Here is a 57,671-nt window from a genome sequence, read left to right on the forward strand (position 1 = left end):
TCACCAACGGTCACCTGCACCTTCGGGCTGTTCCACTGTTTCCAGCCGGCGAGTTCGAAGTTCGCGGAATTCGTCTTGCCGTTGCCGTTGCCACTCAGCGTGAGCGGGTTGTCTGTGGAGTTGCCGCCCACGTATGCGCCCTCGCCCTTTGCGGTGAGCGTGTATTCGCCGGGTTCGAGGCCGGTGATCGTGCGGGTCACAGTGAACTCATACGGAGTGCTTGCCCAGAAGTCGAGCGCGCGTTTGCCGTCAGACGGGTTCTCCGTGCCGATTTTCACGCCGGTGCCGGAGAGGGCCCAGTCGGCGTCGTGAGTCTGATCTTCGAAACTGCCGTCGGTCACATAGTTCTCAGGAGTCGCGGCGTTCACCGTGATCGTGGCGGTGGCCGAATGGTTCGCCTTCGTGGTGCCGGTGATCGTGTATGTGCCAGCGCCGCGGATCCAGTCTGCGGCGGCGGTGTTCCACGTCACGTCTTCAGTCTCGTTCACGCCATCCTTATATTCAGCGGTCACCTGTGCGGGCAGCTTCGCCTTCACAGCGGCGATGACCGCGGCGTTGTCGCCGGAATCGTCAACGGAAATCGTCACTGGCGTGATCTGAGTGAACGTGTGGTCGGTGACTGCGCCGGTGCGCAGGTACTTCGGCGTGGCAAGCGACGGCAGTGCGGTGCCGTCAAACGCGAACAGTGCCTGATTGTCAACGCCGGATCCGCCCCAGTTCTTGCCTGCATCGGTTGGGTCGTATTCGCCAGCGGCCTTCGTCGCCCAGCCACCGCCGTATTCATTCCACTTCTTCACGAGCTCGGCGTTGGTCTTGCCGCCCGTGCCCACAGGAATCCAAGCGGGTTCCCAATAGAACACGCCAAGGCCGTCGTTCTCGCCGTCGCCGTCGTTGTCGCCGATGTTATTGACGGCATCGGAAACAGCGCGGAACTCGTCTGCCTGGCCTTGCGCGGAAATCGCGTATGTGTTGAGCGCGTCGGCAGACACCTTCGACGGCACGGTGTTCGAGTCGCCGTCGCCGTCTTCGAGCGTGTATGCCCACGAAGTCTCCGCTACCATGACGTCTTTGTGATACCTCTGAGCCACAGCCTTGAGCTGCTGCGTCAGATTCTCCGTCGTGCCATGCCAGAACGGGTAATATGAGCTGGCGAACACGTCGTAGTCAACGTTGTATTGATTGAGCGAATCCGCGCGCGTCAAATAATCCTTCTTCTCGGGGTTGGTGAAGTGAATCGCCACCTTTGCGCCCGGCAGCACTTCGCGCACGGCCTTCGAACCGGCGTTGAAAATCTGTGCCATGTTCTTCCAGCCCGAGATTCCGGCGATCTTCGAATTCGTTTCATTGCCGACCTGCACCATGCCAACGTCGACGCCGGCGTTCTTGAAGGTAGTGAGCGTCTGCTTGGTGTAGTTATACACGGCGTCGGCGGTTTTGGCGGTGTCGCCGTTAAAGCTCTTCCAAGCTTTCGGCACCTGCTGCTTGCCGGGATCGGCCCAGAAATCGGAGTAGTGGAAGTCGACGAGCACCTTGAGACCTGCCGCGGTGGCGCGTTTTGCCATAGCGAGCGCGCGGTCGGCGTTCACGTTGCCGCCGCCGTAGCCCTGACCGTCTGCGGTGAACGGGTCGTTCCATACGCGCAGGCGAACGTAGTTCCAGCCGTTGTCTTTGAGCAGTTTGAAGAGATCTTCGGTGGTGCCGTTGGCGTCTTTGAAGCTGACGCCGCTTTCCTCGAGAGACATCATTGACGAGATGTCCGCGCCGCCGATGAAGTCGGTGGGCAGGTTCTCGATTTTCTTCACATTGATATCTGCGTGCACTGCGGTGGCGTCTTCTGCGGCGTTCGCGGTGACCGCTGTGGCTGCGCAGACCGCGCCGCCCGTTGCCAGCATGGCAAGCGTTGCCATAGTGGCCAGTGTGGTGTGCATGAATCTTCTGTGATTCATATTGCTCCTTGATTTATTTCTCTGCTGTTTCTCTTATTTCTTGTTGTGTGTTATGGTTGTTTAAGAATTTGGTACAACAGTGTACCAAATCTCAATATTTCAGTATAGTAGCGTGTGTCAGCCAACGAAAATATGTGCCGAGGCGTGCTGAGTTTGGTATATTCGTCGAGTTAGCGCTTTGCGCAGATTGCCGAGCGTCTGTATCTGCCTCCTGCGGCACCGCTGCTTTCTGCGGCAATGCAACACGCCGGGCAGTCCATGTGTTGTTGTTCGCGGGGTTGTGTATATTTGATTGATGGTGTCTGGCCGTGAGGCTCAAACGTGCTGGGCAGTAAGCTTTCCAAGTGAATAAAGGAACAGATATGTACGCGATTGTGAAGGCCGGTGGCCATCAGGAAAAGGTCGAGGTCGGCGATACCATTCTCGTCAACCGTCTCGAAGCCAAGAACGGTGAAACCGTGGAGTTCCCGGTTGCGCTGGTTGTGGACGGCTCCAAGGTTGTGCTCGCGGCCGCTGATCTCGCGAAGATCTCCGTCAAGGGCGAGGTCGTCAACGACGATGCCAAGGGTCCGAAGATCCGCATCCAGAAGTTCAAGAACAAGACCGGCGTTGCCCGCCGCAAGGGCCATCGCCAGAAGCTGACTCAGGTCAAGATCACGGCAATCGCCTGATTTCGAGTTCAGCAGTCAGTTAGGTACCGAAAGGAACAACAATGGCACATAAGAAGGGCGCGTCCAGCTCGCGTAACGGTCGCGATTCAAATCCTCAATACCTCGGCGTGAAGAAGTTCGGCGGCGAAGCTGTTGTCGCTGGTAACATTCTCGTTCGTCAGCGTGGCACCAAGTTCCACCCAGGCCACAACGTTGGTCTCGGCAAGGATCACACGCTGTTCGCACTGGCCGACGGCAACGTTCGCTACGGCATCCGCCGCGATCGCAAGGTCGTCGACGTCGTTACCGAGTGACGCTGGCGTTCATAGCGCATAGTTTTTAGCAAGCCCCTGCATATGCGGGGGCTTTTGCATATCTGGCGGTGGGTTATGTGCATGTTGTCTCAGCCACATAGACAACTTGCACGGTTTGGGCAGCGTAAGTGTGCATGTTGTCGCGTTTGCTCAGACAGTATGACCATGTGAGAGTGTGTCTATGTGCATATTGTCGTCTTATCTGCGGCAACATGCACATTTTGGCGGCGCAGGCAGCCATGTTGTCTAAACTGACTAGACAACATGTGCATTCGGCGGAAAATGGTCATATTGTCTACGGACGTTATGCGACATGCACACTTTGGCGCAGGATTCGGTCGGCTTGTCCATTGAGTTTGGACAACTTGCACAGATTAGGTAGTAGAAACAGTCATGCTGTCTATCTGTGCTATACAACATGCACAGTTTGGCGGCGGGGATAGTCATATTGTCTAAGCGGACTAGACGAATTGCACAGTTTGGTGGCGGAAACTAGTTGTGTTGTTTATCTGCGTTAGACAACATGCGCGCAGGTTGCGGAAGAGATAGGCGCAGGCGCGGGTTGAAGCAAGCGGAACGGACTGAAATAGCAGCACAAAGCTTGAAATAGCAGCACATAGATAGAATGGGGCGTTATGAGTGATTTGTGGATCGTGTGACAGTGCATGTGAAGGGCGGCGACGGCGGCAATGGGTCGGCCGGTATTCGCCGCGAGAAATACAAGCCGCTGGCTGGGCCGAATGGCGGCAATGGCGGCAAGGGCGGCTCGGTGATTTTCGAGGCAGACCCGAACGCGAACTCGTTGCTTGACTTCCGTTTTGTGCCGCACCGCACTGCGGAAAGCGGCACGATGGGGCTCGGAGACACCAAAGACGGCTCACAGGGTGCAGACTTGATTCTTCCGGTGCCAGTCGGCACTGTGGTGTTCGAGGCGAAGGGCGCGCAAGGGCAGCCAAAGCACCCTGGCGCAGTGCTCGCTGATTTGCGTCATGCAGGCGACCGCTTCGTCGCTGCTGCAGGTGGCGCAGGCGGTTTGGGCAATGCGGCGCTCGCCAATAAAACGCGTCGCGCACCAGGGTTCGCGCTGCTCGGCGAGCCGGGTGAAGAGCGAGACCTGATTTTGGAGCTCAAGTCGATCGCAGACGTGGCATTGGTGGGCTTCCCGTCGGCAGGCAAGTCGTCGCTTATCGCGGCGATGTCGGCTGCCAAGCCGAAGATCGCGGACTACCCGTTCACCACGCTCGTGCCAAATCTGGGCGTCGTGCAGGCCGGCGATATGCGCTACACGATCGCCGACGTGCCGGGACTCATCCCGGGCGCCTCCCAGGGCAAGGGCCTCGGCTTGCAGTTCCTGCGTCACATTGAGCGCACGGAGATCATCGCGCACGTGATCGATTGCGCCACGATCGACCCCGATCGCGACCCGCTGAGCGACTACTACGCGCTCGAAAAGGAACTCGGAGAATACGCGAACGAGCTCGAACTGCCGCTCGGTGCGATCCCGATTCCTGAGCGTCCGCGAGTCATCATCCTCAATAAGGTAGATGTGCTCGACGCCAAGGAACTCGCCGACTTCGTGCGCCCGGACTTCGAGAAGCTCGATCTTCCGGTATATGAGATCTCAACCGCATCTCACGAAGGACTCAAAGAGCTCAACTTCGCGCTCGCCAAACTCGTCAAGCAGATGCGCGCGGATATTGCACAGCGCGAGGAAACCGTTGAGGAAGAGCGCGTGGTCATCAAACCGCTCGATGACGCGGCAACCCGCCGTCGCAACGGCCGTAACGCAGACGTTGCCGAGTTCGACATCGTGCGCGAAGATGACGGACACGGTAATTTCTGGTTCACCGTCACCGGCACGAAACCGGAACGCTGGGTGATGCAGACGAACTTCGACAACGACGAAGCTGTGGGTTACCTCGCCGACCGCCTCGCCAAGCTGGGCGTGGAAGACGCGCTGCGCAAGAAGGGCGCGCACGCCGGCGACGAAGTGCGCATTGGCCGCGGCGATCGAGCCGTTGCGTTCGACTGGGATCCGACGATTGCCGCCGGCGCCGAAATGCTCGACGGCGCGCAGCTCGGCTCGCGCGGTAATGATCTGCGTTTGCAGGAAGACAGCGGGCGTTCGCACAGGCGCACGAACACGGAGCGTCGTCGTGAATATCACGAGATGATGGACGCGCGCGCAGCAGTTCGCGCAGCCATGCAAGCCGAGCGCGAGGCCGGCCACTGGGCGGATCCGTCGGTGGACGACGACAAGCATGATGAGAAATCATTGTTCGGTCGCGGAGAATCTGAAGAAATGCAAGATTCCGACTCTGCTGAGTGAGCAAATAATAATAATTAATTATTAAAATACGGGGAGAATATGCAGGGCGAGTCAGAGCAGTCTGAACACAGCGCACAGACCGAGCGTACGGAACTTACGCAAGAAGAGGTTCGCCGCGCGGTGGCGAGTGCGCAAACCGTTGTGGTGAAAGTCGGTTCGAGCTCGCTCACGCAGCCGTCCGGGCACCTTGACGTCGACAAACTGGGCGCTCTCGTAGGCGCGATCGCACAGGTGTGCATGCTCGGCGGCAACATCGTGCTCGTGTCGTCGGGCGCAATCGCCGCAGGATTCGGCCCGCTCGGATTCGACTCCCGACCCACCGACGTGGCAACTCAGCAGGCAACCGCGTCGGTGGGGCAGGGGCTGCTGATGGCGCAGTACGAGATGGCGTTCGGGCAGTACGGCATACGTGTGGGGCAGCTGCTCATCACCGCCGAAGACACGATGCGGCCGCAGCAATACCGCAACGCTCGCCGCACAATGGCGAAACTGCTTGAGCTGGGAGTCGTGCCGATCGTCAACGAAAACGACGCGCTCGCCAGCAACGAGATTCGGTTTGGCGACAACGACCGGCTCTCCGCGCTGATCGCGAATATGGTGCGCGCCGACGCACTCGTGCTGCTCACCGACGTGGACGCGCTCTACACCGCTCCGCCGAGCGAACCTGGCTCGCATAAGATCACTTTCGTGCCGAATATCACTGCGATGCTCGACGACATTCGCGTGGGTGGTTCGGAGTCCGGCGTCGGCACCGGCGGCATGGTGACCAAACTCGAAGCCGCTCGAATGGCTGCCGTTTCAGGGATTCCGACGGTGCTGACCGCCGCTCCGAACGCCGGCCCCGCTTTGATGGGTGATGAGGTGGGCACTGCGTTCGCTCCCGTGAAGCAGCGCGGCTCGGCCCGCCGCCTGTGGATCAAGTTCGCGGCGCATCCGCGAGGCGTGCTCGTCGCCGATTCCGGTGCCGCCAATGCTGTGCGCGGCGGGCGTGCGAGTCTGCTCGCGGCCGGTGTGGTGGAGGCGCGCGGTGATTTCGCTGCCGGGGATCCGGTGTGGATCGACGATGAAAACGGCAACCATTTGGCACGCGGCTTGGCCGGCTACGATTCCGAGGAAATCCCGAACATGCTCGGGCGCAACACTTCGCAGCTGCGTCGCCTACTCGGTGAGGAATATGCCCACCCGCTCGTGCACCGCGACAATCTGGTACTGCTCTAACTGGTTTATTTTCCTCCTAGTTTGCTGGCGGGGATATAAAACTCTTCTAAAGCCAAGTATCATGAATCGCATTTCGTTGGAAAATAGCGGTTTTGCAGAACTGTATATTTGCCTATATTTGAGTTTTATATCCCGCCAGCAAACTCACCGACACGGTAGAGAAGTTCCTGTCATCTCTGGATTTGCCGTTTTAGCAGGTGGATTTGCTGTTTTTGCATAGATTTGATCCACTTTATAGGTAAAAACAGCAAAAGTATATGTCATAACAGCAAAAGATCCTGTTCTACTATTCTCTATTACAAGATTTGCCGTTTTGACAGGTAGATTTGATGTTTTTACCTATATTCAAGTCAATTTGTAAGTAAAAACAGCAAGAAGGGGTGTAGTAACGGCAAAAATACTTAGATTTGCTGTTTTCGCCATTGGATTTGCCGCTTTTACCTATTTGTAGAGTGCTTCGTAAGTCAAAACAGCAAAAGCAAAGGCGAAAACGGCGAAAGAGTTCGGTTTCGCCGTTTTCTATCTTGGATTTGCTGTTTTACATAGATTTAGGGCATTTTGTGAGTAAAAACGGCAACAGTATGTGTGATAACAGCGAAAGATCTTGTTTTGCTGTTTCCATCACTGGGTTTGCCGTTTTAGCAGAGTGATTTGCTGTTTTACCTATATTCAGGTTGATTTATAGGTAAAAACAGCAAAGATGCGCGTTAAAACAGCAAAAGTTCTTTGCTCTAGCGTACTGGTTTGCTGTTTTATGCAATTTTTGGCGGAGGGGCGCAGAGCATGATGTTCGCGTGGTGATATTGCTCAAGAGTTGTTGACTTGCAGAGATAGCATAGGGGCATGGCTACAGAACAACTCCCACTGTCAGATCGTATCAATAATGTGTCGCCGAGCGCGACCCTCGCCGTAGACTCCAAAGCGAAAGCTATGAAAGCAGCCGGAATCGACGTCGTGGTCTTCGGCGCCGGCGAGCCGAACTTCCCAACGCCAGAGCCAATCGTCGAAGTGGCGGCGGCGGCCGTGGTGAATCCGGCGAACTACAAATACACGCCGACGGCAGGTCTGCCGGAACTGCGCGAAGCAGTTGCGAAGAAAGTGCTGCGCGACTCCGGTTTCGAGGTCACGCCAGAGCAGGTCGTCGTTACCAATGGTGGTAAGCAGGCGGTGTATGAATCGTTCCAGTTGCTGCTCAACGACGGCGACGAAGTGATTGTGCCGACGCCGTATTGGACGAGCTACACCGAGATGGTGAAGCTCGCGGGCGGCAAGCCGGTGACCGTGTTCGCGGGCGCGGACGTGAACTTCGAGCCGAACATTGCAGACATTGAAGCGGCGCGTACCGAGCACACCAAGGCGATCGTCGTGACCACTCCAAACAATCCGACCGGTGCGGTGTGGAGCGAGAAAACCATTCGCGACATTGCGAATTGGGCACTTGAGCACAATATTTGGGTCATCAGTGACGAGATCTACGAACACCTCACTTACGACGGCGTGCACACGAGCTACATCGGTGCGGTCGTGCCGGAGATTCGCGAGCAGCTGATCATGCTCAACGGCGTGGCGAAGACCTACGCAATGCCAGGCTGGCGCGTCGGCTGGATGGTCGCGCCGGAGCGCGTGGCGAAGGCGGCGAGCAAGCTGCAGGGGCATATGACTTCGAACGTCAACAATATTGCTCAGCGCGCGGCTACCGCAGCAGTCGGCGGACCGCTCGACGCAGTGGCTGATATGCGCGATGCGTTCGACGTGCGCCGCCGCGCAATCGTCGACTCGCTCAACGAGATCGACGGCGTGTATTGCCCGATGCCGAAGGGCGCGTTCTATGCGTTCCCAGACATCTCAGGTCTGCTCAATCGTCCGATCGGTCCGAATAAGCAGACGTTCACGACGAGCGCGGACTTGGCTGCGGCTCTTCTTGAAGAAGGCCACGTTGCCGCGGTGCCGGGCGAGGCGTTCGGCGCGCCGGGGTATCTGCGCTTCTCGTACGCGGTCGCTGACGATCAGATCACCGAGGGCATGCGCCGCTTCAAGGAGTGGGCGGAGGCCTGAGTGAGCACACTGGGTGCTCTATTTTGCTGGCGGGGATATAAAACTCAGCTATATGCAAGTATGCGTGCATAAAAACCGCTATTTTCAACGAAATGCACGTTGAGATACTTGGCATTGTGCGAGTTTTATATCCCCGCCAGCAAAATGTGGAACGAAAGGCGAGAGTTCGCTGTGCAAAGTGTTGCGAAATGTGCGTGAAACGCGAAGACGGCACGCGCGATTGACTAAAGTCGGAAGAGTCCGCTACTATATCTTCTTGGCGGTTTTACCGAGCTGGAAACAGCGAGGCGAAATGCTTAGGGAAGTGGCGCAATTGGTAGCGCAACGGTCTCCAAAACCGTAGGTTGTGGGTTCGAGTCCCGCCTTCCCTGCAAATTGAGTCGAGTAAGACTAAGCCAACGGAGGGCGCATGGCAAAGAAAACAGATCACGGTGAAGAGGTAGTCAAGCCGAACATCTTCATGCGCATCGGCCTGTTCATCAAGCAGATCATCGACGAAATGCGCAAGGTCGTGACGCCGACGCGCAAGCAGCTGTTCATGTGGTCGCTCGCGGTGTTCATTTTCGTGGCGCTGCTGATGGTGTTCGTCACTGCTATGGACTTCGGTCTCGGCAAGTTGGCATTCCTCATCTTCGGCTGAGACTTACATAAACGTGAAGCAATTTAGGCATACTTCGGTATGCCTAAATTTTTGCATGTGATTACGCGCACTATGTCAATGTACCGCTCATGCTGGTATAGACATTGTGTATTCTAGACTGTAGTTTACAGACATTCTTATTCGTAGAAAATATAAAGGTGAAGCTGCATGACTGATGAAGTGAATCTGGAAAATATCGACAATCTGCCCGAAGACGCTGAGGAGACGAGCGGCGCGGCCATCAATCTCGATGCCGTGAGCGCTGATGACGCAGACGCTCAGACGGCTGATGACGTCAAGATTGATCAGGTTGAGGCTGCTTCGCCGAGCGAAGACGTGGCTGAAGGCATGGCATATGACGCAGTGAACGCCGCGGACTCCGCTCCCGCTGACGAGGCTGCTTCGGTTGAAGTCGATTCGTTGGACGATTCTGTTGATTCCTCCGCTGAAGGCGACGCCGACGCGCATTCCGACGGTACGACGGATGAGGCTGCGGATTCCGCCGACTCCAACGAGGCCAATGCCGAAGAGCCGGAAGAGGAAGACGCCGGCGCCAAGGCCGTCAAGGAATTCTCGAAGAGCCTGCGCACGCTGGAAGGCAAGTGGTACGTGCTCCACACCTATTCCGGTTACGAGAAGCGCGTGAAGAGCAACATCGAGTCGCGCGTGCAGAGCTTCGGTTTGGAAGACACGATCTTCCAGGTGGAAGTGCCGATGGAAGAGGTCGAAAAGCACACCGAGAAGGGTAAGAAGGTCGTCACCCGCGTGCGTGTGCCCGGCTATGTGCTCATCCGCATGTATCCAGATGAGAATGCACGTCGCATTGTTCGTGAGACCGAAGGCGTGACCGGCTTCGTGGGCCCGTCTCGCGAGCCTGCGCCGCTCAGCCGCAAGGAAGTCGTGTCGATGATGGCTCCGATGATCGCTTCTCAGGCTCTTAAGGAAGCTGGCGACAAGCCGGCAGCCGCCAAGAAGCGCACGATCGAGGTCTCCTACAAGGTCGGCGATCAGGTCACCGTCACCGATGGCCCATTCACGTCGATGTCTGCAGTGGTCTCCGACGTCGAGCCGACCACGCAGAAGCTCACCGTGCTCGTTTCCATCTTCGGCCGCGATACGCCGGTCGAGCTTGGTTTCGATCAGGTGCAGCGCCTCGATGCGTGAAACTAACCTGTGAAGCAATCGTCCCTGCCAGTGTGATCCTCATGCTGGCAGGGACGATTTGTTATTTGGGTTGCTCGCCTTGTGTTCGTCAATGTGCAGTGATAATTTTGATACGTTGTGTCTTGAGGGGCATTCTTTGTGATGCCTGCAAGATGCGGCTGTGAACAATATCGATTGCGGAAGGCGCCAAACGGTGCCGTTACCACCGCGTCATAGAAAGAAGAACCATACAATGGCTCCAAAGAAGAAAGTCTCGGCGCTGATTAAGCTCCAGATCGAGGCTGGCAAGGCCAATCCTGGCCAGAAGCTCGGCCCGGTTCTGGGTTCCCACGGCGTGAACATCATGGACTTCTGCAAGGCATACAATGCTGCTACGCAGGACAAGATGGGTCAGGTCATCCCAGTCGAGATCACCGTTTACGAAGACCGTTCTTTCACCTTCGTTCTCAAGACCCCGCCGGCTTCCGATCTGCTGAAGAAGGCCGCAGGCGTCAGCAAGGGTGCTTCCAACCCGCTCACCGGCAAGGTTGGTTCCGTCACCAAGGCCCAGGTCAAGGAAATCGCCGAGACCAAGATGGCCGATCTGTCCGCTCGTGACATCGATGCCGCAATGAAGATCATCGAAGGCTCCGCGCGTTCGATGGGCATCACGGTGAACGACTGAGCTGAGAGGATAGAGACAAATGGCTAAGCACTCCAAGAAGTATCGTGAAGCGGCCGAGCGCATTGACCGCAACAACCTGTACACCCCGGAAGAAGCTATCGCTCTGCTCAAGAGCATGCCGGAATACAACTTCGACCAGACCGTCGAAGCTGTGCTCCGCTTGAACGTCGACCCGCGCAAGGCCGACCAGCTCGTTCGTGGTTCCGTCAACCTGCCGAACGGCACCGGTAAGACCGCCAAGGTCCTCGTGTTCGCACGTGGCCCGAAGGCTACCGAGGCTCTCGAGGCTGGCGCCGACATCGTCGGTGATGACGACCTCGTGCAGAAGGTCGCCGACGGCTTCCTCGACTTCGACTCCGTCGTCGCCACCCCAGACATGATGGGCAAGGTCGGTCGTTTGGGCCGTGTGCTCGGTCCGCGTGGCCTCATGCCGAACCCGAAGACCGGCACGGTGACCATGGACGTCACCAAGGCGATCAAAGACATCAAGGGCGGCAAGGTCGACTTCCGTGTCGACAAGAACGGCAACCTGAGCTTCCTCTTCGGCAAGCTCTCGTTCACCGCTGAAGCTCTCGATCAGAACTTCCGCGCAGTGGCCGACGAGATCAAGCGTCTCAAGCCGTCCACTGTTAAGGGTCGCTACATCACGAAGGCTACGATCAGCTCGACGATGAATCCGGGCATCCCGGTCGACCCAGCTTCCCTCTGATTCGCACAGACCAATACTCTAGCGCATTAGAGCTGAACGCTGTATGGGCTCCACATGGTAATCATGTGGAGCCGATATATTTCTGCGGATATGCGCATCCGCAAATAAAGATGCCTGTGTACACTGTTGTACGCGGAAGTCGTGTGCAATAATCAAATGCGAACAATGCTCAAATAACTTAGCCAAAGAATAATGAGGAGGTCATGAGGTGCCAGAGATGCCAGATATTCTTGACCTTCTCGGCGGAGACATCGACGACAACGCGGTGAGCAGACTCGTGTTCGAATGCTTGATCTCCGGCATCGACGACGCGCGCGTGGTGTCACTGATGAATCTGATCGGCTGGCGCGGCAACTTCCAATGCTTCGCGCTTGGCGGCACGCCGGCGCAGTCCGCTACGGACACGTTCAATCAAATCGGCAGCGCGGTGCGTGATTTCGGCGGTTCGCACGCCGTTTTCGGTATGTATGGCAACTTCGCGATGGCGTGCGTGCAGCTCGAGGCGGCGGTGAGTCCGGAGATCGTCTGCACGGCGTCGCTGCCGGCGTTCGCGGAAAGCGACGCCGTGTATTTGAGCCCAGTGCGCGAAGGCGTGACCGGCGCAAGCCGAGCGGTACGCGAAACATTGTTCTCGCTGCAGGCGGCACCGTCGCTGACGAATCCATCGCGCCCATTGCGCGCAGACGAACTGCTGCCAGAGCGCGCGCTGCTCGGCGATGACGTTGCGCGCGAGGAGTTGTACCAGAACGTGTATCTCGTGCTGCACGGCGAGAGCGAAGATGATCCCTCGTACATCACCGTGTCAACGTTCCTCAAACACGGCGGCTCGCTCGAAGCCACCGCGAAAGAGCTCAACGTGCACCCGAACACTGTGCGCTACCGTCTCAAAAAAGCGGCGGAAACAACCGGCTGGGACGCGAATGACCCGCGTGACGCCTTCGTGCTCAACACGGCGATCGCGCTGGGGCGTATGCGTGCGGCGCGCGCATAATACGCGCTGTGCAAACGCAATCTATAATCGAACACATGACTAGCATTCTGACCGGTGATTATTCGAAAACACGAGCTCTCGCACACGTAATTTCTCTCGACACAGTATCTTCTACGAATGATTACGCTGCGCAACTCGTGTCAAACGGTCAGTTTTCACGTGACGGCGTGACTGTGGTGTTCGCGCAAACGCAGACCGCAGGCAGGGGACGTCTCGATCACACATGGATGTCGGCGCCAGGCAAATCGTTCATCGGATCCTTCATCAGCGCGGTCAACGCGGATCTCGCCAAGAACCCGAAGCTCAACGGCTGGTTGCAGATGATCGCCGGCCTCTCTGTGATCGACGCGCTTCGCCACACCGTTGCGCACACGAACTTGGAATGGCGCAACGAAGCGGGTGGCATGCGCAACGACGTGCTGCTCAAATGGCCGAACGACATCGTGTATCACGGCATGAAGCTCGGCGGTATTCTCGCGCAACTCGTGCAATTGCCGAATGATTCGAGCACGATGGCGGTCATCTTCGGCGTCGGCTTGAACCTCGACGTGTCGCCGGCGGAGCTGCCGACACCGGAGTCGACGTCGTTGCAACTGGTGACGCAGTGCACGCCGGGCACCGCGTTCCCGCCCGTTCGCATGCTCGCGGACTACATCGCCGCAAGCACTGTGCAGGGTTTGGAGAAACGGCTATGGGAGTTTGGCATGCACCCAGACACGTATGCTCAGGACCTGCACAAGCGCGTGCTCGAAGAATGCTGGACGCTTGGCAAGGCCATCGTGGTGCATTATGCGGATGGCACGACGCAGCTCGGTGTTGCGCGCACGATCAACTCCGATGCTTCGCTGACGATGACCGATGACAGCAACAAGCCGCACATCGTGCAAACCGCCGACGTAGGCGTGCTTCCGGTGGAACTGTAGCGTTTTAAGCAACGGAGGATGCAGAGTAGCTGGCTGCGGCGGCTAGAAGAGAGGCGAGGGCGATTTTGAGGAGATCGCCCGGCACGAAGGCGAGCGTCGACGCCGCGGTGACGCTCAGCGGCATGCCCGTTACCGTGGATTGGAAGGCCGCGCCAAAGAAATAGCCCACGATCAGGAAGCCGAAGGTGCATGCCGTGGCATAGCGCAAGGCACGCAACGCGTATCGCCAAACTGCATGAGCGATTGGATGTGAAGTGATGCCGCAGCGCAGCGCGTACACTGCATGCCGCCACGTGGTTCGCGGGGTCGAATCCAATGTAGTTCCAAAGCTTGAGGCGCCCAATACGGCACTTTCTGCACAAGGTTCAGCGCAGTTTCGCGCAGGCTCAACCTGCGGGTTCACCGTGGCGGTAGCGTGATATACGGCTGGCGAATCTGATTTGTGTGCGCTCGCAGTTGGCGCATGCTTGCCGGCGAGCACCGACGCAACGATGACCGATGGCAGGAATCCGATCAAAAAGCCGCCGGAAGGTCCGATCAAAGTCAATGTGGAGCCGCCACCTGCGAATACCGGCACACCGGCTGCACCCAGACCCAGATACATGATCGCGCCGGCGCCTGCGCGCTGCCAGCCCAGTGTCAACGCGGCGAGCATCAGCACGAAAGTCTGCAATGTGATTGGCACAGGCGTTCCCGGCACTGGAATCTTACCGACTGCGGTCGCTCCGCACAGCAATGCTGTGACGATGATGGACGGCAATACCGCACGCAGCAGAGCACGGCGTGACATGGATCGTGTGGCGGTGAGCAAGGTTTCGCGCATCGTTCCTTCTTTCTTGCGATCTTCTCTGCGCGCTCGGCAGTCGCCTGCCCGAGGGAAGGCGCAATCTGCCGAGCACAACAGATGAAATGCATATGTTTATGCATATTTGCATGCAAAGTTGCATAGTCTTGATTTCTGTGGACGGCGTTTCGCATCGTGAAATTAGGTAATTACTCTTCTTCTGTAGTATTTCTAGAAAATCCGGGGTTGCTCACAACACAATCCATGAGAAATTCTTGGTGCGAAAACCGTTGGAAATCAAGCGATGTGGACATCGTAGACAGAAGCGCGTGAATTTCGTTTTGTAGACGTCGCCAAAAACAAACGCCGAGTTTTGTTTATTCGAACGTTTCGAGAGTATTCAAATAAGAGCATGGTTATTCACCATGACCGATTTTGTCTCCAAGCTCTTGATCGCCAACCGCGGCGAGATCGCATTGCGCGTGGTGCGCACGGCGCGCGAGATGGGCATTCCCACCGTCGTCGTGTACGCCGAACAGGATCGCCACTCGCAATATGTGCAGATGGCCGACGAAGCCTATCTGCTCTCCGGTGACACATACGCCGATACCTACCTCAACGAAGATCTGCTCATCAGCATTCTCAAACGCAGCGGCGCAGACGCCGTGCACCCCGGCTACGGCTTCCTCTCCGAAGTGCCGAGCTTCGCCGACAAAGTGGTTGAAGCCGGCGCCACCTGGGTTGGCCCGTCTTCACGCGCGCTCACCGATCTGGGAGACAAGATCAGCGCCCGACGCGTCGCCCTCTACGCCAAAGTGCCTCCCGTTCCGGGCCTCTCGAACTCGCTCGGAGACATGCGCGTGCTGCTCGACTTCGCGCACACGCACGGCTACCCGCTGATGCTCAAGCGAACGGATGGCGGCGGCGGACGCGGCATCACGCTCGTGCGCAGCGACGACGAACTGCGCGGATTCTACCTGAACCACAACGCCGTGCAGGGCGGCGACCTCGACGAATATTTCGTCGAACGATTCATCGACCACGGTCGCCACGTGGAAACGCAGTGCGGCCGCGACTCACACGGCAATTTCACCGTCTATTCGACGCGCGACTGCTCGGTGCAGCGCCGCAACCAGAAGCTCATCGAAGAGGCTCCGGCTCCGTACCTCGACGACGACGTGCTCGCACAGCTGCACGAATATTCGCGCCGTCTGTTCAACGCCGTCAACTACGTGGGGCTCGGCACATGCGAATTTATGGTGACTGATACCGGCAAAGTGTATTTCTTGGAAGTGAATCCACGCCTGCAGGTGGAGCACACGGTGAGCGAGGAAGTGAGCGGCCTTGACTTGGTGCGCGAACAGCTCACGATTGCTTCCGGCGGCGAGATCTCGCCAGAACCGCCGTCTCGCGGTCACAGCTTCGAACTGCGCATCACCAGCGAAGACCCGAACACGAATCTGACGCCGAGCTCCGGCACGCTCGAACGTGTGCTCTGGCCGGCTGGCCCGGGCGTACGCGTGGACTCCGGCGTGGTTGAGGGCGACACGATCTCACCTAAATTCGATTCGATGATGGGCAAGCTCATCGTTACCGCTAGTGACCGTGAGGCCGCTGTAGCTCGCGTGCGCCGCGCGCTCGACGAGCTGAAGATCGAAGGCGTGCCGACGCCGATCGAACTCTATAAGCAGATTTTCAACGACGACGAGTTCACCGGCGAGCACGGCCACGACTTCGACGTGAGCACGAAGTGGCTGGAACGCAAATACCTGAACCACGAGCCGGCTTCCGCTCACGGCGGCCAACCCGCGTCGCTCGACTCCACCGCGACTTCCGCGGACGTGCAACCCGAGCATAGCGAGCAGTTCGTGATCGAGATGAACAATCGTCGTGTCGTGCTCAATGTGCCGAGCGACATGTTCGCGAATCTGACCGGCGGTGCGCATTCGCGCGCTGACCGCAGGCCGACGCAACCGCTGCGCGGGCAGGGTTCGCATCACGTGGATCGCAAGAACGCGCACAATGCCGAACGCCCCGGCGTGATCTCCGCGCCGATGCAGGCGTTGGTGACGCGCATCAACGTGAGCGAAGGGCAGGAAGTCTCAAAAGGCGACCTGCTGGTGGTGCTCGAGTCGATGAAGATGGAGAACTACGTGTATTCGCCCACGAATGGCACGGTCAAAGAGATCTTCGCGTGCCCAGCCACCGGCGTCGAGGCCGGTGAGACGTTGCTGACGATGGACGTCGCCGGCGCGCACGACAAGCAAAGCACACAAAACAAGTCGCAGGAGGAGGCGTGACCAATGACCGACAGCATTGACGCAAACATCGCGACGCTCGACAGCGCAGCCGCTGGCACGGCGAACGGTGGTGCAGGCAACCGCCAGCCGATTCGCCCAGCCGTGCTCAAAGCCTCAGAACTCGCGCGCGACGCCGAAACCAAGGCGCGTGACCGCCAGCATGTCAAAGGCAAGTTCACCGCGCGCGAGCGCCTCGACCTGCTGCTCGACTCCGGCACGTTCGAAGAGATCGGACGCTTCCGCGGCGGCGACATCAACAGGGGAGTGGCAGGCTCGGCGGTCATCACCGGTTTCGGCGAGGTCTATGGCCGCAAGGTGGCCGTGTATGCGCAGGATTTCTCGGTGCGCGGCGGTTCGCTTGGCGTGGCCGAGGGGCGCAAGATCTGCCATCTGATGGATCAGGCGCTGAGCTTGCGCGTGCCGATCATCGCATTGATCGACTCCGGCGGCGCTCGCATTCAGGAGGGCGTCGCGGCGCTCACCGAATACGGCAACATCTTCCGCAAGACCTGCGAGGCGAGCGGCTTCGTGCCGCAGATCTCGCTTATTCTGGGGCCCTGCGCGGGCGGCGCGGTGTATTGCCCCGCGCTCACCGACTTGATCATCATGACCCGCGAGAACTCGAACATGTTCGTCACCGGCCCCGACGTGATCAAGGCGTCCACCGGCGAGTCGATCAGCATGGACGATCTCGGCGGCGGCCTCGTGCACAATGTGAAATCCGGTGTCGCGCACTACTTGGGTGCCGACGAAGCCGACGCGATTGACTACGCGCGCACTGTGCTCGCATACTTGCCGTCGAACAGTGAGGAGCAGGCGCCCACGTACGCGTATATGGCGACGCGCGCCGACCACGAGATCGCGCAGCGACTGGGCACGATCGTTCCCGAAAACGATCGCCAGCCATACGATGTGCTCGATGTGATCCGCTGCATTGTGGACTACGGCGAGTTCGTGCAGGTGCACGAACTGTTCGCGCAGTCCGCGGTCGTCGGATTCGCATGCATCGACGGGCATCCGGTCGGCATCGTCGCCAATCAGCCGAACGTCAACGCCGGCTCGCTCGACGTGGATTCGTCGGAGAAGGTCGCGCGTTTCGTGCGCTTGTGCGACGCGTTCAATCTGCCGATTATCACGCTCGTTGACACTCCCGGCTACAAGCCGGGCGCACAGCAGGAACACGCGGGTATTATTCGCCGCGGCGCGAAGGTCATCTATGCGTATGCGAACGCACAAGTGCCGCTCGTCACGATCATCCTACGCAAAGCCTATGGCGGCGCATACATCGTGATGGGTTCGAAGGCGATCGGCGCGGATCTCAACTACGCGTGGCCGACGAGTCAGATCGCAGTGCTCGGCGCGGCGGGAGCGGTCAATATTATTCACCGCAAAGACTTGCAGAAGGCGAAAGACGCGGGACTCGACGTGAACGAAGTGCGCGCGAACTACATCGCCGACTACGAGAACACGACGGTGAACGCGAACCTGTCGATGGAAACCGGTCAGGTAGACGCGATGATCGACCCGGAGCAGACGCGCGACGTGCTCGTCGAATCACTGCGCACGCTCGCCTCGAAACGCAGAGTCAGCCGCACGCCCAAACACCACGGCAACCAACCGCTCTAAATGCTTCCGCTGGCATGCGAAAGACGGCAGGTAATCCACTTTTCCACAATCCGCCATGTGTGCCGACGAAAAAAGTTATCCACAATCCACATATCACAGCAACTCATTTTTACGACAACCCAAGAAACGAGAACACTATGACTACACCGGAATTCTTCGTGAACCGTTTGAGCGAACAGCCGCACGCGCTTATGTTCGCAGGCCAGTCCACACCGTGGACCGTCGCTGTCGATGAACTCATGCAAGACGAACGCGTTGCCGCACAGTTGAAGGATTATGTGCGTTCCGCACACGGCCTGCTGACTCCGGTCGCCGCGGATTTGCTCGCCACGACCGGCCGCGAAACCGATCTGTTCAACTACCCGGCGAATCCGGCGAAACTCGGTGCCGCAGCCGACGCTACCGCCAGCATTCAAGGCATCGCGCTCGCACAGCTTGGCGCGATGCTCGACTTCGACCAGCTCGGCTACAACGTGGCCACCGCGTCGCCGGTCGCATTGCTCGGCCACTCGCAGGGCATCCTCGGCGTGCACATGGCACAGGCGATCATCGACGCCGGTTCGATTGAGGCCGCCCGCGAGCAGATCGACGAGATTCTCGCCATCGCCGCGCTGATCGGCGCCGCTGGCACGCGTGAGGTTCGTGCACACGGTTTGGTGCGCAAATACGGCGATGCCACACCGATGCTCTCGGTGAAGGGAATCCTGCCGGCTCAAGCGGATGAACTGATCGCCCGCGTCACCGACGCTCACGGGCCGATCGCCGTGGCCGTGATCAACTCGGCGAACCATGTGGTGCTCTCCGGCCACCCGCAGGATCTCGCCTCGTTCGCGGTGGAAGTCGCCAAAGAGCACAAGCATCAGGCGCAACTGCGCGCCGACAAGGTGCGAGGCGGCAGCGTGTTCGACCCGGTGCTCGAATACCTTGAAGTGACGCTACCATTCCACAGCCCGATCATGGAACAGGCCGTGGAACAAACGGTGGAGTGGGCTCGCGCATGCGGCATCGACGAGGATCGCGCACGCGTGCTCGCCGGCGAAGTGCTCGTGAACCAGGTGGACTGGGCGTCGCAGGTCGCCGAACTGTTCAAAGACAACGATCCACGCACGCTGTGGGTGGTCGACATGGGCCCGGGCACCACGCTCGCCAAGCTGTTCGGCACCGTCGCCGAAGGCACGGGCGTCGGCGTGATCGAAGCCGCAGGCGTGGCGGATCGTGCGAAGCTCGCCACGCAGACCGAGGATCCGGCGCGCATGCAGGATTGGACGAAGTATGTGCCGCAGCTCATCTCCACGCCGCAGGGGGAGCGCATCGAAACGGCGTTCACGCGTTTGACCGGCAAGCCGCCGGTGCTGCTCGCCGGCATGACGCCGACCACCGTGGATCCGGAAATCGTGGCCGCGGCTGCGAACGCCGGGTATTGGGCGGAACTCGCCGGTGGTGGCCAGGTGACCGCCGATGTGTTCGACGCCCACGTCGACGAACTCGAAGAACAGCTCGAAGAAGGCCGCAGCGTTGAATTCAACGCGATGTTCATGGACCGCTACCTGTGGAACCTGCAGTTCGGCACGCAGCACATCGTGCCGAAGAAGCGCGCCAGCGGTGCGCCTATCGACGGTGTGGTGATCTCGGCGGGCATCCCTGAATTCGATGAGGCCGTGGCGCTCGTGCATGAGCTCAACGCCGAAGGCTTCCCGTTCGTCTGCTTCAAGCCGGGCACCGTCGACCAGATCAAGCAGGTGGTGCGCATCGCCAAGGCCGTGGCGCCGACGAACGTGATCGTGCAGGTGGAAGGCGGTTCTGCAGGCGGCCACCACAGCTGGGAATCGCTTGATGACTTGCTGCTCAACACCTATGCGCAAGTGCGTGAGCAGAGCAATCTGGTGCTCGTGGCCGGTGGCGGCATCGGCACGCCGGATCGCGCCGCTGACTACATCTCCGGTGAATGGGCGACGCGCTATGACCGTCCGCTCATGCCTGTGGACGGCGTGCTCGTGGGCACTGCCGTGATGACCGCGAAAGAGGCACACACCTCGCCGGAAGTCAAGAAATTGCTCGTCGAAACGCCGGGCATCACCGCCGAAACAAACACCGATGACGACGTGTTCGCACCACTGGGCGAAACCTGGGTGCCGAGCGGCAAAAGCGTCGGCGGTGTGTCGAGCGGTTTGAGCCATCTGCACGCCGACATCTACGAGCTCGAAAACGCCTCCGCACGTTGCGGACGCCTGCTCGTGCGCGTGATGAAGCACCCTGAAGAGCTCGAAACCCGCCGCCAGGAGATCATCGACGCGTTGAACGAGACGGCGAAACCGTATTTCGGTGACCTGAAGACGATGACCTACGAGGATTGGGCACGCCGCTTCGCCGAGCTCTCGTTCCCGTGGGCGGATGCCACCTATGCCGACCGCTTCCTGCACCTGATGCAGCGCATCGAAGCCCGCGTGATCGACCTCGAACAAGGCAAGTTCACGCCGATGTTCGCCACTCGCGCCGACGTTGAAGACGATCCGTTCGCCGCCATCGCCGCTCTGACGGACGCGTACCCGCAGATCAGTGAACTGACCGTGGTGCCGATCGACGAAGCATGGTTCACGCAGCTCGTGCGCGAATACCCGAAGCCGATGCCGTTCGTGCCGGCCATCGATAACGACCTGCTGCGCTGGTGGGGTCAGGATCAGCTCTGGCAGTCCGAAGACCCGCGCTATTCCGCCGATTCCGTGCGCATCATCCCCGGGCCGATTTCGGTGGCTGGCATCACCACGATCGACGAACCGGTCGCCAGCATCCTCGGCCGCTTTAACGAGGCGATGACCAAGCGCGTGGCCGGCAACGAAACCGCCGAACCGCGCTTCGCCCTGCTCTCCGACTGTGCTGACGCCGAAGACTTCATTCGCCGCAGCCCGAACATCTCGTGGATCGGCCATCAGATGGCCAACCCCGCCTATAACACCAAGCGTGGCGACGAGAACTACGAGCTGCGCTACCTCGGCACCGATAACGGCGAGGAACAGTTCGACCTTGACATTCACCTCGACACGTTCTGGGATGACGACCCGGACGGTGGCATCTCCAAGCACGCCGTGCGCAGCATCGTGATCCCGCTCAACGTGCCTACCGACGCCACCGGCATGATTCCGGTGGTCGACCGCGAACGCTTGCCCGAACACGTGTACCGCATGCTCGCAGACACGGCAGGCATCGGCAACACGGCCATCACCAGCGACAAGCTCGACACCATGCCAACCGTCGAGCCTGATGCCGACACCGAGGCATTCCCTTACGGCATCGCCACGTCTCACTACACGCTGTCGGCCAACCTCGGCTTCGACCACGAGGCCGCCACTGGCGGAGCGCTGCCACTTGACCTGATCGCATCGCAGATCGCGCCGGATGCGCTCGTTGGCCCGGCATGGCCAACCATCTACGCGGCACTCGGCTCGGTTATGGTCGACGGCTACCCGGTGATCGAAGGTCTGCTCAACGCGGTCCACCTCGACCACCTGATCGAACTGGAAATCACGGAAGACGAACTCCTCGCACACACCGGCGAGCAGATCACGTTGCGCGGTTGGGCCGAGCAGTATTTCGAATCCGCCTCCGGACGTGTGGTCACCATCCACATCGAGCATCATCTCGCCGATGGCACGCTCGTGGCGCGCGAAACCGAACGTTTCGCCATCCGCGGCCGCGCCTACAGCGACGAACTGCCGCAGCCGGCGCCGAACTACGGCGGTCTGCTCGAAGACATCCGTGAAACACCACGTCGCATGCTGCGTCGCGTCACCGTCACCGCGCCGCACGAGATGACCGCCTTCGCCCGCACATCCGGCGACTTCAACCCGATCCACACGTCGCACCGCGGTGCCGCAATCAGCGGTCTGAACCAACCGCTCGTGCACGGCATGTGGCTGTCTGCCACCGCACAGCACGCGGTGCAGGCGCTCGATAGCAAGGGTGCGCACTACGAGATCATCGGCTGGACCTACAACATGTATGGCATGGTGCAGCTCGACGACGAAGTGGAGATCTCCATCGAACGCGTCGGCCGCGTGGCACACGCCGGCCTCGTGCTCGAAGTCACCTGCCGCATTGACGGCAACATCGTCTCGCGAGCCACCGCGATCACGCGTGCGCCGATCAGCGCATTCGTCTACCCGGGTCAGGGCATCCAGCAGCAGGGCATGGTGCTCGACGAGCGCGCCAAGTCTCCGGCGGCGCGCGAAGTCTGGGAGCGTGCCGACAAGCTCACGCGTGAACGCCTCGGCTTCTCGATCCTCGCCGTCGTGCGCGATAATCCGAAGGAACTCACCGCGAACGGCGTCACCTACCGTCACCCGGAGGGTCTGCTCAATCTGACTCAGTTCACGCAGGTGGCGCTCGCCACCGTCGCGTTCGCGCAGACCGCGCGTATGAGCGAAGCCGGCGCCGACATTCGCCCGGCTTACTTCGCGGGCCACTCGCTCGGCGAATACAATGCGCTGAGCTCGTTCGCACACGTGATTCCGCTCGAAACAGTGCTCGAACTCGTGTTCCACCGCGGTTCCACGATGCATCACCTGATCGACCGCGACGCGCAAGGCCGTTCGAACTACCGCATGGGTGCGCTGCGCCCGAATCAGTTCGGTGTGGATGACGCGCACGTGCGCGAATATGTGGAAGGCGTCGCCAAGGCGAGCGGCGAGTTCCTGGAGATCGTCAACTACAATCTCGCAGGCCAACAGTATGCCGTCGCCGGCACCATCGCCGGACTCAAGGCGCTCAAGGCAGACAGCGCGCGCCGTGTGGCGGAATACGGCGGCAAGCCGGCGTTCATGCTCGTGCCGGGCATCGACGTGCCGTTCCACTCGACGTTGCTGCGCAAGGGCGTGCCGGAGTTCCGCGACAAGCTTGACGCGCTGCTGCCCGCGCACATCGACTACCGTGGCGCGCTCGAAGGCCGCTACATTCCGAATCTGGTGGCAGAACCGTTCGAGATGACGCGTGAATTCGCGGCGAAGATCCTCGACGTGGTGCCGAGCGAACGCATCGCGGCCGCGCTCGCGGACGACGACGTGTGGGAGTCGTATGCGCAGGACGACCAGAAGCTCGGCCGTCTGCTGCTCACCGAACTGCTTTCCTGGCAGTTCGCGTCGCCGGTTCGCTGGATCGAAACGCAGGCGCTGATGTTCGGTTCGCATGAACAGGGCGGACTCGGCGTCGAGGAACTCGTGGAAGTCGGCTTGGGCAATGCACCGACGCTCGCGAACCTCGCGTCGAAGACGCTGCGTCTGCCGGAGTTCTCGCGCCGCCATGTGAGCGTGTACAACGTGGGGCGCGACGAAGCGCGCGTCTACATGACCGATTCCGATTCGCTCGTGCCGGAAGCGGAGGAGGAAGCGCCGGTTGCGGAGACTGCTCCTGCAGCTGCCGCTGCGCCTGCTACGCCGGCAGCCGCGCCTGTTGCTGAGCAGAGTGCGCCGGTCACGCCAGCTGCTGCTCCTGCCGCTCCTGCCGGTGGCGTGTCGGGTGCCGCGGTCGCGGACCTCGACTACCGCGCGCATGACGCGATCGAGATGCTGCTCGCATACTCCGCGAAGGTGCGCCCGGAGCAGATCGGAGACAACGACACGACGGATACGCTGACGAACGGTGTGTCGTCGCGCCGCAACCAGCTGCTGATGGACATCAGCTCCGAACTCGGTGTGGCCAGTGTCGACGGCGCCGCCGAAGCGAGCATCCGCGATCTGAACGCGCTCGTAGACAAGGTTGCGCCGAACTACAAGGCGTTCGGCCCGGTGCTGGCGGATATTGTGCGCGATCGTGTGCGCAGTCTGTTCGGCGCTGCCGGTGTCAAGCTCGCGCAGATTGAGAAGCGTGTGACCGACACGTGGCAGCTCGGCGAAGGCTGGGCACACCATGTGGTCGCACAGCTCGTGCTCGGCACGCGCGACGACGCAAGCTCTCGCGGCGGTGATCTCGCCACGCTCGGCAGTGACTCCGCGTCGAATGCGGCGCAGGCGAACGCGATGATCGACGCTGCAGTGCAGGCCGTCGCCGCCGCGCACGGCGTGCAGGTCGCGATGCCAAGCGCTGGCGGTGCAGCCGGTGGCGTGGTTGATTCCGCTGCTTTGGATGCATACGCGCAGTCGGTCACCGGTTCCAACGGTGTGCTGGCTGCCACCGCACGCTTCGTGCTCGGTCAGCTCGGCGTGAATGAGCCGGCTGCCGTGCCGGAGGAAGACGAGAACGCGGCGGTTGTGGCCGCCGTCGAAGCCGAACTCGGCTCGGATTGGCCGCAGCAGGTGGCCCCACGCTTCGACTCGCGCAAGGCAATTTTGTTCGATGACCGTTGGGCTTCCGCTCGCGAAGATTTGGCGCGAGCATATTACAACGGTGAACTTGACGCCATCGCCGGCGATTTCACCGGCGCGGGCAAGGCCGTGGCGCAGCAGGCCGCTTGGTACGCCGAGCACAGTGACGATGATCTGGCTACGCAGTACGCGCAGATCGCCGACCAAGCCGCGCAGAACCGCACGGAAGGCGAATTTGAGTACGACGGCGAAGTGGCAGTGGTCACCGGCGTTGCACCGAACTCGATTGCCGCTCAGGTGGTGAACGGACTGCTCGAAGGCGGTGCGACGGTGATCGCCACCTCGCACAGCTTCAAGCCAAGCATCAAGGCGTGGGCGCAGCGCACCTACCGCCAGCATGCGCGCGGCGACGCGAAACTGTGGCTCGTACCGGCGAATCTCTCGTCGTACCGAGACGTGGACGCTTTGGTGGACTGGGTTGGCACTGTGCAGAAGAAGACGAGCGGTGCCACGACCACCGTGCTGAAGCCGGCGTATGAGCCAAGCCTGTTTTTCCCGTTCGCAGCGCCTCCTGTGCACGGCTCGCTTGCGGATTCCGGCGCGTTGTTCGAATCTCAGGCACGCTTGATGCTGTGGGGTGTGGAACGTGCGATCGCCGGATTCGCGCAGATCGGTGCCGACACCGACGTGCAGCACAAGCTTCACGTGGTGCTGCCAGGCTCCCCGAACCGTGGCGTGTTCGGCGGTGACGGCGCATACGGCGAAGTGAAGAGCGCCTTCGACGCGATGGTGAATCGCGCCCGCGCCGAACATGTGTGGTCCGATCGCGTGACCTTCGCCCACCCGAAGATCGGTTGGGTGCGTGGCACTGGCCTGATGGGTGGCAACGATCCGCTCGTCGACGTGGTTGAAAAGCACGGCCTGCGCACGTATTCCACCGAAGAGATCGCCGCGGAACTGCTCAAGTTGGTGAGCGCCGAGGCGCGCGAACAGGCTGCTATCGCGCCGCTCGACGTGGACTTGACCGGCGGCCTGGGCTCCGAACCGATCGATATCAAGGCATTGCGCGCCGAAGCATTGGCAGACGCCGCGCTGGATGCCGTTGAAGAGGCTGAGGACGATGCGAATGCCGTGCAGATCAAGGCGTTGCCGACTCCGCATGTGCCACAGCAGGCGGCAGTCGAGCTGAGCGAATGGGAGCAGGTGAGCGCCCGTCCGGAAGACGAGATCGTCATCGTCTCCGTCGGCGAGCTCGGCCCATGGGGTTCGGGACGCACTCGTGCCGAAGCCGAACTCGGCATCCATTCTGACGGCGAGGTAGACCTCTCCGCAGGTGCGGTGCTCGAACTCGCATGGAACATGGGTCTGCTGACGTGGGCGGATTCCCCGAAGCCGGGCTGGTACGACACCGATGGCAATCTGGTGCCCGAAGCCGACATCGCCGAGCGTTACCACGATGAGGTCGTCGCCAAATCTGGCGTGCGCCCGTTCGAAACCGGCATGGGGTCCGACTACCGCAACGGCACCGACGAAGAGGAAGCTGAGGTCTACTTGGACCACGACGTGACCTTCGCCGTGCCGACACGCGAACTCGCCAACGAATACGTGGCGATGGACGCTGAACATACGAGCATCGAGGAAGACGCGGAAAGCGGCGAATGGAACGTGACGCGCCACGCCGGTTCGATGATCCGCGTGCCTCGTCGCGCCACGATGACCCGCACGGTCGGCGGCCAGTTCCCGGACGGCTTCGACCCACTCAAGTGGGGCATCCCGGCTTCGATGGTCGGCGATGTGGACGAGATCGCGTTGTGGAACATCGTCACCACGGTCGACGCCTACCTCTCGGCGGGCTTCACTCCGACCGAGATTCTGCAGGCCGTGCACCCGTCGATGGTCGCTTCGACGCAGGGCACCGGCTTCGGCGGCATGGCTTCGATGCGCAAGCTCTACCTCGACCGCTTCCTGAACCACGAGATCCCGACCGACATTCTGCAGGAAGCCCTGCCGAACGTGGTGGCGGCTCACGTGATGCAAAGCTACATCGGCGGCTACGGCAACATGATCCAGCCGGTGTCGGCATGCGCCACTGCGGCGGTGTCTTTGGAGGAAGGCGCCGACAAGATCGCGCTCGGCAAGGCCGATTTCGTGGTCACCGGTGCGATCGACGACATCGGCGTGGAATCGGTTATCGGTTTCGGCAACATGAACGCGACCGCCAATTCGCAGGAGATGCTCGACAAGGGCATTGAACCGCGCTTCTTCTCGCGTGCCAACGACCGTCGGCGTGGCGGCTTCGTCGAATCGCAGGGCGGCGGCACGATTCTGCTCACCCGAGGCGATATCGCGTTGAAGCTCGGCCTGCCGGTCGCCGGCGTGATCGGCTTCGTCCACTCCTATGCTGACGGCGCGCACACGTCGATTCCAGCTCCTGGCCTCGGCGCTCTGGCCGCAGGCATGGGCGGCCGCGACTCGAAGCTCGTGCACTACCTCGCACGTTTGGGCGTCACGCCGGACGACATCGCCGTGGTCTCCAAGCACGACACGTCCACGAACGCCAACGACCCGAACGAGTCCGAACTGCACAACACGCTCGCCCACGCCATCGGCCGTGAGAGCGGCAACCCGCTGTTCGTCATCTCGCAGAAGTCGCTGACCGGCCATGCGAAGGGCGGTGCCTGCATCTTCCAGGTCAACGGCCTGACGCAGCTGTTCAAGAGCGGTGTGATTCCGGCGAACGCTTCACTCGAATGCGTTGACCCGAAGCTCGCTCGCGACGACTACATGGTGTGGCTGCGCGAACCGCTGCGTATCGGCACTCGCAAAACCGTCAAGGCGGCACTCGCTACGTCGCTCGGTTTCGGCCATGTCTCCGGTTTCGCGGCGATCGTGCACCCTGGCGCTTTCGAAGCGGCAGTCGAACACACCGCTGGCACGCAGGCCCTGCACGCTTGGCGTGAACGCGCCAACGAGCGTTTGGCGGCTGGCCGCAGGCACTTCGAGGAAGGCATGATGGGTCGTGCGCCGCTCTACGAGCCGATCGACAACCGTCGCTTCCACGAGGATCACCGTGGCTACAACGCCCACGAGGTTGAGAAGGCCATGCTGCTCAACCCAGCCGCGCGTTTGTCTGCTGACGGCTACTTCGCCTGACAGATAAGGAAACCCAAGAAATTGCGGAGGCTTGCGATTTGCGAGCCTCCGCATCTTTCGACCAATATATATAAAAGTACAGGAGGGAAGCAGATGGCAGTGCTGGGCATCGGGCATGACGTGGTTGACGTGCACGCGTTTCACGAGCAGTTCACGATGCCGGGCACGCGCATCAAGCAGCTTTTCTCCGTGCGCGAGCAGCGGCAGGCGCAAATGCGCGCCGCAATCAAGCACGACAGCGAATCCGCGCATTTCGCCGCTCGCTGGGCTGGCAAGGAAGCGGTGATCAAAGCGTGGTGCGAAGCACTGTCGAGCACAACGCACGCAGATAATCGTCCATATTCTCTCGACACCGTTCCATGGAGCAGCATCGAGATTCTGGGCGACTCCACCGGCTGCCCCACATCGCACTCTCCGCACAGGTGGGGCGCGACCTGCGCGAATCTCTGCGACTGCCAAGCGAGCGGAACGTTCGCTGGCACGTGTCACTCAGTCACGACGGTGGCATCGCGTCGGCGGTGGTGCTTTTGGAAGCGGAGTAGTGGCGGAGTATTCGATATTCCGGGGTCGTGTATAATAACAGAGTTGCTTACGCAAGCGAGCAATACGCGGACGTAGCTCAATGGTAGAGCCTCAGTCTTCCAAACTGATTACGCGGGTTCGATTCCCGTCGTCCGCTCCAATCAACGGCCGAAATCATTGAGATTCGGTCGTTTTTGTTACCAAACCAAGGAGGTGGCGATGCCGCAGTCTTCGCAGGATGCAGAGCAGCAGGAAATCGCAAAACTCGACTCCGAGCCTGCGGCCAAGCCGATCGAACCGACGAGCGGGCAGAATCTCGAAGAAGAGCTCGCCGAAAACGTCGTGTCGAAACACCCGGAGGCCACGATCCCCGAATCCGACGTGTCGTTGGCCGACATCGAGCGTAAGCAGTCGCATCCGTGGCGCTGGATCGTCGCGATCGTGCTGCTGCTCGCCGCATTGATCGCTCCGTACTGGGTGGGTCGCTCGCTCGCCGTGAACCACGCCGCCGCCATCACCGCCAACTTCGGCATGCTCACCTCGTACGGCATCGCCCTCGTTTCGTGGGGCGTGACGACAATGCTGTTCGTCTCGCTCGTCATGCTGCTCGTCGACAATCACCGCGTCGCATGGTTCCTCGCGTTCGTCGTGTTCCTCGCGCTCGAACAGCTGATCGCCGGCGTCTCGATGTTCAAACTCAACTTCTGGAACGCCACCTACGTGATCTACGGCAGTCACGCATACATCGCGAACTCCGCGAATCTCGGCATCATCGCGTCCGCCATAGCACTCGCCGTGTTCGCGCTCGTGTGGGTCGGGCTGCTCGTGGTGGTGCGCAAAGACTCCCCGCTCAACGTGCTCACGCATGTGTGGGTGTCGTTCATCATGCTTCTGGTGTTCGAAGTCGTCGCGCTGATCATATTGTTCTGCGGCGGATTCATGGCTGCCGCGTAGAGCTAAGCAAAAACTAAAATATATATAATAATATTATTTAAAAATAATATAAAATTATTGGTCCCGCGCGCTGCGTCCGGCGTGCGGGACCAATAATATGTCTCATATAAATATCAGGCGATATGCGTGCGCGCGAGATTCTCCCGCACATGCGCGCAGCTCGCGTGGAACTCGTCGAGCTCCTCATCACTCAAGTCGAGTGTGATGACTTCCTCCACGCCGTCCGCACCCACGACGCACGGCAGCGAGATGAAAATGCCCTCCTCGCCGTATTCGCCGGTGAGCAGCGTCGAGCACGCCGTGATGTAATGCTCGTTCGACACGACCGCGCGCACCAAACGGCACGCCGCATCCGCAACCGCGAACTCAGTGCACTGCTTGCCCGCGTACGTCACATACCCACCCTGGCGAGCCTGCGCCTCGAGCTCCTTGTAGTCGAAGCTGAACCGTTCCGGCTGCTCTTGCGCGAGCTGGGAGAGTGGCTTGCCGCCGAAGGAGACGTTGCTCCACGCGGCGAACTGGCTCGCGCCATGCTCGCCGAGCATGTATGCAGTGATCGAATGCTGGTCGTAGCCGGTGACGCGCGACAGCACGTACTTGAGGCGGCTCGAATCAAGCGCCGTGCCCGTGCCGATCACGCGGCGCGGGTCAATGCCCGACTCCTTCCAGATTTCAGTGGCCACAACATCGCACGGATTCGCGATATTGACCCACACGCCGCTGAACCCGGCGTCAGCAATAGTCTTTATGAACGTCTTCGCGGTGTCGGTGGTGAAGAACAGCTCGCCGTCGCGGTCTACAGCAGAACGGTGCACGTCGCCCGCCGCGTTCACGATCACGTCGCATTGCGCGAGCTGCGCGTAATCGTCGCCGCAGTTATGCAGCGCCACATTATGCGGGCAGAAGGCGAGCGAATCACCCAGATCCTGCACTTCGGCAGCGAGTTTCTTGCTGCGGTCGCGCTCGCCGGAGCAGATCTCGGTCATGAAGATCTCATCGGCTATGCCTTGCAAAATCAAACTGTTCGCAACGTGCGCGCCGACGTGCCCCATGCCCACAATGCCGACCTTCGTACAGATTCCCATGCGTCAACCCTCCTTCGGCGTCAATGACGCGTTGTGTGTGTGCATCTGTTCGTCACCGTTGCGGTTCCAATCAATTCTGCGCAGCCCAGCGGTGATTTGCGCTTCATTGTAGGAATCGCGAATTTGAAACGGTTACAGGCGAGTTTTTCTACGCTCATGGCGCATAAAACGACCGCATCGTGAGCAAGCTGGCGGCGAAGCGCTGTGCGGGGGAAACATAGTCCGACGGTCTGCATAAAATTCTCTTTTGGCGTGTTTCGCCCGCGGATAGAGAGCGCTGCCGATAACGGATCGGTGGCACCGCGCAGCAACAAGGAGGATGCCGTGGCACTTACGGCTGAAGAAAAGCAAGAGATCATCGCCAAGTACGCTACCCATGAGGGTGACACTGGCTCCCCGGAAGTCCAGATTGCACTGCTCACCAAGCGCATCGCTGACCTGACCGAGCACCTCAAGGAGCACAAGCACGATCACCACTCTCGTCGTGGTCTGCTGCTGATGGTCGGTGATCGTCGTCGTCTGCTCGACTACCTGAAGAGCGTCGACATTGAGCGTTACCGTTCCCTGATTGATCGTCTGGGACTGCGCCGCTAGTCTTCCGCCCGAATCCGTTCACGGGTTCGGGCTTTTCTTTTGCGTGCGTGAGCTTTCTATGTGAAGCACGAGATAATAATTGAATTATTGAGCTATCAACGTGACGCATTGCAGATGACGTTGCCGATGAATTTGTAGGATTGCTAGCAGCTAATAACACAATTTCAAGTAACTAAGCCAGTGGAAACGGTATACAATCGCAGATGGTGGCAATTGCGTTAGGAAAACGTGGATTTGGCCATGCCACCCGAAAGTCAGGCTGACTGTTCGGGCGCGGGTGAAACGCCCAGAGATCGACTGCGCGGAGCTTAGGTGGAATGAAGCCGCGCACTCGGCACGCATGTTGGTATATGAAGAAATAAATAAAAATACAAAGGAGGAACCCTATGGAGGGTCCCGAAATCAAGGCTGTAGAAGCCGTTATTGACAATGGATCGTTCGGCAAGCGCACGCTGCGCTTCGAGACGGGAAGGCTTGCACAGCAGGCAGACGGCGCCGTTGCCGCCTATCTCGATGATGATTCAATGGTGCTCTCTACCACCACCGCCGGTTCGAGCCCGAAGGAGAACTACGACTTCTTCCCGCTTACCGTTGACGTGGAAGAGAAGATGTATGCAGCCGGCAAGATCCCGGGCTCGTTCTTCCGCCGTGAAGGACGCCCGAGCTCCGAAGCCATTCTGGCTTGCCGCATCATCGACCGCCCGCTGCGCCCGCTGTTCCCGCACACGCTGCGCAACGAGGTTCAGGTTGTTGAGACCATTCTCGCCGTGAACCCTGAAGACGCCTACGATGTGCTGGCTCTGAACGCTGCTTCGGCTTCCACGCTGATCTCCGGCCTGCCGTTCACCGGCCCGGTTGGTGGCGTGCGCCTGGCGCTCATCGATGGCCAGTGGGTCGCATTCCCACGCTGGAGCGAACGTGAACGCGCTGTGTTCGAGATCGTCGTGGCAGGCCGCGTGGTTGAGGGCGGCGACGTCGCCATCGCCATGATCGAAGCTGGCGCAGGCAAGAACGCTTGGCACCTGATCTACGACGAGGGTCAGCAGAAGCCTGATGAGGAAGTCGTGGCAGGTGGCCTTGAAGCCGCCAAGCCGTTCATCAAGGTGCTGTGCGATGCGCAGAACGAACTGAAGCGCCTCGCCGCCAAGGAAACCCGTGAGTTCACGCTGTTCCCTGAATACACCGAAGACCTGTACAACCGCATTGACGAGATCGCTCACGCCGACCTCGACGAAGCCCTGTCGATCGCCGAGAAGCTGCCGCGTCAGGAGCGCATCGCCGAGATCAAGCAGCGCGTCAAAGACACGCTTTCCGTTGAGTTCACCGACATGGATGAGCAGGAGAAAGACAAGGAGATCGGCAACGCGTTCAAGGAACTGCAGCGCCAGATCGTTCGTCACCGCATCCTGACCCAGGACTACCGCATCGATGGCCGTGGCCTGCGCGACATCCGCACGCTGTCTGCCGAAATCGACGTGGTGCCACGCGTGCACGGCTCCGCTCTGTTCCAGCGCGGCGAAACCCAGATTCTGGGCATCACCACGCTCAACATGCTCAAGATGGAGCAGCAGATCGATGCTCTGAGCGGCCCATCCACGAAGCGCTACATGCACAACTACGAGATGCCGCCATATTCGACCGGCGAAACCGGTCGCGTCGGTTCCCCGAAGCGCCGCGAAATCGGCCACGGTGCTCTCGCTGAAAAGGCCATCGTGCCTGTGCTGCCAAGCCGTGAAGAGTTCCCATACGCCATCCGTCAGGTCTCCGAAGCCATCGGTTCCAACGGTTCCACGTCAATGGGCTCGGTCTGCGCCTCCACGCTGTCGCTGCTCGCTGCTGGCGTGCCGCTCAAGGCACCTGTTGCCGGCATCGCCATGGGTTTGGTCTCCGGCGACGTCGACGGCCAGCACATCTTCAAGACGCTCACCGACATTCTCGGCGCTGAAGACGCGTTCGGCGACATGGACTTCAAGGTCGCCGGCACCGCCGACTTCATCACAGCCCTGCAGCTCGACACGAAGCTCGACGGCATTCCGGCCGACGTGCTCGCCGGCGCACTGAAGCAGGCTCACGAAGCCCGCACCACGATTCTCGAAGTCATCAACGAGTGCATCGACGGCCCAGCCGAGATGAGCCCGCTGGCTCCGCGCATCATCACCACCACCGTTCCTGTCGACAAGATCGGCGAGATCATCGGACCTAAGGGCAAGATGATCAACCAGATTCAGGAAGACACCGGCGCTGAGATCGCAATCGAAGACGACGGCACTGTCTACATCTCCTCCGAAGGCGGCGAAGCCGCGCAGAAGGCGAAGAAGATCATCGACGAGATCGCGAACCCGCACGTTCCAGAAGCCGGCGAAACCTACAACGGCACCGTCGTCAAGACCACGTCGTTCGGCGCATTCGTGAACCTGACCCCAGGCACCGACGGTCTGCTGCACATCTCGCAGATCCGCAACCTGGTAGACGGCCAGCGCATCGACTCCGTTGAAGACGTGCTCAAGGAAGGCGACACCGTTGAGGTGGTCGTGCAGGGCGTTGACGATCGCGGCAAGATCTCGCTCGCCATTCCTGGCTTCGAAGATCAGGAATCGTCGGCACCACGTCGTGACGATCGCCGTCGTTCCGACCGTGATGACCGTCGCCGTTCCGACCGCCGCCGTGACGACCGCTCGGATCGCCGCCGTGATGATCGCGATTACGATGACCGCCCACGTCGCCGCCGCGATTACGACGATGACTATGAGGATCGTCCGCGTCGCCGCCGTGACGATCGCGACGACCGTGATTACGATCGCGATTATGAGGATCGTCCGCGTCGCCGTCGTGATGACCGTGATGACCGTGATGACCGCTCGGATCGCCGCCGTGATGACCGCCCGCGCCGTTCGCGCCGCAACGACGATCGCAACCCGCGTTACGCTGCAGACGAGAACTACGACGAATACCGTGCAGGTCGCGAAGAGCGTCACGAGCGTCCGCGTCGCCGTGTGCGCCGCGACTTCGATCCGTTCGACGACTGATCGTTCGCTGATGTGACGCCAACGTCACTGTGAATTGTGAGGTGGGGTCTGGGAAACCAGACCCCACCTCATTTGTATGTGAATGAAAGTCACGCAACAGCGCAACACTCACGCGGATTCGCGAATAAGCAGATCACCTTTGATGCACAACGACTCCGGCTGCGTTGCCATAGCTACTGCCTCTGCTGCATTCGCTGATTGCGAGGCGTTGATCTGCTTGATGAGCATGGTGACGGCATCTTCGCCGCCCTGCGTGAAATATTGATGATATGTGGTGATCGCCGGCCTCCAGATGGACGACAACGGATTGTCGTCGAACCCAGCCACACGAACATCCTCGGGCACGCGGCGCCCCTCGTCCATCAAACCGCTGATGATGCCCATGGCGATCTCATCGTTGCCCGCGAATATGGCTTCCACCGTGCTGTCATGCGCATAGTCCCGCCCAAGCTCGCGTGCTTTTTCCGGCGACCACACCGCAGTGGTCGGCTCGTATATCACAGCCCCATGCTGCCGCAGTGCCGCTTCCCACCCTTTGGTGCGGTCATCGCCGCCGCCTTTACCAGGAACAGAAACATGGTGCACGGTCGTCACACCCGTTGACAGCAGATACTCGGTCATCGCAAAGCCTGCGTGATACTCGTCGAATGAGATGTGCGCGTGCTTGCCGTCCGGCCGCCCTCCGATGAGCACGCATGGCAGATCGTCGGGAATGTAGTGAATCGATTCGATGGCGGTGGCGTCGTATTGCAGAATGATGATGCCGCTTGGATGCTGGTCGAGCGCCATATCGACGGTGCTTTTGCATTCATCTGACCACTGCGTGTTCAACTTGGAGATGTTGATCACATACCCCTGCCGCTGCGCTGCCACCTCGATGCCCTGAATCGTGTATGCCGAGCCGAACAACGTTGTTTCGCTTGAAAGCACGGTGATCGATTGCACCTTGGAAGTGGCAAGACCGCGGGCGATGTGACTTGGACGGTAGTCGAGGAGTGTGATCGCTTCCGCGATGCGCTGGCGCGTTTCGTCGCTCATGTGTGGTGAATCGTTGAGATACCGAGACACCGTGGCGACTGAGACGCCAGCAAGTGCGGCCACGTCTTTGATGACGGCCGGACGTTTCTTCCTAATCATGATATTCCTCATTCTAGGTTTTGCGGTGGAGGAGTTGGTGCGATGGCTGGCGGTGCCGCATTGCATTCGCCGGCCAGTGACGTCACTGTCAATTCTTTATGAAACCGATTTCTATTGTACGATACGCACGTATTTGCATATTTACGAACTTCAGTCGATTTGTTTTGATTTTACCTTATATTCCAACGATTTTGCAACATGTCTAGTTCTGTTTGCAGAGAAAGAGCATCGAGACCCATTGACATGTAACCGCTACCATGATATGCTTGCTTCTTAGCAACGAAGCTACAGAACTCTTCAAGATTGAGGCATCGCATGACTCAGATTCCCTCGACCATAGTGCTCGCCGGAAATGGTCTTCACGGTATGGCCGGCACATCGCTCACACTGCACGTGCCGAGCGAAGGGCTGCCGCGCATCGAGTCGATGCTGCTGATGCCAACATCCATCTCTGCTTCAGAGCAGTCACCTCACATGCCCGCCGAAACTGGTGGGGTCAGTGGCCCTCAAGTGATCGGCGCATATCTCGACCATGCACAGAACCCCAGCGTTGTGCCCACGCAATCGGAGGCTTGGCTGGGCGCCCCGAAATTGGTGCTCGCTCGTGACGGCGTGCAGTTGTTCCCTCGATTCACCGTCACAGAGCTGACTAATGCGCAGACCTGGGCGCATATAGAAGCAGTGGACGAGCAGTGCGGCGTGCAGCTCGCCATCATGATCTCGATTAATGAGGCTGGCTTGATTCTGCAGCATGCGCGGCTCACCAATCTCATTGACGATCCGCTCGAAGTGCGTTCGCTGCTGCTCAGCGTGCCGGTGCCGGATTCCATGACCGAATTGCAGACCTGCACTGGGCATCATCTTCGTGAGCGGCATATCGAACGAATGCCATTCACCAGTGGCCTGCACGCCAAAGAGTCGTGGGTCGGTCGCACCGGATTCGACTCGACGACGCTGCTGTGCGCCGGTACGCGTGACTTCTCGTTTGAGCGAGGCCGTGTGATGTGCGCACACGTGGCGTGGAGCGGCAACACCGTGCATTTCGCTGAGAAAACTCCGCAATGCGGTTCACTGCTGGGCGGTGGAGAGGCGCTGTATGCCGGTGAAGTGACGCTTGACAACAACGAGGCGTATGCATCTCCTGTGCTGGAGGTTTCGTTGGGCAACGGGCTCAACGAGGCGAGCGAACGCTTCCGCGAAACAGTGCGACTCACTCACGAACTCAGGCCGCGGCCGGTAACGCTGAACACATGGGAGGCTGTGTATTACGGCCAGAACGAGCAGACGCTGCTAGAGCTGGCTGACGTTGCCGCGCAGGTCGGCGTGGAACGTTTCGTCGTCGACGATGGCTGGTTCCTCGGGCGTCGCACCGACACCGCAGGACTCGGTGACTGGCAAGTGGACGATGCCGTGTGGCCGAACGGACTTCAAGCTCTGGCCGACCATGTGCACGCATTGGGCATGGAGTTCGGACTCTGGTTCGAGCCTGAGATGATCAATTTGGATTCCGAACTTGCACGCTCGCATCCGGATTGGATTCTGTCACCTGACGTAACCCGTTTGGGACTGTCGGGACGTGACCAGTACGTTCTCGATATGAGTCGCCTTGACGCGCGCAACTACATCTTCAATTCGCTGAGTGCCATCATTGACGACTGTGGCGTCGACTACATCAAATGGGATCACAACAGGCCGGTTGTAGAGGCGGTATCGCTGTATTCCGAACGACCTGCCGTGCATGCGCAAACCGAGGCGGTGTATGAGCTGATCGACGCGCTGAAGCAACGCTACCCGCAGCTGGAAATCGAAAGCTGCGCATCGGGCGGTGGACGCATCGATATGGCTATGCTGCAGCGCACAGATCGAGTCTGGGCGTCCGACTGCACCGATCCGATGGAGCGCGTCGACATTCAACGAGGCACGAGCTTGATCGTGCCGCAAGAGATGATGGGAACGCATATCTCTGCTTCACCGAACCATGCCACACTACGTCAAACGACGCTGATGACCCGCATCGCCATGGCGTTCTTCGGGCATCTGGGCGTCGAATGGAATCTGCTGCAAGTACCTCAGGAAGACCTGGAGAAGCTTACTGAGTGGATATCGCTGTACAAGCAGCAACGTGGGTGGATGCATGAGGGAAACCTCGTGCATGCGGATATCGATGATGCCGCCGTCAGAGTCGATGGCATCGTGTCGCAAGACGGCTCGCACGCCTTGTATCGCTACACCGTCGTCTCCAGCTCGAACACCTACCCGAACGGCGCGATCCGATTCCCCGGTCTCACCACTGGCCATCGCTACCTTGTGCGGCCTTTCGGCGGAGCCAACCAATATTTGCACGAAATGAGCCCCTCCACCAGAACGGAACAACCCTGGTGGTGCGACGAGGGCATGGTGTTCGACGCCGCCCTCCTGACGCAATGGGGAATCCGCCCGCCACAGTTGGCGCCGGAACATGCCGTGCTCATCGAATGCTTGGACATCTCGAACCCGCAGAGAGGAGCAACGACCTCGCACACATAGTTCGCGGATGTGCACATAAACGCGGCGTCGCATTGGCATCTTGCCGGTATGGCGTCAACACAAAGAAGAAAAGAAAGGTAGAACAATGAAGTTCAATCTCAATAGGCGAGTCGCCGCAGGAGTCGCCGTTTTGCTCGCCGCATCGCTTGGCTTGGCGGGATGCTCGAATCCAACGAGTTCATCGAGCGGATCCGATGCCGACACTTCCGCAGCGGATTACTGGCCTTCGGCCACGGGCAAGCTCGACGGCGTGGAGCTCAAGTTCTGGGCGGCGCAAACGTCGAACAAGATCCCTGAGACAGTGGCGAAGAACTTCGAAAAAGCAACCGGAGCGAAAGTCACCATCGAAACGATCCCCGATAACTACGAGCAGAATGTGCAGACGAAAGTCACCACAGGTGACGTTCCCAATCTGCTGATGTGGCAGCCGACCCGCTCGATGCTCGCCGGTTTCGTGGCTCAAGACCAATTGCAGAAACTCGACAACGCCCCATGGGTGAGCAACTACGCCGATGGCATTGCCGATGCCGGCGGTGTGGTTGACAACGTGCGCTATGCGGCGATGATCTCCTCGCCATCAGTGCAAGGCGTGTTCTACAACAAAGACGTGTTCAAGAAGGCCGGCATCAACGAGCTGCCCAAGAATTGGGACGAACTCGTCGAAACGGCGCAGAAAGTCAAGAGCACGAAGGCGGCAGATTCGGCGTTCTTCGAAGCAGGCGGTTCGCAGTGGACAACGCAATACGCAGTGTCGGTGCAGCTGGCAGACGCAGCCAAGAAGGGCCTGTGGGAGCGCATCAACACCGGTAAGGAGAAGTTCACCGACAGCACCGTGCAGACGGCCGTTGACAACTACAAAGACCTCTTCGACAAGGGCCTCTACAACTCCAACGCCACAACCGCAAAGGACTCCGATGAGGCTGCGGCCCTGTGGAACGGCAAGACTGGCATGATCATCGCCGTCGGTGGCCTGTTCAATTCGGTGGCTGCCCTCGCCGATAACGATAAGGAAGCGTTGGACGAGAAGATCGGCTTCTTCCCGATCTCGACCGACGACAACATCGGCACGATCATTCCGGAACAGACGAACGCGGTGGTCTCGTTCAAGACCGGCGACTCCAAGAAGGATGCCGCTGCCCGCCAGTTCATCTCGTACTGGATGAGCGATGGCTATGAGGACTTCGTCAAAGACCAGAACGTCATCTCGTCGTTGAAGACCGTCGAGTCCCCAAGCACGATTCCTCAAGCGCTGATGGATGCCTCCGAATGCGTGAAGACTGGCGCCGGCTCGATGCAGTCGCTAGCCATCGCCAACCCCGATCTGTACCTCTATCTGGCCGAGATGATCGCAGGCACGAAGACGCCTGAGCAGGTCACGCAAGCCACGCAGGAACAGTTCGCACAGCTTGCAAAGGCTCAGGGAGCCAAGGGCTTCTAAGGCTTTTGCAATGACGGCGCATGGTGCGGGTGCCATGATTTCCCGCCCGCACCATGTGACCGCCATGTTTCAACACTATGGCCACTACAACCGGAGCAATGGGGCTCGGCAGGCCAGAAAGCTAACACCATGACTACAACTTCCACCACTACGGGTGAGGTTTCAGCGAAGAAACCCGCGCATCGCGTCAACGCCCGCATCAAACTGATGAAACAGAACTACCCGGTGCGGTTCATCGTTCCGCGATCGCGGTTCTGCTGTTCTTCTTCTTCGTTCCGACAATCCTCAACTTCGTGTTCGCATTCACGAACTGGTCGGCATTCTCGAAAACGATCGACTTCAATGGCCTCGACAATTTCAGAGACCTCTTCCAATCCGGCACGCTCACACGCGACCTGCGCACGACGTTCATCTACGCGGTGCTCGTCGCGATCTTCCAAAACACATTCGGCTTGATTCTGGCGGTGTTCCTCGAAGAAGACACCAGACTCAACCGCTTCGCCCGAGTGATGTTCTTCATCCCCGTCATCATGTCGGCGCTCGCTGTCGGCTACATTTGGCAGGCGGTGCTCAAAACCGATGGTGCACTCAACTCGCTGCTGTCGCTGATCTCCGGTGCCAATGTGCAAATCGCGTGGCTTGGCAGCCCAGTGTGGACGCTCGTGCTCGTCGCCGCCATTCACGGCTGGAAGTGGATGGGCTTGTCGATGCTGATATTCCTCGCCGGTCTCAAAACGATCGACCCGGATGTGCTTGAAGCCGCTTCGATCGATGGTGCAAACCGTAGGCAGATCTTCTGGAAGATCAAGTTCCCGCTGCTCGCTCCGGCGTTCACGTTCAACGTGGCGACGGCTCTGCTCGGCTCGATGAACGGCTTCGACATCGTTCAGGCAACCACTGCAGGAGGGCCGGGAGGTTCCACGGAGATTTTGAACATATTCGTGTGGCGCACATTCGGCAAGGGGCTGTATTCGCAGTCTACGACGATGAGCCTCGTGCTGTTCGTCATGGTGACGGCTGTGGCCTTGCCGCTGATTTGGTTCCTGCGCAGAAGAGAGGCGAAGACGCTATGAGTTCCGCAACATATGGGGCTGCTCCCAAAGTGAATGATTCGGTAGCCGTCAACAAAATGAGCAAAACGCATGTCATCGTGCACGCCATTCTGGTGGTGGTCGTGATGCTGCTGTTGCTCGGCATACCGTTCTGGCTGCTCATCGTGACGGCGGGCAAGAGCCAAGCCGAGGCCATCAATCCGAACATGAGCCTGCCGTCGCATTGGCAGTTGTTGGAGAACTTCCGCACCGTCATCACAGATGGCAAGATGGTGTCGGCGTTCTTCGGCTCGGTGCTCGTCACCGTGCCATCGGTGTTCCTGGCACTGCTGTTCGGCTCGATGGCTGCCTGGGTGCTCGCCCGCCGCACCACCAAGCCGATGGCAATCGTATACGCGCTGTCTATCTCCGGCTTGATTCTGCCGCCGGCAGTCGTCACAGTGATGATGCTGCTGAAAATGACTGGATTGTCTGGCACGATTCCCGGCATGATCGGCGTGTATGTGGGCATCTACCTCTCCACCGTCATCTTCTTCGTCACCGGTTTCATCCGAACGATTCCAGTCTCCCTCGAAGAAGCCGCACGCATTGACGGCGCTGGCCCTGCACGCATCTTCTTCACGATCGTGCTGCCGCTGCTTTTGCCAACGCTGTCTACAGCGACGATTCTCGTGACGCTCTACATTTGGAACGACGTGTTCTATTCGCTGTTCATTCTGTCGGGGAAGGTAAATCTTCTGCCGCTCAATCTGTATAACGTCGCCTCCGCCGGTCTGTATTTGAACAACTGGCATCTGATCTTCGCCTACATCATTCTCATGAGTCTCCCGCTGCTCATCGTCTTCGCCTTCGCACAGCGCAAGATCATCAGCGGCATCACCGGAGGCGCAGTGAAGTGAGTAATCTCAATATTTTTCAAGAAAGTGAATAACGATGATGCAACTCACGAAAAACGTATCGCGAGCCGTCGTTGCCGTGCTCGCGGCGGCATCCCTCGCCGCACTGCCGTGCATACCAGCGCGCGGTGAGGAATCGAGCCAAACAGCGAACGTCGGGAACGTGCTGCTGGGCAAACAGCCGACGACGAACAGCACCAATCTCATCGACACCGGAATGTCTACCGTGCCTCAGGTGACGATACTCAATCCGGCGGCTGCAACCGACGGCACATATGCCGATCTCGGCGATGCAGCCTCCACCCGAGTCAACGCAGGAGACGAAACCGGCGGTGAAGACAACGGGTACGCGCAATGGAACGACGTGTATCTGCAATACGATCTGGGGGAGAGCCGCAGCATCACCGCAGTGAACCTCTACCACAACGGGTACGAGAACGCCGTCTCCACATTCAAGCAAGTAAAAGTCGAAGTCTCGAATACCGCGGATTTCTCGCAGTCCACGGTGATCAGCGGACCCGCCGACTACGAGGAGACCACTGCGACGCATTTGGCGGCGCAGAAAATCGTGCCGACCGGAGGGCAGATCGACGCTCGCTACGTCAGAATCTGGCAGCGAGGGCACTATATTCGCAACACCAATTCATCGTGGGCTGGCTACAGCAATGGCGTGCAGTTCCGCGAAATAGAAGTGCTCGCCAAACTCAAGGATTCGGAAGCACCTCCCGCACAAGAAGAGCTGCACAATATCGCGCTGGGCAAGACTCCATACGTGTATGGCTTGGCACCCACGAATATCGAGGCGATCAACGACGGGAAGATGGACAGCAACTATGCTGTGCACAACTCGCTCGGATTGCACTGGTTGCAGTTCGAATACAAGAACACGTATCGCATTCGCAAAATAGTCGTGAAACTGGAACCGGGCACCTACGATTCCATTCGCGTCAGCATAGCGTCAACGCCAAGTTCGCGTGGAACCGCGGTCTACGAGCACAGCAACGTCACCGTGGGAGACGAGCCGATCGTCGTGGAAACCGACATGCAAGGCTCCGACGTGCGCTTCACCGTCAACAGGAACGCCAACAGTCCAACGAAATATTCGGAAGTGCAGATTTGGGCGACTGGCAGTTCCTACGATGAGTCGCGCGCGCAATATGTGTCGCCGGAATCGGAATACGACACGCTTGCGTGGAGCGACGAGTTCAACGGTGACTCCATCGACGAGAGCAAGTGGAACATCATCGATGGCATGGCGAACCACGGTGCGATCTACAACCGCGATGCAGTCGGCATCACCAAAGACGGCGACAACAGCTACCTTGCGATCAACACGAAGAACTACGGCTCGACCCAAGCGCTCAAGCAAGCCGTGGGCTACGACGATTACGGCACGCAACTCAACGAGAAGAAAGTGACGTGGTCATCCGGCCGCTTGGAATCGAAGAACAAATATTCGTTCCAGAACGGGCGCATGGCGGTTCGCGCGAAAGTCAACGATTCGCAAGGCATCTGGCCGGCCATCTGGATGCTGTCGCAAGACGAAACGGGTCACGACGAAATCGACGTGCTCGAATACTTGGGGCAGGATCCATGGACGGCTTGGACCACCAACCATTTCGGTATTCTCGACAAGAACAAGCAGTCTGATGGCAAGGCGAACACCAACTGGGAGGCGTGGAGCCAGGCATTCCACGTCTACGAAGTGGAGTGGAGCCCGGAACGCATCAACTGGTACATCGACGGGCGGTTCGTGTTCACCAGCACGCGCGGGCGTGACGATGGGCGCGACGGCATGCATAATCGCCCGATGTTCCCGATTCTCGAAACGCAGGTCGGTGACGGCTGGGTGGGAGACGTGGACTATTCACGCCAGAACACCAAGCAGAACAGCGACTTCCTCGTGGACTGGGTGCGCGTGTATCAGCGCGCAGACCAAGATCAGGTGCGTTTTGACGATCTCGAAGGACTGAGTGATGCCAAGCAGTTCCCCGCAGGGGCGTATCGCATCGGCTCGTCGGCGGCGACCGACGGTTTGGAAACCGTGTCGAACGGCAGCGAGCAATGGCAGAACAAGAACAACTTCTTCTATGGAGGCCAGCCGAGGTATGAGACGAACCGCGTCATGACCAAGGAAGATGCGGGCGCGGATCAGTCGATCACATGGTATGTGCCGGGCGCGAAAGACGCGCATCTGACGGCGTATTACCAGACGATCTACGATCGATACGACTGGTCGAACGCGGCGAACGAATGGCACGGTTACTCCATTCGCTCCGGACTCAACGACGGCGCGAACATCGACTTCCGTGTGGAAACATCAAAAGACGGGGCGACGTGGGAGCTGGCGACGGTTTCCGTGGTCGACAACTACGTTGAAGACTACCCGGCATACGCTCGCACGACGTTCGACGCCTACTCATTGCCGGAAGGCACGAAATATGTGCGTGCGGTGTTCCCGAACCTCAACGGGGTCACATATTCCACCGCTGCAGGCGAACGTCTACCAGTGCTGCATACCGATGTGCAACTCGCAAAAGCGACGTTCCTGCAGAGCAAGGAGCATGTGAACGACGTCGAACAGACGGATACGCCTGGCGAACCGACCACACCTGATGAGCCGACGACGCCAAGCAAACCGGCCGAACCGACTACGCCGACTGTGCCAAGCGGAAACACCGGTGGGAACGCCGGAACTTCCGGTTCGCAAACCGGTGTGCCAAGCGGCAAGCCGAGCCTGCCGGCATCTACCGTGAAACCATTCGCCAAAGCACCGGCTACAACGCTCGGCAAGCGCGAAGCAGCCGTAGGTGAACAGCGTCACGCCGTCGGCTTGGTGCAGACGGGTGCGCCGGTTATCTGGCCGGTTGCACTGTCGGCATTGCTCGTGACGATCGCGCTCGCCATAGTGCTTTGCGAGCACAGTCGTCGCGAAGCTAAGTCTTACAACGACTGACCGATAATTCAACGATAATCACTGAGAGGGTGAGGTTGGCTCTGCCGCCTCACCCTCTCGGTTTATTAGTCAAACCGCGCGCATCAGCCCACGAGCTGGACGAGGTTTTGTGAAGCAAATGTAGAGATGCGATAATTTGTAACTAGTGATGCCAGAGTCTAGGAGGCGTCCGGAGTTCAAGGAGAGAACATGAGTGGTGGAATCGTTGCGATCATTGTCATCGCAATCATAGTGGTGCTGGTGATCTGGGTGATCAGCATGTACAACGGCCTGGTCACCATGCGCAATCGCGTCAGCAATGGTTGGGCTCAGGTAGACGTGCTGCTCAAGCAGCGCGCCGATCTCATTCCGAATCTCGTGGAAACGGTGAAGGGCTACGCCGGGCACGAGTCGAACGTGTTCACGCGGGTGACGCAGGCGCGCGCCGGAGTGATCGCGGCGGCGAACAATCCGAACACGACGCTCGAGCAGCGCGCGGCAGCCGAGCAGCAGTTGAGCAATGCCATGGTCAATCTGCGCGCCACTGCCGAGGCATACCCAGATCTCAAGGCGAATCAGAACTTCATGGATCTGCAGCAGAAGCTGGCTGGTTTGGAAGACAAGATTGCGTACGGCCGCCAGTTCTACAACGATGTTGTGCTCAAATACAACAACAAGATCATGCAGGTGCCGACGAACATCATCGCCAACATGTTCCACTTCATGCCGGCCCAATACTTCAACGTCGACGAGCAGACGCGTCAGAACGTGCCGCAAGTCAAGTTCTAGCGTCAGTGTCCGGCGTGCTCGTGCAGCTCATTGTGCTGCGCGAACACGCCGAATATTGTGTGTGCTCGCATATGCGAGCGGTAAGCGTGTGCAATAGAACTGGGAAAACCGATGAAAAGACTGGGTAAATCAGCGTTCACGTCGATCACGGTCAGTGTGATACTCGTCGCCATCGTCGCGATGTTCGGCGTGCTGGAAGCGAATGGTAACGACTCTGATCTCACCTACAATTCGCTTGATTACGACGTGACCGTCGAGCAGAACGGCGATCTGCGCATTCGCGAGACCATCGATATGAAGTTGGATTCGCGCACTGATGACGATGACAACACCGTGCCGTGGAAGCAGTTGTTTCAGCAGTACACGCTGAATCCGTCGAAGTTGACGAATATCACGAACATCAGCGTGACGAATCTGAGTTCCGGCAAGAAGTATTCGCAGATAGATCCGCAATCTCCGAGTGACGTGCCGCTGAGCACGTGGAACAGTAAATATGCGAATCATTGGTATATCGCCGACGTCACCGACGACGAAGATGATCCTCAGCCGTTCGACACGAAAACGGATGGGGTGGCGAGCAGCGCGGACGACGATGATGCGAAGACTGTGGAGATCGGCTGGAACATTCCCGCCACCGAGTCGCGGTCGAGCCTGCGGTTCCAGATCGACATGACCTGGGAAGGCGTGACGACCGAATACAACGACGTCGCAAAATTCCAGTGGGAGCCGTTCGGGGAATCGAACCCGACGCCGATCAAGGTGATGAACACCACCGTGACGCTGCCGGAAGGCGCGAACAGCAAGAGCATGTGGGCGTGGCTGCACTATGCCGGCAACTCCACTACGAGTCACTCGGGGAACAAGCTCCAATTCACCGCCTACAACGTGGATGCAGGGCGATACCTCGACATGGTGGTCATGGTGAACGCCAACCTCATGAAGGGTGTGAAACGGCACAACAACTCCGATACTCGTCAGTGGACGATCGACGACGAAACACGGCAGGAACAGCAATGGCGTGAGCGACAGCACAAGCAGGCCGTTCAGCGACTGGTTGTGTGGATTTCGTTCGCAGTTGCTGGCTTGGCGCTCGCGATCTTCGGCATCTATTCCGCAATCAAGAGCGTGAAGGCGAGCCGATACACCGGCGACATCACATATTGGCGCGACCCGCCGCAAATGAGCCCAGCTGCTGCGGCACGACTCTACGACGTCGTGGCACCAGGCAAAAAGAGTGGCACGTTGAGCAACAGGGAGATGGCAGCCACAGCCATGTCGCTGGTGAGCAAGGGCGCGATCGCCATCTACCCGGGCAATGCAGACACCTATCGTGGCATCGACATGAGTCGCGCGAATTCCGCTTCACTCGCACAGATGATTTCGATGCAGGCGGAACACAACAGAAAGTTCAGCAAAACAAGCACTGTGGTGATCATGCCGCGTGCGCTTGCAGATGTGCACACCGAACTCAATCTGAGCCAGTCGGAGGAGCGCCTGCTCGACATCTTCAAAGAGGCATACAAACGGTTGAACACGCCGGTGTTCGACTTCGACCAGATGAATCGCGCTTTCAAGAAGTGGGAGAAGGGCTACAAGGCTGTCGAACGCTTCGACTCTGCCTGCGAGCAGGAGCTCACGCAGCTGAACGCCACGAAGAGCGTGGGCGGTGCGGCGACAACATGCGGCACGCTTTCGATCATTCTGGCATTGTTGGGCGCGTTCGTGTTCGTCAGCGTCGACAATAACATCGCGCTCGCACTGTGCATCAGTTTGCCGACTGCGATCGCGGGCGTGTTCGCGGCTTCATACAGCGTTCACACCGGTTTGACCGATACCGGCCAGCCATATGCCGGTCAGGTGCTCGGTTTGGCGCACTATCTGGAAGACTTCAGTGAGTTCTCCGACCGTGGTGTGCTTGACTTGACGCTGTGGGACAGGTACTTGGTCTACGCCACCGCGTTCGGCATTTCGAAGAAGGCTTTGCAGCAGCTGGCTGAGGCATACCCTGAAGTGAACGACCCCGGTTGGCTCGACAGCAACGCGAGCACGATGGGCTTGGTGTATTGGTCCACCAGACCATCGACGATCGCGGGCGCTGGCTTCGGCAATCTTGCATCCGGCAACGGTGGCTTCTCGGCTGGGTTCGGCGACCTCGGCACGCAGATCAGCTCCGGCTTCTCGTCGATTCAGTCCACGATCAGTGCCGCCGCACCATCCTCGTCGGGCGGCTCCGGTGGCTCGTTCAGTGGCGGTGGTTTCGGCGGTTCCGGAGGCGGTTCCGGCGGAGGCTCCTTCGGCGGCCGCTAATATCTGGTCGTTGCAATCCTCAGCTGTTTGCAATCCCCAGCAAAACTAGTGCTGCCGCTGTTGGCAGATTCTCTCCGAGTTCTGTTGGCAGCGGCACATGCGACTGCGCAAACGGCAAATTCATATGCCAAAACGTCAAATCCATATGTCAAAACAGCAAGAATACTGTATTTTCGCTGTTCTGACATATGGATTTGACGTTTTTACAGTATTTCATCCCATAAAACATGCTAAAACAGCAAAACAAAGTGTAGAAACAGCAAATATGATACTTTTGCTGTTTTGCAGATTATTTTGCTGTTTTACTGCTTTTGGCATGAATATGTAAGTCAAAACAGCAAAACCAGTTGGTAAAACGGCAAATGATCGGTTGTTTTGCTGTTTTGTCGATTGGATTTGACGTTCTAATATTTAGATTTGACGTTTTGACAGGTGGTTTGTCGCTGTGCTCTATAGATTTGATGTCCTGACAGATGGATTTGCCGTTGCCGGCAGGTGCTGTAGAGTATCTGTCGGCAACGGCAAATTAGTGAATAATAATTCAATTATTTAATATATTATTATTAATAAATATTCTATAGATTAGAAGTCCCAGTCTTCGTCGTCGGTTTCTTCGGCCTTGCCCATCACATAGGAGCTGCCGGAGCCGGAGAAGAAGTCGTGGTTCTCGTCGGCATTCGGCGAGAGTGCGGCGAGAATCGCCGGATTCACATTGCAGATCTCGCTCGGGAACAGCGCCGGATACCCCAGATTCATCAATGCTTTGTTTGCGTTGTAGTGCAGGAACATCTCGACGTCATCGCTCAAACCCACCTCGTCATACAGCGAATGTGTGTAGGCAACTTCGTTGTCATACAGTTCGTTGAGCAGATCGTACGTGTAGCTTTCCATCTCGCTGCGCTTCGCGTCGCTGGCCAGGGCGAGCCCTTGCTGATATTTATAGCCGATGTAGTAGCCGTGCACGGCTTCGTCGCGAATAATCAAGCGAATAACATCTGCTGTGTTCGTCAGCTTTGCATGCGCGGAGAAATACATCGGCAAATAGAATCCGGAATAGAACAGGAACGATTCGAGCAACGTCGACGCGACCTTGCGTTTGAGCGGATCATCGCCCTCGTAGTAGTCGAGCACGATCTGCGCCTTGCGCTGCAGGTGCGGATTCTGCTCACTCCAGCTGAACGCGTCGTCGATCTGCTTCGTCGAGCACAGCGTCGAGAAAATCGACGAATAGCTCTTCGCGTGCACGCTCTCCATGAACGCGATGTTCGTGTAAACGGCCTCTTCGTGCGGGGTGAGCGCGTCTGGAATCAAGCTGACCGCGCCCACCGTGCCCTGAATCGTGTCGAGCAGCGTCAAGCCGGTGAACACGCGCATCGTGAGCGTGTGCTCAGCTTCACTCATATTGCGCCAATCTGGAATATCGTTGGAAACCGGCACTTTTTCGGGAAGCCAGAAGTTGCCGGTGAGACGATCCCAAACTTCGAGGTCTTTTTCGTCTTCCAGCCGGTTCCAGTTGATGGCGGTCACGCGGTCGATGAGCTTTGGCATGGTGTTCTCCTTATTTGCAAGTACAAGTATTGAAATTGAGTTAAGTATTGCGCAGGCGCGCGGTGTTGCATAGCGTTGTGTGTTCAGCGTGCAATCCGAACTCGTGTTCAGAGCATGCAGCTCACGCAGCCCTCCACTTCGGTACCTTCGAGCGCCTGTTGGCGAATGCGGATGTAATACAGCGTTTTGATGCCCTTGCGCCACGCGTAGATCTGCGCTTTGTTGAGATCGCGCGTCGTCACCGTGTCGGGGAAGAACAGCGTGAGCGAGAGCCCCTGATCCACGTGTTTGGTGGCCTCCGCGTACGTGTCGACAATCGCCTTCCAGCCGATTTCGTACGCGTCGGCATACATGGCGAGGTTCTCGTTCGTCATGTAAGGCGCCGGGTAATACATGCGGCCGATCTTGCCTTCTTTGCGAATCTCGATTTTCGACGCGATCGGGTGGATCGAGCTCGTGGCGTGATTGATGTATGAGATCGAGCCGGTCGGCGGAACGGCCTGCAAATACTGGTTGTAGATGCCGTCGCGCAGAATCGCCTGCTGCAGCGCGCGCCAATCGTCGGCAGTGGGAATCTGCACGCCGAACTTCGCGAACAGCTCGCGCACGGTGTTCGTGCGCGGCGCGATGTCGAGCGAACCGTCCAAATATTTGTCGAAATAGTTACCCTCGCCGCTCGGTTTCGCATAATCAGAACTTGCGAAACTCGCGAACGGCGTGCCATTTTCCACGGCGAGCTCGTGCGACGCCGTGTATGCGTGGAAGGCGACCGTCATGAAATAGATGTTCGTGAAGTCGAGTGCCTCCTCACTGCCGTAGAGAATGCCTTCGCGCGCGAGGAAGCCGTGCAGATTCATCTGACCCAAGCCAATGGCGTGCCCTTCGTCGTTCGCGCGGCGAATCGACGGCACGCAGTCGATATGCGTGTTCTGCGAAACCGCGGTGAGCGCGCGAATGGCGGCGTTCACCGGCGTGGCGAGCCCGCCGTCCATGGCGCGCGCAATGTTCAGCGAGCCGAGATTGCAGCTCACGTCGCGCCCCACGTGCGCGTAACTCAAATCTTCGTTGTATTCGCTCGGTTCCTGCACCTGCAGAATCTCCGAGCACAGGTTGCTCATCGTGATGTGCCCGGCGATGGGATTCGCCCGATTCGCCGTGTCCTCGAACAGAATGTACGGGTAACCGGACTCGAACTGAATCTGCGCGAGCGTAGTGAAGAACTCGCGCGCGTCGATCATCTTCTTATGAATGCGCTCGTCTGCTAGCATTTCCTCATATTTTTCGGTCACGTTGATGTCTGCGAACGGCACGCCATACACGCGCTCGACATCATACGGACTGAACAGCGCCATCTGACGCTTCTCCTTGGCGAGCTGGAACGTGATGTCGGGAATCACAACGCCAAACGCGAGCGACTTGATGCGAATCTTCTCGTCGGCATTCTCTCGCTTCGTGTCGAGGAACTTCAAAATATCGGGGTGATGCGCGTGCAGGTATACGGCACCAGCACCTTGGCGCGCGCCGAGTTGATTCGCGTAGCTGAACGAGTCTTCGAGCAGTTTCATCACGGGGACCACGCCACTCGACTGGTTTTCGATGTGCTTGATCGGCGCGCCCTCCTCGCGCAGATTGCTCAGCAGCAGCGCCACGCCACCGCCGCGCTTGCTCAACTGCAGCGCCGCGTTGATGCCGCGCGAAATCGACTCCATGTTGTCTTCAATGCGCACGAGGAAACAGCTGACGGGTTCGCCGCGCTGCGCTTTGCCGAGATTCAGGAACGTCGGGGTGGCTGGCTGGAAGCGGCCAGACACGATCTCTTCGAGCGTCGTATTCGCCATCTCTTCGTCGCCGTTTGCGAGAGTGAGCGCCACCGCCGCGGCACGTTGCGCGAAGTTCTCGAGATAGCGTTCGCCGTCGAACGTTTTGAGCGCATACGACCTGTAGAACTTGAACGCGCCCAGGAACGTCTCAAACTCGTCGGTTTCGCCGAACTCGCTGCGTAGCTCTTCCGCGCGAGCGTAGAAACGGTCGAGGAACTCGGGGGAGTAGCGCTCGAACACGGCCGCTTCGTAGTATGCGTTGTCGATCAAGTAACGCAGACGCTCGCCCGTGCTGGCGAACTGCATCGTGCGCGGCGCGACGTGGTTGGCGAGGAATGCGCGCACCGCCTCGTGGTCTTTGTCGAACTGGATCTGCCCCTGCTCATCGTAGAGATTGAGCATGGCATTGAGGGCATGGTAGTCGTTTGAAGGATTGCTTGAAGTACTCATGATGCTTTTCTGTGGTGGTTGTGCGGTTTGTGCGGTTTGCGCTGATTTGCTGTTTTGGCAAAGCAGCAAATCAGAGGATTTCTTTTAGCTGGGGTGTTCGGCGAAGAACTTCGCGACGCCGTTGCGCACGGCAGTCACGTCTTCGCGCGTGCCCATCAGTTCGAAGCGATACATAAGCGGCACGCGGCATTTGCGCGCTACGATCGGCCCTGCAGCTGCGTATGCTTCGCCGAAATTCGTGTTGCCGGACGCGATCACCCCGCGAATCCACTGGCGATTGCCGGCGTCGTTGAGAAAACGCTTCACTTGCACAGGCACGGCTTTGCGCGCGTCGCCGCCGCCGTATGTGGGCACGATCAGAATAAACGGCTCGTGCACGGTCAGCGGATCGTCGGCGGGCAGCAGCGGGATGCGCCGCACGTTCACGCCGAGTGCCGGAAAATCACAGCTGTCGACGAACCGCTCGGTGTTGCGCGAGGCCGACGAAAAATAGACGATCGCGCTCATCGCAGTCCCGCGCCCGCTTGTGCCGGTTCTGCTGCGAGCTGGCGAATCTTGTCTGGGCGGTAGCCCGACCACCAGTCTTCGCCCGCGACCACAACGGGAGCCTGCTTGAAGCCGGCTTCCTGCAGCTGTGCCAATGCGTGAGCGTCCTGCGTGATGTCGATGACGCCGTACTCCAATCCCATTCGATCGAATGCGCGCTTGGTCGCTGCGCATTGCGGGCAGTTTGGCTTGGAATATACTGTGATCTGCATGGCTCCTCGGTTCACTTCATGGTTGTGATTATTGAAAGCACATATAACCATATCTTGTGCCTGCTAGTTGCATAGAGCACAATATCTAGTGATTTGTTGATGTGATGAAAACCACATTGCGCGCGTGACGCCAAGACACGCGGTGCAATTATTGGCGAACACTTCGCAACCGCTTTTGCCGACGGTCAATGTGCCCGCAAACCGCGTGTGATGTTTCTCACACGACGCACCGAGCCGTTCGCTATTTGACGCACTCCCTTTCTACCGCGCAACTGATGTGTTGGTCGCGAAGAAGCAGGCAGAGGCAAACCCGTATGATGGAGGAGGAATGTGCTGCGCTGACGCTGCGGCACGGCGAGGCACGAAGCAGAACGCGCGTACGCAGAGGCTCACATAAGGAGAACATATGGTATTGCACAGGAATCTCGGCCCATTCGACACCACGGCGATCGGTCTTGGCGAAATGCCGCTGACTATCGAGAACAATCTCGGCCCGCAGATGGGCATCGACACCATTCACGCCGCGCTCGACGCCGGCTGCCGCCAGATCGACACCGCGTGGGCGTATTACTGCTCCGGTGGCGAGGAGCAGACTGGCGAAAAGCTCGTGCGCGAGGCGATGAGCACATGGAAGGGACCGAAAGACGAAGTGCTCGTGGCTACGAAAGTCGGCCATTTCCGCAACTTCACCGACGGCAAGCCAACGTGGGACGTCGACGGCCGCCCGGAGAACCTGATTCGCCGCGCCAAGGAGAGCGCGCTCGCCCTCGGTGTCGACACGATCGACCTGCTCTACTTCCACCGCCCAGACCCGAAGATTCCGTACGGCGAATCATGCGAGGCGATGAAGGAGATCGCCAAGCAGGGCGTCGCCCGCACCATCGGCATTTCCAACGCGTCGATCGAGCAGATCGACATTGCGCGCGAGATTCTCGGCGACCTGTTCGTCGCCGTGCAGAACCAGTATTCGCCGATTTACACAGAAACCATTGACACGCTTGATTACTGCGGCAAAGTTGGCCTGAGCTTCGTGTGCTGGAGTCCGCTCGGCGGCTTCCGCAAGCCGAAGGACGAATCGAAGTTCGACCCGTTCCGTGAAGTCGCCGCCGCGCACAACGTGAGCTATCAGCAGGTGGTGCTCGCGTGGGAGCTCGCCAAGGGCGACCATGTGTTCGTGATCCCTGGCGCGCATCGTCCGGCTACGATTCTCGACAGTCTGCACGCCGGCGAACTCGAACTCAGCGAGGAAGAACTCGCCAAGCTCGGCTGAAATCCGCCGAATATTGGGTAATTATTAGGTATTACCGCACCTAGTGTCTGCTGTGCGCGGCAGCTTCGCCGCGCACGCGCGCACGGGCATGGCGGTCGTGCGGCAGTGCCGCTATACTATGCGTGTTCTTGTAATAGATCTCTTATGTAGATAGACAGCTCGCCGGCGCATCCGGCCGCGAAAGTGTGGGGACATGAAACGTCGTAGAAAACCAGAAGTGCTCGCTCCCGCGGGTAATCTGCGCGGACTCAAAACCGCCGTCGATTATGGCGCCGACGCCGTGTATTGCGGCGGCAAATCGTTCGGCATGCGTTCCGCTCCGCGCAATTTCAGCATCGACGATTTTCGCGAGGGCGCGGCATATGCGCATGAGCACGGCGCGCGCGTCTATGTGACGCTTAATATTCTGCCGCGCAACAACGAGATCACCGCGATCGAACGCTACATCGAAGACCTGCGCACCACCGGCGTGGACGCGCTCATCGTCACCGACATCGGCGTGATGATGCTGGCGCACCGCATCGCACCAGAGCTCGAACTGCACGTGTCTACGCAGGCTGGCGTCACGAATTATCTCGCCGCCAACACGCTCTATGATCTCGGCGCGCGTCGCGTGGTGCTCGCTCGCGAAATGGATTTGCAGGCTGTGCGTGACATTCGTGCGAACGTGCCCGACGATCTCGATATCGAAACTTTTGTGCACGGCTCGATGTGCATGGCGTTCTCCGGCCGCTGCCTGATCTCGAATTATTTGACCGGGCGTGACGGCAACCACGGCGAATGCGCACAGCCGTGCCGTTGGAAATATTCGCTCGTCGAAGAGAAACGCCCGGGGCAGGTGTTCCCGGTGGAGGAGACTTCGCAGGGCACATATCTGTTCAATTCGCAAGATATGAACATGATGGAGCATATCGACGATCTGATCGACGCGGGCGCTACCAGCTTGAAGATCGAGGGGCGTTCGAAGAGTGCGTATTATGTGGCGACGATGACGAATGCCTACAAAAGCGCGGTTAACGAATATATGATTCAGCGCGGTTTTGAAGACGAAGACGGCAATGAGCTCAAGCCGTTCGAAGACCGCGTCATTCGCGCAAACTCGCCGGAAGCAGAGGCGTTGGCGGAGGAAGCAGAACGCGATGAGATCATGCTCAACGCCGACAAAGCGTTCCCGGGTATGCCGAATTGGGACAGCGCGTCTGACGAGGGGGAGATCTCAAACCGTGAGGCCCGCCGCACCGGTTTGGAACGTCAACGCCAGCTCGTCGATGAAGCTGCGGATGGCTGGCAGCATGCAGCCGTTCGCCCTGCCGAGCACGTCAAGCTGCCGCAGTGGCTGCTTGAGGAGCCATACAAAGTGGCACATCGCGACTACAGCACCGGCTTCTACTACCCGGAGCAGAAGGTGACGCAGAACACCGACCGTAGCGCGTACTTCCGCGATTGGCTCGTCGTTGGCGAAGTGCTCTCGTGGAGCCCTGAAGAGGGTGGTCGCGTGACGATCATGAGCCGCAACAAAATCGAGCCGGGGCAGCTCGTGGAGTTCCTACTGCCAGGGCGCGCGCCACTCGAATACACGGTGCCGGCCGAGGGAATCCGCGATGCGGACGGCGAACCGGTGGAGATGGTGAACAATCCGGCGCACGTGTTCTCGTTGCCGCTCGCCGTTGAGGTTCCGGTGAATGCGGCGCTGCGCTCGCGCACGAAGAAGCCGACCCTCAAAGCCGAATAACGGAGATGACTGGAAGCTAAAGCGCTGTTACTGGTGACGCATTGCGGCTAAAGTGTGGCGTATGAGTGAATCCGAACAGAAGAATACTTCGCCGACGAACGACGGCGCAGACACCGGCGCGCAACACGCCGACAACAGCAACGCGCAGCAGGCCAATACCAACGCAGAGCAGCAGAATGCACAGCAGCATAAGGTGCAGATCAATCTTGACGATCTTCTGCACGCAGTGCAGGCGCATGGCCAGAAAACCGTGCAGGAAGAAGACAAACTCGCCCGCGAAGGCGTGCATGACGCCGAAGGCAAGGAATACGACGACGCCATTTTGAACAGCTCGGCGATCGAGCCGACCGACGATGAGGGCAACCCGATTCCGGTGACGATCCCGATCGTGCTCGCACCCGGCATCAATGTGGTCTACACGACCCGTTTGGGTGGCGTGAGCGCCGAAGAGTGGGCGCATTTCAATCTCGGCGGCAAGTCGGGCGATGACCCCGAGCACGTCGAACGCAATCGCGAGGCGCTTGCCAACGAACTGCATGTGAAGCTTTCGCTGATCAATCAGGTGCATTCCGGCAAGTCCATCGACATTGATGAACTGTATGCGGAGAACAAGCCGTTTGGCTTCGACGCCTCCGGTTCGCATAACGCCAAGCAAGCCGAGGCGAAGCGCAACGGCGAGCCAGTGGTCGACGACGTGGAATCCGAGGATTTAGACGTGCAGGTGATCGAAGGCGACGCACAGGTGACCACAAAGCAAGGCATCGCCATCGGCGTGTTCGCCGCCGACTGCCTGCCGGTGCTGCTCGCCGACCCGAAGGCCGGTGTGATCGCAGCCGCGCATTGCGGGCGCAAAGGCTTGCAGCGCAACGTGATCGCCGCTACCGTCGACATGATGGTGAAGAAGGGCGCGAGCAAAGAGAACATCGTCGCCACGCTCGGCCCCGCCATCTGCGGTGACTGCTACGAAGTCGGCGACCAGATTGCCGACGAATTCGACGCACAGTTCCCCGGCACGTTCACGTTGACCCGTTTCGGCGGCCCTGGCATCGACATCAACAAGGCCGCACTCATGGAGCTCAAGCAGGCGGGCGTGAAGGAAGACCACATCTTCTCGTCGCAGCCGCGTGTGAATGCAGCTACGCAATACTTGGATCAAGACGCCGAGCTCGCTGAACTGTGCCGCGAAGACAACGAAGGGGATCCGGCTCTCGAAGAGCGCATCAAGGGCATTCGCCACAGCATGTGCACGTTGGAGAACCCGCTGTGGTTCTCGCACAGGCGCGCCCAGCTCGCACACAAGAAGCACGAAGGTCGCATGCTCGCGCTTATCGTGCGTCAATAGCCCCGTGCCCGTTTCACGCAATGTTCTACGCATTGCAGGCGCATACTGAGAAATTGCCGAGGAACGTAGAGAACACCTCGGCGAACAATTGAAAAGCCGTGATTGGAGAAACTAATGACTACTCAAGAGAATGAAGCGCAGGCTCCTGTCGTCGCCGTGGTGCTCGCGGCAGGCGCTGGCGTTCGCTTCGACCCGCAGAACCCGAAGCAGCTCGTCGCATTGAACGGCAAGCCGATCGTCGGCTGGAGCATCGAGGCGTTCGAGAACAACGAGAACGTCGACGACATCGTGGTGGTGGTGAACGACACCGTGCACGCCGCCGTCGAAGAGTTGGTGAACACGGCAGGCTACGGCAAGGTGCGCGCGATCATCAAGGGCGGCGCCGAACGCAGCGATTCCACTGAGGCTGCGCTCGCCCTGCTCGAAGAGGCCGGCATTCCGGAAAACGCGAAGCTGCTGATTCACGACGCGGTTCGCCCGTTCGTCTCGCAGCAGCAGATCAACGCGTGCATCGACGTGCTCAACGAGTTCACGGCGGCGACCGTGGCGTGCCCGTCCACCGACACGATTCTGCTGACCCAGGATCTCGGCGACCGCGAGACGATCAAATCGGTGCCGGAACGCCGTCACTCGTTCCGCGCGCAGACCCCGCAGGCATTCCGTTTCAGCACGATTCGCCGTGCTTACGACAAGGCTGCCGGAGATCCTGACTTCCAGCCGACCGACGACACGCGAGTTGTGGTGGATTATCTGCCGAACGAACCTGTGGCGATTGTCGCCGGCTCGCCGATGAACATGAAGGTGACCACGCAAGACGACATGCCGCTGGCTCAGGCGATCGCGCAGACCATCGCGCCGAACGACGCGAAGGAACAGGTTCGCCGCATGTTCAGCGACGCGCTCGGCATGTAAGCACACGCACATACGCGCAAATATTGGAAATACTAGGAACACTCGAATAATTCGCGACGAAAACGACGGAAAGAGAACGATGCAGGAACTCTCGGTAGTCATGTCTGGATTCGACCCCTATGAAGACGTCGAGGTGAATCCGGCGCTGATCGTGCCCGACACGCTTGCAGCGCAAGGCGTTATGCCACTAACCGACGATCAGAACGACCCGTTGCACGACTTGAGCGTGCGCGTTCACGCCGTGCACATGCCGGTGAGTTTCGCGAAGGCGTGGCCGATTCTGCAGAACGCGCTCGACGAATACAAGCCGAACATTGTGATCGCCACCGGATTGAAGCGCGCATCGCGCGGCATTCTGCTCGAACGCTGCGCTGCGAACATCAAAGACACGAACCGGCCGGATGCCGACAACCGCATTCCACGCCACGGCGTGATTCGCGATGACGGTCCGGCGGCATATTGGACCGGCTTGCCTCTGAACGCGATTATCGGCGCGTTCGCGCAAGACGACATCGCCGCCTCGCTGAGCTCGAACGCCGGCACGTTCGTGTGCAATGCGCTGTTCTACAAACTGCAGGATTGGGCGGCTCGCCAAGAGCGCACGCTGAGCGGCTTCGTGAACTTGCCGCCGGTTGACGAGCACGAGCACAGTCAGCATGGCTTGACGCTCGACCAGCAGCTCACGGCATGCAGAGACGTTATTCGAGAGACTGCGAGATATTATGTGAAGCCGATTGGCGTGAACGCGCTGATCGCCTAACTTTTCTTCGCTGAATGTTGATTTTTGACCATTCGCGCGTTTTTCGCGATGGAACGCAT

The 57,671-nt window shown here is 59.1% G+C and carries 34 protein-coding genes, 2 tRNA genes and 5 pseudogenes (1 of these 41 only partly in view); 33 read left to right on the top strand and 8 right to left on the bottom strand.

The features are described from left to right. Nucleotides 1-1,946, bottom strand: partial view of a glycosyl hydrolase 53 family protein gene (locus GSD1FS_RS04350; RefSeq protein WP_246165817.1) — the 5' portion only. 868 nt of this gene lie to the left of the window's left edge; the window shows 1,946 of its 2,814 coding nt (coding positions 1-1,946); it begins with the start codon at nt 1,944-1,946; the stop codon falls past the left edge of the window. A gap of 362 nt (nt 1,947-2,308) precedes the next feature. On the opposite strand from GSD1FS_RS04350, the gene rplU reads away from it, so the two are divergent. From rplU to GSD1FS_RS10405, 12 genes and pseudogenes are all read left to right on the top strand, one after another. Next, nucleotides 2,309-2,617 (top strand): 50S ribosomal protein L21, encoded by a 309-nt coding sequence (gene rplU, locus GSD1FS_RS04355; RefSeq protein WP_155588551.1) that lies wholly within the window; start codon nt 2,309-2,311, stop codon nt 2,615-2,617. Nucleotides 2,618-2,658: 41 nt separating this feature from the next. Further along, nucleotides 2,659-2,910, top strand: a complete 252-nt coding sequence (rpmA, locus tag GSD1FS_RS04360) for a 50S ribosomal protein L27 (protein ID WP_155588552.1) — start codon at nt 2,659-2,661, stop codon at nt 2,908-2,910. A 646-nt stretch (nt 2,911-3,556) separates the two neighbouring features. After that, nucleotides 3,557-5,239 carry a GTPase ObgE gene (gene obgE, locus GSD1FS_RS04365; RefSeq protein ID WP_343030196.1) on the top strand — a complete coding sequence of 561 codons (1,683 nt, stop codon included), beginning with the start codon at nt 3,557-3,559 and terminating at the stop codon, nt 5,237-5,239. A gap of 39 nt (nt 5,240-5,278) precedes the next feature. Continuing rightward, nucleotides 5,279-6,457, top strand: a complete 1,179-nt coding sequence (proB, locus tag GSD1FS_RS04370; protein ID WP_155588553.1) for a glutamate 5-kinase — start codon at nt 5,279-5,281, stop codon at nt 6,455-6,457. Nucleotides 6,458-7,300: 843 nt separating this feature from the next. Next, entirely contained in the window at nt 7,301-8,512 is a 1,212-nt protein-coding gene (locus tag GSD1FS_RS04375; RefSeq protein WP_155588554.1) for a pyridoxal phosphate-dependent aminotransferase, read from the top strand. 298 nt (nt 8,513-8,810) lie between these two features. After that, a tRNA-Trp gene (locus tag GSD1FS_RS04380) sits at nt 8,811-8,883 on the top strand. Nucleotides 8,884-8,921: 38 nt separating this feature from the next. Then, nucleotides 8,922-9,152 (top strand): preprotein translocase subunit SecE, encoded by a 231-nt coding sequence (secE, locus tag GSD1FS_RS04385; protein WP_155588555.1) that lies wholly within the window; start codon nt 8,922-8,924, stop codon nt 9,150-9,152. A gap of 168 nt (nt 9,153-9,320) precedes the next feature. Beyond that, nucleotides 9,321-10,316: a transcription termination/antitermination protein NusG gene (nusG, locus tag GSD1FS_RS04390; RefSeq protein WP_196425030.1), complete on the top strand. Its 996-nt coding sequence runs from the start codon at nt 9,321-9,323 to the stop codon at nt 10,314-10,316. A 232-nt stretch (nt 10,317-10,548) separates the two neighbouring features. Then, a complete protein-coding gene (gene rplK, locus GSD1FS_RS04395; protein ID WP_155588556.1) occupies nt 10,549-10,980 on the top strand; it encodes a 50S ribosomal protein L11 in 432 nt (143 codons plus the stop codon). A 19-nt stretch (nt 10,981-10,999) separates the two neighbouring features. Beyond that, entirely contained in the window at nt 11,000-11,689 is a 690-nt protein-coding gene (rplA, locus tag GSD1FS_RS04400; RefSeq protein ID WP_155588557.1) for a 50S ribosomal protein L1, read from the top strand. A 217-nt stretch (nt 11,690-11,906) separates the two neighbouring features. Next, nucleotides 11,907-12,680, top strand: coding sequence for a PucR family transcriptional regulator (locus GSD1FS_RS04405; protein ID WP_155588558.1), 774 nt, complete (start codon nt 11,907-11,909; stop codon nt 12,678-12,680). Nucleotides 12,681-12,715: 35 nt separating this feature from the next. After that, nucleotides 12,716-13,210 (top strand): annotated as a pseudogene (locus GSD1FS_RS10405) (biotin--[acetyl-CoA-carboxylase] ligase); the annotation flags it as partial. 397 nt (nt 13,211-13,607) lie between these two features. On the opposite strand, the gene GSD1FS_RS09750 reads toward GSD1FS_RS10405, so the two are convergent. Further along, nucleotides 13,608-14,426 (bottom strand): biotin transporter BioY, encoded by an 819-nt coding sequence (locus GSD1FS_RS09750; RefSeq protein ID WP_246165819.1) that lies wholly within the window; start codon nt 14,424-14,426, stop codon nt 13,608-13,610. 386 nt (nt 14,427-14,812) lie between these two features. Between GSD1FS_RS09750 and GSD1FS_RS04425 the strand changes: the two genes are divergently transcribed. The 7 genes and pseudogenes from GSD1FS_RS04425 to GSD1FS_RS04450 all read left to right on the top strand — a co-directional run bounded on the left by GSD1FS_RS04425 (nt 14,813) and on the right by GSD1FS_RS04450 (nt 29,235). Further along, the gene (locus GSD1FS_RS04425) at nt 14,813-16,687 is read left to right on the top strand and encodes an acetyl/propionyl/methylcrotonyl-CoA carboxylase subunit alpha (protein WP_155588560.1); all 1,875 of its coding nucleotides are present in this window, start codon (nt 14,813-14,815) and stop codon (nt 16,685-16,687) included. An 84-nt stretch (nt 16,688-16,771) separates the two neighbouring features. Beyond that, a pseudogene (locus tag GSD1FS_RS04430) lies at nt 16,772-18,313 on the top strand (acyl-CoA carboxylase subunit beta); the annotation flags it as partial. Nucleotides 18,314-18,450: 137 nt separating this feature from the next. Further along, nucleotides 18,451-25,692 (top strand): annotated as a pseudogene (locus tag GSD1FS_RS04435) (fatty acid synthase subunit beta domain-containing protein); the annotation flags it as partial. 45 nt (nt 25,693-25,737) lie between these two features. Further along, nucleotides 25,738-27,759: pseudogene (locus tag GSD1FS_RS10410) on the top strand (beta-ketoacyl synthase N-terminal-like domain-containing protein); the annotation flags it as partial. 93 nt (nt 27,760-27,852) lie between these two features. Then, nucleotides 27,853-28,301: pseudogene (locus GSD1FS_RS04440) on the top strand (holo-ACP synthase). A 66-nt stretch (nt 28,302-28,367) separates the two neighbouring features. Beyond that, nucleotides 28,368-28,441, top strand: a tRNA-Gly gene (locus GSD1FS_RS04445). A 59-nt stretch (nt 28,442-28,500) separates the two neighbouring features. After that, on the top strand, nt 28,501-29,235 hold the full coding sequence (locus GSD1FS_RS04450; RefSeq protein ID WP_155588563.1) for a teichoic acid transporter: 735 nt from the start codon (nt 28,501-28,503) through the stop codon (nt 29,233-29,235). A 113-nt stretch (nt 29,236-29,348) separates the two neighbouring features. Here GSD1FS_RS04450 and GSD1FS_RS04455 read toward each other — a convergent pair whose 3' ends face one another. After that, nucleotides 29,349-30,320, bottom strand: coding sequence for a lactate/malate family dehydrogenase (locus tag GSD1FS_RS04455; protein WP_155588564.1), 972 nt, complete (start codon nt 30,318-30,320; stop codon nt 29,349-29,351). A gap of 324 nt (nt 30,321-30,644) precedes the next feature. Between GSD1FS_RS04455 and rpsO the strand changes: the two genes are divergently transcribed. After that, nucleotides 30,645-30,914 carry a 30S ribosomal protein S15 gene (rpsO, locus tag GSD1FS_RS04460; RefSeq protein ID WP_343030197.1) on the top strand — a complete coding sequence of 90 codons (270 nt, stop codon included), beginning with the start codon at nt 30,645-30,647 and terminating at the stop codon, nt 30,912-30,914. A gap of 386 nt (nt 30,915-31,300) precedes the next feature. Beyond that, nucleotides 31,301-33,940: a polyribonucleotide nucleotidyltransferase gene (locus GSD1FS_RS04465; RefSeq protein WP_155588565.1), complete on the top strand. Its 2,640-nt coding sequence runs from the start codon at nt 31,301-31,303 to the stop codon at nt 33,938-33,940. 108 nt (nt 33,941-34,048) lie between these two features. On the opposite strand, the gene GSD1FS_RS04470 is transcribed toward GSD1FS_RS04465, so the two are convergent. Next, nucleotides 34,049-35,077, bottom strand: a complete 1,029-nt coding sequence (locus tag GSD1FS_RS04470; RefSeq protein WP_196425031.1) for a LacI family DNA-binding transcriptional regulator — start codon at nt 35,075-35,077, stop codon at nt 34,049-34,051. 315 nt (nt 35,078-35,392) lie between these two features. On the opposite strand from GSD1FS_RS04470, the gene GSD1FS_RS04475 reads away from it, so the two are divergent. From GSD1FS_RS04475 to GSD1FS_RS04505, 7 genes are all read left to right on the top strand, one after another. Next, a complete protein-coding gene (locus GSD1FS_RS04475; RefSeq protein ID WP_155588567.1) occupies nt 35,393-37,603 on the top strand; it encodes an alpha-galactosidase in 2,211 nt (736 codons plus the stop codon). A gap of 85 nt (nt 37,604-37,688) precedes the next feature. Continuing rightward, nucleotides 37,689-39,041: an ABC transporter substrate-binding protein gene (locus tag GSD1FS_RS04480; RefSeq protein ID WP_155588568.1), complete on the top strand. Its 1,353-nt coding sequence runs from the start codon at nt 37,689-37,691 to the stop codon at nt 39,039-39,041. 293 nt (nt 39,042-39,334) lie between these two features. Further along, nucleotides 39,335-40,114 carry a carbohydrate ABC transporter permease gene (locus GSD1FS_RS04485; protein ID WP_343030198.1) on the top strand — a complete coding sequence of 260 codons (780 nt, stop codon included), beginning with the start codon at nt 39,335-39,337 and terminating at the stop codon, nt 40,112-40,114. Continuing rightward, nucleotides 40,111-40,992, top strand: a complete 882-nt coding sequence (locus GSD1FS_RS04490; RefSeq protein ID WP_155588570.1) for a carbohydrate ABC transporter permease — start codon at nt 40,111-40,113, stop codon at nt 40,990-40,992. The genes GSD1FS_RS04485 and GSD1FS_RS04490 overlap by 4 nt, the downstream gene beginning before the upstream one ends. A gap of 34 nt (nt 40,993-41,026) precedes the next feature. Further along, nucleotides 41,027-43,945: a glycoside hydrolase family 16 protein gene (locus GSD1FS_RS04495; protein WP_155588571.1), complete on the top strand. Its 2,919-nt coding sequence runs from the start codon at nt 41,027-41,029 to the stop codon at nt 43,943-43,945. A gap of 189 nt (nt 43,946-44,134) precedes the next feature. Further along, a complete protein-coding gene (locus GSD1FS_RS04500) occupies nt 44,135-44,713 on the top strand; it encodes a LemA family protein (protein WP_155588572.1) in 579 nt (192 codons plus the stop codon). Between the two features lie 111 nt (nt 44,714-44,824). Further along, nucleotides 44,825-47,020 (top strand): DUF2207 domain-containing protein, encoded by a 2,196-nt coding sequence (locus tag GSD1FS_RS04505; RefSeq protein ID WP_155588573.1) that lies wholly within the window; start codon nt 44,825-44,827, stop codon nt 47,018-47,020. A gap of 582 nt (nt 47,021-47,602) precedes the next feature. Here the strand turns inward: GSD1FS_RS04505 and nrdF are convergent. The 4 genes from nrdF to nrdH all read right to left on the bottom strand — a co-directional run bounded on the left by nrdF (nt 47,603) and on the right by nrdH (nt 51,596). After that, nucleotides 47,603-48,568 (bottom strand): class 1b ribonucleoside-diphosphate reductase subunit beta, encoded by a 966-nt coding sequence (gene nrdF / locus GSD1FS_RS04510; protein WP_155588574.1) that lies wholly within the window; start codon nt 48,566-48,568, stop codon nt 47,603-47,605. Nucleotides 48,569-48,675: 107 nt separating this feature from the next. Continuing rightward, the gene (nrdE, locus tag GSD1FS_RS04515) at nt 48,676-50,838 is read right to left on the bottom strand and encodes a class 1b ribonucleoside-diphosphate reductase subunit alpha (RefSeq protein ID WP_155588575.1); all 2,163 of its coding nucleotides are present in this window, start codon (nt 50,836-50,838) and stop codon (nt 48,676-48,678) included. An 84-nt stretch (nt 50,839-50,922) separates the two neighbouring features. Further along, nucleotides 50,923-51,345 carry a class Ib ribonucleoside-diphosphate reductase assembly flavoprotein NrdI gene (gene nrdI, locus GSD1FS_RS04520; protein ID WP_155588576.1) on the bottom strand — a complete coding sequence of 141 codons (423 nt, stop codon included), beginning with the start codon at nt 51,343-51,345 and terminating at the stop codon, nt 50,923-50,925. Further along, on the bottom strand, nt 51,342-51,596 hold the full coding sequence (nrdH, locus tag GSD1FS_RS04525) for a glutaredoxin-like protein NrdH (protein ID WP_155588577.1): 255 nt from the start codon (nt 51,594-51,596) through the stop codon (nt 51,342-51,344). Before nrdH ends, nrdI begins: the two co-directional genes overlap by 4 nt. Nucleotides 51,597-52,002: 406 nt before the next feature. On the opposite strand from nrdH, the gene GSD1FS_RS04530 reads away from it, so the two are divergent. The 5 genes from GSD1FS_RS04530 (at nt 52,003) to GSD1FS_RS04550 (ending at nt 57,612) form a co-directional block, all read left to right on the top strand. Beyond that, nucleotides 52,003-52,866: an aldo/keto reductase gene (locus GSD1FS_RS04530; RefSeq protein ID WP_155588578.1), complete on the top strand. Its 864-nt coding sequence runs from the start codon at nt 52,003-52,005 to the stop codon at nt 52,864-52,866. A 193-nt stretch (nt 52,867-53,059) separates the two neighbouring features. Continuing rightward, complete coding sequence (locus GSD1FS_RS04535; RefSeq protein WP_155588579.1) at nt 53,060-54,598, top strand: peptidase U32 family protein; 1,539 nt, start codon at nt 53,060-53,062, stop codon at nt 54,596-54,598. A 250-nt stretch (nt 54,599-54,848) separates the two neighbouring features. Then, nucleotides 54,849-55,940, top strand: a complete 1,092-nt coding sequence (locus GSD1FS_RS04540) for a purine nucleoside phosphorylase YfiH/LACC1 family protein (protein ID WP_343030204.1) — start codon at nt 54,849-54,851, stop codon at nt 55,938-55,940. 114 nt (nt 55,941-56,054) lie between these two features. Beyond that, nucleotides 56,055-56,852 carry an IspD/TarI family cytidylyltransferase gene (locus GSD1FS_RS04545; protein WP_155588581.1) on the top strand — a complete coding sequence of 266 codons (798 nt, stop codon included), beginning with the start codon at nt 56,055-56,057 and terminating at the stop codon, nt 56,850-56,852. Between the two features lie 79 nt (nt 56,853-56,931). Then, nucleotides 56,932-57,612 carry a pyroglutamyl-peptidase I gene (locus GSD1FS_RS04550; protein ID WP_155588582.1) on the top strand — a complete coding sequence of 227 codons (681 nt, stop codon included), beginning with the start codon at nt 56,932-56,934 and terminating at the stop codon, nt 57,610-57,612. The last annotated feature ends 59 nt before the right edge of the window (nt 57,613-57,671 follow it).

The sequence above is a fragment of the Bifidobacterium canis genome, from assembly GCF_009727065.1.
Lineage (GTDB): Bacteria > Actinomycetota > Actinomycetes > Actinomycetales > Bifidobacteriaceae > Bifidobacterium > Bifidobacterium canis.

Excerpts from the sequence above, each read along its gene's own strand:
- nrdE (WP_155588575.1), bottom strand. The coding sequence starts at position 50,838 with ATGAGTACTTCAAGCAATCCTTCAAACGACTACCATGCCCTCAATGCC.
- rplA (WP_155588557.1), top strand. The coding sequence starts at position 11,000 with ATGGCTAAGCACTCCAAGAAGTATCGTGAAGCGGCCGAGCGCATTGAC.
- rpmA (WP_155588552.1), top strand. The coding sequence starts at position 2,659 with ATGGCACATAAGAAGGGCGCGTCCAGCTCGCGTAACGGTCGCGATTCA.
- GSD1FS_RS04450 (WP_155588563.1), top strand. The coding sequence starts at position 28,501 with ATGCCGCAGTCTTCGCAGGATGCAGAGCAGCAGGAAATCGCAAAACTC.
- GSD1FS_RS04505 (WP_155588573.1), top strand. The coding sequence starts at position 44,825 with ATGAAAAGACTGGGTAAATCAGCGTTCACGTCGATCACGGTCAGTGTG.
- GSD1FS_RS04425 (WP_155588560.1), top strand. The coding sequence starts at position 14,813 with ATGACCGATTTTGTCTCCAAGCTCTTGATCGCCAACCGCGGCGAGATC.
- nrdI (WP_155588576.1), bottom strand. The coding sequence starts at position 51,345 with ATGAGCGCGATCGTCTATTTTTCGTCGGCCTCGCGCAACACCGAGCGG.
- GSD1FS_RS04500 (WP_155588572.1), top strand. The coding sequence starts at position 44,135 with ATGAGTGGTGGAATCGTTGCGATCATTGTCATCGCAATCATAGTGGTG.
- rplU (WP_155588551.1), top strand. The coding sequence starts at position 2,309 with ATGTACGCGATTGTGAAGGCCGGTGGCCATCAGGAAAAGGTCGAGGTC.
- GSD1FS_RS04455 (WP_155588564.1), bottom strand. The coding sequence starts at position 30,320 with ATGGGAATCTGTACGAAGGTCGGCATTGTGGGCATGGGGCACGTCGGC.
- nrdH (WP_155588577.1), bottom strand. The coding sequence starts at position 51,596 with ATGCAGATCACAGTATATTCCAAGCCAAACTGCCCGCAATGCGCAGCG.
- nrdF (WP_155588574.1), bottom strand. The coding sequence starts at position 48,568 with ATGCCAAAGCTCATCGACCGCGTGACCGCCATCAACTGGAACCGGCTG.
- GSD1FS_RS04405 (WP_155588558.1), top strand. The coding sequence starts at position 11,907 with ATGCCAGATATTCTTGACCTTCTCGGCGGAGACATCGACGACAACGCG.
- GSD1FS_RS04545 (WP_155588581.1), top strand. The coding sequence starts at position 56,055 with ATGACTACTCAAGAGAATGAAGCGCAGGCTCCTGTCGTCGCCGTGGTG.
- GSD1FS_RS04470 (WP_196425031.1), bottom strand. The coding sequence starts at position 35,077 with ATGATTAGGAAGAAACGTCCGGCCGTCATCAAAGACGTGGCCGCACTT.
- rplK (WP_155588556.1), top strand. The coding sequence starts at position 10,549 with ATGGCTCCAAAGAAGAAAGTCTCGGCGCTGATTAAGCTCCAGATCGAG.
- secE (WP_155588555.1), top strand. The coding sequence starts at position 8,922 with ATGGCAAAGAAAACAGATCACGGTGAAGAGGTAGTCAAGCCGAACATC.
- GSD1FS_RS04530 (WP_155588578.1), top strand. The coding sequence starts at position 52,003 with ATGGTATTGCACAGGAATCTCGGCCCATTCGACACCACGGCGATCGGT.
- GSD1FS_RS04480 (WP_155588568.1), top strand. The coding sequence starts at position 37,689 with ATGAAGTTCAATCTCAATAGGCGAGTCGCCGCAGGAGTCGCCGTTTTG.
- proB (WP_155588553.1), top strand. The coding sequence starts at position 5,279 with ATGCAGGGCGAGTCAGAGCAGTCTGAACACAGCGCACAGACCGAGCGT.
- GSD1FS_RS04495 (WP_155588571.1), top strand. The coding sequence starts at position 41,027 with ATGATGCAACTCACGAAAAACGTATCGCGAGCCGTCGTTGCCGTGCTC.
- GSD1FS_RS04475 (WP_155588567.1), top strand. The coding sequence starts at position 35,393 with ATGACTCAGATTCCCTCGACCATAGTGCTCGCCGGAAATGGTCTTCAC.
- GSD1FS_RS04535 (WP_155588579.1), top strand. The coding sequence starts at position 53,060 with ATGAAACGTCGTAGAAAACCAGAAGTGCTCGCTCCCGCGGGTAATCTG.
- GSD1FS_RS04490 (WP_155588570.1), top strand. The coding sequence starts at position 40,111 with ATGAGTTCCGCAACATATGGGGCTGCTCCCAAAGTGAATGATTCGGTA.
- GSD1FS_RS04465 (WP_155588565.1), top strand. The coding sequence starts at position 31,301 with ATGGAGGGTCCCGAAATCAAGGCTGTAGAAGCCGTTATTGACAATGGA.
- GSD1FS_RS04375 (WP_155588554.1), top strand. The coding sequence starts at position 7,301 with ATGGCTACAGAACAACTCCCACTGTCAGATCGTATCAATAATGTGTCG.
- nusG (WP_196425030.1), top strand. The coding sequence starts at position 9,321 with ATGACTGATGAAGTGAATCTGGAAAATATCGACAATCTGCCCGAAGAC.
- GSD1FS_RS04550 (WP_155588582.1), top strand. The coding sequence starts at position 56,932 with ATGCAGGAACTCTCGGTAGTCATGTCTGGATTCGACCCCTATGAAGAC.
- GSD1FS_RS09750 (WP_246165819.1), bottom strand. The coding sequence starts at position 14,426 with ATGCGCGAAACCTTGCTCACCGCCACACGATCCATGTCACGCCGTGCT.